We start from the raw sequence: 54,915 nt of genomic DNA, 5'->3' as shown, positions 1-54,915 counted from the left end.
AGGAAATGCCATGGATTACGCCACACCGAAGGGGGCACGAACTCCGCTGGAACCTGGTTGGGATGGTCTGTCACGGTGTCTCCGCAAAATGTTGGTAGCCCCGAATGGTCGGGGTGATGTCCTGGCCGTGACGGTCGACCAGCGTGACGCCTTCGCCAACACTCGCTTGGCCGATGACGAAAAACACCGCGCCCTGAGCGCGCAGGGTGGTTTCTTCTTCAGGAGGCAGGGTGAAGGCCAGTACATAGTCGTCCCCCCCGCTCAGCGCCGCTGACCAGGCCTGTTCCAGGCCGAGCAGCGACTGCAGGGCATTGGACACCGGCAGTCGCTCGCGTTCCACCCGCAAGGCGACTTTCGACGCCCTGGCAATGTGGCCGCAGTCGGCCAACAGGCCGTCGGAGATATCCAGCGCCGCGCTGGCCCTGCCCCGCAAGGCCTGGCCCAGCGCGAATTGCGGCAGCGGTGACCAGTAGTGAGCCAGCAAGGGCCCGGCCACCGCAGGCTCGGCATGTCGCTGGCCAAGCACCAGCGGCAGCGCGCCCGCAGCGTCGCCCAGCCTGCCGCCGACACACAGCAGATCACCCGGCCGGGCACCGCTACGCGTCAGCGCCAAGCCATGGGGCAGACGGCCGAACACAGTCAGGGTCAGGCTCAACGGGCCGCGCGTGGTATCACCCCCGACCAAGCGCAGGCCGCAGCGCTCGGCCATGGCATCCAGACCGGTTGCGAACCCTTGCAGCCACTGCGCCGAAAAGCTGGGCAGGGTCAGGGCCAGGGTGAATCCCAGAGGGCTGGCCCCCATGGCAGCCAGGTCGCTGGCCGCGACGGCCAGGGCGCGCTGGCCCAGCAGGAGGGGGTCGGCACTCTGGGGAAAATGCACGCCGGCAACCAGGGTGTCGGTGGAAACCGCCATCTGCTCGCCCGGCGCCAGCGCCAGCAGGGCACAATCGTCGCCGATGCCCAAGGCCACACCATCGCCGGCCCGCGCACAGGACGCGGCGGCGAAATAGTGTCGGATCAGCTCGAATTCGCCCATGGGCTGCATGTCCGCGATCAGCGCTTGTGCGCTGCCACTTCCGGGCCACGCAAGCTCGGCGCCAGCTTGTCGAGCACGCCGTTGACGAACTTGTGGCCGTCGGTGGAACCGAACACCTTGGCCAGCTCGATGCCTTCGTTGATCACCACACGGTAAGGCACGTCGACCCGCTTGAGCAGTTCCCAGGTGGACAAGCGCAGCACGGCCAACTCGACCGGATCGAGCTCGTCGATGGTGATGTCCAGGCACGGCGCCAAAGCGCTGTCGATTTCATCGCGGCTGGCCGGCACACCGTGCAGGATTTCGCGGAAATAGGCGCCGTCGACGTCACCGAAATCGTTGTCGACGCGGAACTGCGCTTCGATCTCGTTCAGCGAATGCTTGGCCATGTGCCATTGGTACAGAGCCTGGGTCGCCAATTGACGCGCCTCGCGGCGCTTGGCGCTGCGTGAAGGCTTGCCAGCATCCGCAGGCTTGGGGTCGCGTGGATTGAAGCGATCGCTTTCGTCGTTGATCACTTGGCCTCCAACTGCGCCAGCAGGCTGACCATTTCCAGGGCAGAAAGCGCAGCTTCCGCACCCTTGTTGCCAGCCTTGGTGCCGGAGCGCTCGATGGCTTGCTCGATGGTGTCCACGGTCAGTACGCCGAAGGCGACCGGCACACCGAACTCCATCGACACCTGGGACAGACCCTTGGTGCATTCGCCGGCAACGTATTCGAAGTGCGGCGTGCCGCCTCGAATCACCGCGCCCAGCGCGATGATCGCGGCGTATTCGCTTTGCTGCGCAACCTTCTGCGCGACCAGCGGGATCTCGAACGCACCCGGGGCGCGAATCAGGGTGATGTCGCTTTCGCTGACGCCGTGGCGAACCAGGGCATCGACGGCGCCGCTCACCAGGCTTTCGACGACGAAGCTGTTGAAGCGGCCAACCACCAGGGCGTAGCGGCCTTTGGGGGCGATGAAGTTACCTTCGATGGTCTTCAGGGTCATTCGGGTCTGTCTCATCTTAAAGAGCCAGGCCGCCTGCAGGCGGCCTCTGCGGATAATGGATCACGAACATCGAGACTGCAGGTCACGGGCAGGCCGATGCATCGGCACCGCCGCCACCCTTGCAGCCTGTCTTTATTCGGAGGGCACGTATTCTACAACTTCCAGATCGAATCCGGATATCGCATTGAACTTCATTGGCGAGCTGAGCAGGCGCATCTTGCGCACGCCCAGGTCGCGCAGGATCTGCGAACCGGCGCCGACGATACTGTAGGTGGTCGGGGTTTTCACCGCGGCCTGCCCGGCACTTTCACGCAGGTGCGCCAGCAGTACGTCGCCGTCCTGCTGGTGGCCGAGCAACAGCACCACACCGCTGCCGGCCTCGGCAACCGCGCTCATCGCCGCGCGCAGGCTCCAGCGGCCCGGTTGCTTGACCATCAACAGGTCGCGCAGCGGGTCCATGTTATGCACCCGCACCAGGGTCGGCTGGTCCGCCACCACTGTGCCCAGGGTCAGCGCCATGTGCACGTCGCCTTCCACCGAATCACGATAGGTCACCAGGTTGAACTGGCCCAGTTCGCTGTCCAGCGGCTGCTCGGCAATCCGCTGAACGGTACGTTCATGGATCATCCGATAGTGGATCAGATCGGCAATGGTGCCGATCTTTATGTCATGCTGGGCCGCGAACACTTCCAGTTCGGCACGGCGCGACATGGTGCCGTCGTCGTTCATCACCTCGCAGATCACCCCGCTGGGCTCGAAGCCGGCCATGCGTGCCAGGTCGCACGCAGCCTCGGTGTGGCCCGCGCGGGCCAGCGTGCCGCCCGCCTGGGCCATCAACGGGAAGATGTGCCCAGGGCTGACGATGTCCTCGGCGCGCGCATCGGCCGCAGCCGCGGCCTGCACCGTGCGGGCGCGGTCGGCGGCGGAGATGCCGGTGGTCACGCCGGTGGCCGCTTCGATGGACACGGTGAACTTGGTACCGAAGCCCGACCCGTTGCGCGGCGCCATCAGCGGCAGCTTGAGCGTCTCGCAGCGCTCGCGGGTCATCGGCATGCAGATCAGGCCACGCGCGTGGCGGGCCATGAAGTTGATGTGCTCGGCCTTGCAGCATTCGGCGGCCATGATCAGGTCGCCTTCGTTTTCGCGGTCTTCGTCATCCATCAGGATGACCATCTTGCCCTGGCGGATATCTTCCACCAGCTCTTCGATCGTGTTGAGCGCCACGCGGCACCCCCTTGTGTTCAGAACAGCGCGCTGTTCAGGATTTCAGGTAGCCGTTGGCCGCCAGGAAGCTTTCGCTGATGGCACCCTGGCTCGGCTCGCTGGCCTTGTCGCCCAGCAGCAGACGCTCCAGGTAGCGCGCCAGCAGATCGACCTCGAGGTTGACCAGGCGACCTGGACGGTAGTCGTCCATGATGGTTTCGCTCAGCGTGTGCGGAATGATCGTCAATGCGAACTCGGCGCCATCCACGGCGTTCACCGTCAGGCTGGTGCCGTCGACGGTGATCGAACCCTTGTGGGCGATGTACTTGGCCAACTCTTTCGGCGCGCGGATACGGAATTCCACGGCGCGGGCGTTTTCCTGGCGTGAAACCACCTCGCCGACGCCATCGACATGGCCGCTGACCAGGTGCCCACCCAGACGCGTGGTGGGGGTCAGGGCCTTTTCCAGGTTGACCCGGCTGCCGTTCTTGAGCTGGTGGAAAGCGGTGCAGTCCAGGGTTTCGGGGCTGACGTCGGCGACGAAGCCGTTGCCCGGCAGTTCGACGGCCGTGAGGCAGACGCCATTGATGGCAATGCTGTCGCCGAGTTTGACATCGCCCAGGTCGAGCTTGCCGGTGTCAACGTGTACGCGCACGTCACCGCCCTTGGGGGTCAACGCACGGATGCTGCCGATGGATTCGATGATGCCGGTGAACATGAGTCCTCCTCGAGAACAAGGCTGGCGCGAGGCGCAAGCCGGAAATTATACGCGCTTTGCCGGGGCCGTAGCGGGCTGTGGCGCAAGGGTCGGGACGGCGATCACGCGCCAGTCGTCGCCCACCGCCGTCATGTCGATGATCTGCAACTGCGGCGATTCGCTCATGTGCGTCAGTGGCCAGTCGAGCAACGGCCGCGCCGTGGAGCCCATGAACTTGGCGGCAATGAATATCTGATACTCGTCCACCAGGCCTTGGCGGGCGAAGGCCCCTGCCAGGCTCGCTCCAGCTTCCACCAGGACTTCGTTGAGGCCTCGGCGCGCCAACTCGCCGCACAGAGCCGGCAGATCGACTCGTCCATCCCTGCCCGGCAGGCTCAGCAGTTCGTGACCGGCCTGAACGTATTCGGGGTGATCCGTTGCGTCTGCGCAGGTCACGACCAGCGCCGGCCCGGCCAGGAAGAACGGCGCATCCAGCGGCACCCGCAGGCGGCCGTCGATCAGAATGCGCAATGGCACGCGGCGCATTGCCAGCTCGGTAGCCTCGGCATCCAGCCCCAACTCGCTGGCGCGCACGGTCATCCGCGCACCGTCGGCAATCACGCTGTCGGCGCCGGTCAGTACGGCGCTGGATTGCGCCCGCAGGCGCTGCACTGCCGAACGCGCGGCAGGCCCGGTGATCCACTGGCTCTCGCCGCTGGCCATGGCCGTGCGCCCGTCCAGGCTCATGGCCAGTTTTACCCGAACGTAGGGCTGGCAGTGTTCCATGCGTTTGAGAAATCCGGGGTTCAGCGCCCGGGCCTCGGCGGCAAGCAGCGGGCACGTAACGGCGATGCCCGCTTGTCGCAGGCGCTCCAGGCCCTGCCCGGCCACCTGCGGATTGGGGTCCTGCATGGCCACCACCACCCGCGCCACGCCGGCTTCGACCAACGCCTCGGCGCATGGCGGCGTACGCCCGTAGTGGCTGCACGGCTCGAGCGTTACATAGGCCGTGGCGCCCCGCGCGCGGGTGCCGGCCTGGCGCAGTGCATGCACCTCGGCATGGGGGCCGCCGGCCTGCATGTGCCAGCCTTCGCCGACCGTTTCACCGTCACGCACGATCACGCAACCCACACGCGGGTTGGGATGAGTGGAATACACGCCTTTGCGCGCCAACTCCAACGCGCGGGCCATGTGCCGGGTATCGCTGGCCGTCGGGTCGGGCATGCTCATCATTCCTTCGCCGGCTCGCGCGCCAGGCGGTCGATTTCCTCGCGAAACTCGTCCAGGTCCTGGAAGCGCCGGTACACCGAAGCAAAACGGATGTAGGCCACTTCATCGAGCTTTTGCAGCTCGGTCATGACCCACTCGCCGACGACCAGCGACTTGACCTCGCGTTCGCCCGTGGCGCGCAACTGATGCTTGATATGCACCAGCGCCGCCTCGAGGCGCTCGACACTGACAGGGCGTTTTTCCAGCGCTCGCTGCATGCCCGCGCGCAGTTTTTCTTCGTCGAAAGGCTGGCGGCTGCCGTCTTGCTTAATCAGTCGCGGGAGCACCAGTTCGGCGGTTTCGAAGGTGGTGAAACGCTCACCGCAAGCCAGGCACTCACGGCGCCGGCGTACTTGCTCGCCCTCGGCGACCAGTCGTGAGTCGATGACCTTGGTGTCGTTGGCACCGCAGAAGGGACAGTGCATGGTGGCAGGCAACAAAAAAAGGGAGGGCCATGGTAGCGCATCCCACTGGCAAGACAAGCCCGGGGCTTTGCGGTATACAGACGGCTCTACTTTCGTTGGGTTTCGAAATGCCGTCCAAGTCGCTCGTTCTGCTCGCTCTCTTCAGCCTGCTCGCCGCCTGCAGCAGTGATGCGCCCAAGCCTGTGGCCAGCGCTACCCCGCCGCCGACGGCAGCGCCCGTCATCAAGGCGCCCGTGGAACTGGGGCCGTTGCCGGCCTACCAGCGCCAGCTCAGCGGCAACCTGCTCGGCGTACCCGCCGGCGCCGAAGTCGAGATGGCCCTGCTGGTGATCGATTCCCGGGCGCGCCCGCAGAAACTGCTGGCCAGCGCCAAGCAGCGGGGCACCGGCCAACCCCTGCCCTTCCAGCTGCGCTTTGCCGCCGAAGCCTTCCCGGCCGGTTCGCGGGTCGAGCTGCGCGCCCGCGCCAGTCAGTCGGGGCAGTTGATCCTGCACCTGCCTGCCGTGCAGATCAACCAGCCCGCCACTCAGCTGCTGGGCAACCTGGAAATGATCAAGGCCCCCTGAAACGCTCGGGCAACGCCCACCATCCGGCCAAACGAGCGGCGGTGGTGGGCCCGATTCGAATCCCTTATAGTCCACCGAACCGCAGATCCGCGAGATTCACATGAGTCAAGAAACCCCCTATATCTTCGACGTGACCACAGCCGATTTCGATCAGGCCGTCATCCAGAACTCCTACATCAAACCCGTGCTGGTGGATTTCTGGGCCGAGTGGTGCGCCCCCTGCAAAGTGCTGATGCCTTTGCTGCAACAGATTGCCGAGGGCTACGCAGGCGAGCTGATTCTGGCCAAGGTCGACTGCGACGCCGAACCCGACATCGTCGGCCGCTTCGGCATTCGCAGCCTGCCCACCGTGGTGTTGTTCAAGGATGGTCAGCCGGTGGATGGCTTCGCTGGCGCACAACCTGAGTCGGCCATCCGCGCCCTGCTCGAACCGCATGTGCAGATGCCACCGCCGGCGGCGGTCGATCCACTGGAACTGGCACAGGCCCTGTTCAGCGAGAGCCGCTTCGGCGAAGCCGAGCAGACCTTGAAGGGGCTGCTGGCCGAAGACAATGCCAACCCTGGCGCGCTGATCCTGTTCGCCCGCTGCCTGGCCGAGCGCGGCGAGTTGGACGAAGCGCAACAGGTACTCGATGCCGTCAGTGGTGACGAGCACAAGGCTGCGTTGGCCGGGGCCAAGGCGCAACTGACCTTCCTGCGTCAGGCGGCGGCCCTGCCCGATGCAGCCGACCTCAAGGCACGTCTGGCCCGCGACGCTGGCGACGACGAAGCAGCGTACCAACTGTGCATCCAGCAGCTGTCACGGCAGCATTACGAAGCAGCACTGGACGGACTGCTACAGCTGTTCATGCGCAATCGCAGTTACAGCGAAGGGCTGCCGCACAAGACATTGCTGCAGGTGTTCGAGCTGCTCGGCAACGACCACCCGCTGGTGACCAGCTACCGCCGCAAGCTGTTCGCCGCGCTGTACTGACGGACTGCCGGGCACGCGGTGCTTTCGGCTAGCCGCCAACCCAGCAATAGACCGGCGCATCCGCGCCGGCTTCTACTCTCACCTGCGGGCAATGGCGCAAGCGCACCAGCATTCGCTTGCCAGCCGCCACGTCACCGACCAGCCCCTGCACCTGATCCAGCAATGCCGGACCGTCGATACGACCTGCCTGCTCCAGCAGATGGAGAACGCTGCGCCAGGCGCCATCGTCCTGGGCCTTGGCCTTGCCTGGCGCGGGCGCCGCTGCCGACGTCAGCACGGCCTCGGACGCTGTCGCGAATGGGCCAGCGAGGTGCGCCCAGTCCTCAGCGTCCATGTCTATGGCCAGGTCCACCGGCAGGTTGCCTACGGTGCCTTTGATTCTGATCATGCGGATGCCCTTCCATAACGAGGCCTCGTTGTAGCAGCGCCTCGCGGGTGAAGCAATCCCGGCTTCGACTTCAAGCCCTCTGTACGCATTGCCTGAACCGAACATGAATCTTTACAGACACATGGCAACCCAATGTAAATTTGTTATAACATTGCGTTTCCATATCGCTCACGAGATTCCCCAATGCGCCGTCTCATGCTTGCCCTGCCCTTCGCTCTGCTGCCCTTCGTCGCCCATGCCCACGAGGAGGGTCACGAGCATGAGCATGAGCACGGCAGCCTCGGCGCCCACGAACACGGCGTGGCACGATTGGACGCCGCCCTGGATGGCCAATCCCTCGAACTGGAACTGCAAAGCCCGGCCATGAACCTGGTGGGCTTCGAGCATGCCGCCAGCAGCGATGCCGACAAGGCCAAGGTCGCCGCGGCACGCAAGACCCTCGAGCAACCCCTGGCCCTGTTCGGCCTGCCCGCCGCAGCCAACTGCAAAGTCGCCGAGCAGAAGCTGGAAAGCCCGTTGTTCGGCGACAAGCCTGCCCACGAGCACGACGCCGCAGAAACCAAGCAAGGTGAAGAGCATCACCACGAGCACAGCGAGATTCATGCGCACTACCACTTCACCTGCGCGTCGCCACAGGCCCTGGAACACCTGGACCTGGCGCGCTTGTTCAGCACCTTCCCCGCCACCCAGAAAATTCAGGTACAACTGATCGGCCCGTCCGGCCAGCAGGGTACGGACCTCACCCCCAAGCAAAGCAGCCTGAAATTCTGACCCATGAGCGATGCATTGATCGAGCTGGCCGAACTGGGCTTTGCCTGGCCTGGCCAAGCGATGTTGCTGGACATTCCCGCGTTCCGTCTGGAGCGTGGGGAAACCCTGTTCCTGAAGGGCCCCAGCGGCAGTGGCAAGACCACCCTGCTGGGCCTGCTCGGCGGCGTGCACACGCCGCAGCGTGGCAGCGTTCACTTGCTCGGGCAGAACCTGAGCGAGTTGAGCTTTGCCGCCCGTGATCGGTTTCGCGTCGAACACACGGGCTACATCTTCCAGCAATTCAACCTGCTGCCGTTCCTGTCGGTGCGTGAGAACGTGGAGCTGCCCTGCCGCTTCTCCCGCCGCCGCACCGCTCGCGCCGTGCAGCGCCATGGCAGTGTTGCCCAGGCGGCCACGCAACTGCTGGCACACCTTGGCCTGACCGATCCGGCGCTGCTCCAACGCCGTGCCGACACCCTCTCCATCGGTCAGCAGCAACGCGTGGCGGCTGCGCGCGCGCTGATCGGCCAGCCCGAACTGGTGATCGCCGACGAGCCGACCTCGGCGTTGGACAGCGACGCCCGTGAAGCCTTTATCCAACTGCTGTTCGCCGAATGTCGCGCCGCCGGCTCGAGCCTGCTGTTCGTCAGTCACGATCAAAGCCTGGCGCCTCTGTTCGACCGCCACCTGTCCCTGGCCGAACTCAATCACGCAGCACGCCCTGCCTCACCCGAGGTGTCTTGATGTACCTGCTTCGTCTTGCCCTGGCCAGCCTGGCCAACCGCCGCTTCACCGCGTTCCTGACCGCCTTCGCCATTGCCCTGTCGGTGTGCCTGCTGCTGGCCGTGGAACGTGTGCGCCACGAAGCCCGTGCCAGCTTCGCCAGCACGGTCAGCGGTACCGACCTGATCGTCGGCGCCCGCTCCGGCTCGGTCAACCTGCTGCTTTACTCGGTGTTCCGCATCGGCAACGCCACCAACAACATCCGCTGGGACAGTTTCGAGCATTACGCGAACAACCCGCAGGTCAAGTGGGCCATCCCCATCTCGCTGGGTGACTCGCACCGCGGCTACCGGGTCATGGGCACCAACCAGAGCTATTTCGAACACTATCAGTACGGCCGCCGGCAGTCGCTGCAGGTGGTGCAGGGCCGTGCCTTCCAGACCGACCCGTTCGAGGTGGTGCTTGGCGCGCAGGTCGCCGATGCCCTGCATTACAAGCTGGGCGACAAACTGGTGCTGGCCCACGGCGTGGCGGCAATCAGCCTGGTCAAGCACGACGACAAGCCGTTCACCGTCGTCGGCATCCTCGCCCGCACCGGTACGCCGGTCGATCGCACGCTGCACATCAGCCTGGGCGGCATGGAAGCGATCCATGTCGACTGGAAGAATGGCGTCCCGGCGCGCGGCGCCGGACGCATAAGCGCCGACCAGGCGCGCAACATGGACCTCACACCCAGCGCCATCACCGCGTTCATGGTCGGCCTGAACAGCAAGATCGCCACCTTCGCCCTGCAACGCGACATCAACGACTTTCGCGGCGAACCGTTGATGGCGATCCTGCCCGGCGTGGCCCTGCAGGAGCTGTGGAGCCTGATGGGTACCGCAGAACAAGCGTTGTTCGTGATCTCCGTATTCGTCGTGCTGACCGGCCTGATCGGCATGCTCACGGCCATCGTCACCAGCCTCAACGAACGCCGCCGCGAGATGGCCATCCTGCGCTCGGTCGGCGCTCGTCCCTGGCACATCGCCGGCCTGCTGATTCTCGAAGCCTTCGCCCTGGCACTGGTCGGAATCCTCGCGGGCATGGCATTGTTGTACCTGGGCATTGCCTGCGCGCAGGGCTACGTGCAGTCCAACTACGGCCTGTATCTGCCGCTGAGCCTGCCCAGCGCCTATGAGTGGTCGCTGCTGGGGATCATCCTCGCAGCCGCAGTGGTCATGGGCGCGATCCCGGCCTGGCGCGCCTACCGGCAATCTCTGGCCGACGGCCTGTCGATCCACCTGTGAGGATTTCGCCTATGTTGCGCGCGGTAATGGCCATGTTGCTGCTGACCAGCATGTCGCTGTCCGCAGCCGAGCTCAAGGAAGTCAGCTGGGAGGCGCTTATCCCGCCGGATGCGCCCAAGCTGACCCCGCAGATGACGCCAATGCACGATCTGGCGAACATCGGCACGACCTTGGCCGAAGCAGCGCCTGCCGTCCACCAGCAGGCGCCCGATGCACCCGTGGTCCAGGCACTGGACGGCCAGCAGCTGCGCATCCCCGGCTACATCGTGCCGCTGGAGGTCAACGAGGCCGGTCGGACCACCGAGTTTCTCCTGGTGCCCTATTTCGGCGCCTGCATCCATGTACCGCCGCCGCCGTCCAACCAGATCGTGCACGTGACCAGCGCCGTCGGGGTCAAGGTCGAGGAGCTCTACCAGCCCTACTGGATCGAGGGACCCATGCAGGTCAAGGCCAGCACCAGCGACCTGGCCCAGGCCGGCTACCAGATGGCTGCGGCGAAGATCTATGCCTACGAACTTCCCGACTGAGCCAATGACTTTTCATTGAGCCAGATCAAAAAACCGCAGCGACGCACTGACTACCATTGGGCGAATGTCCTTCGCATTCCCCAATGGAGCCCCCATGAACAAGTCCTTGCTCGGCGCCTCACTGATTGCCCTGGCGCTGGCAACCTCACAGGCCCAGGCCCACCAGGCCGGCGACATGATCATTCGCGCCGGCGCCGCCACCACCGCGCCCAATGAAGACAGCGGCCAGCTCAAGCTGGACGGTGCCAAGGTCGCAGGCACCAAGGCTACCCTCGACAGCGACACGCAGCTGGGCCTGGCCTTCGCCTACATGCTCACCGACCACGTCGGCATCGAGCTGCTGGCGGCCACTCCATTCCAGCACACCGTAGGCGTGCGCGGAATCAGCGCCGCCACCGGTATCGGCGGGCTCGACGGCAAGCTGGCAGACGTCAAGCAACTGCCTCCCACCCTGTCATTGCAGTACTACCCATTGGCGCCAACGTCGCGCTTCCAGCCGTACGCCGGCGTCGGCATCAACTACACCCTGTTCTACGACGAAGATTTGAGTGGTGCGCGCAAGCAGCAGGGCTTCAACAACCTGAAGATCCAGGATTCGGTCGGCATCGCCGGGCAATTGGGGTTTGACTACATGTTGGGCGAGCACATGATGCTCAACGCATCGGTCTGGTACGTCGACATCGACACCAAGGCCAGCGTCGACGGCCCCACGGCGCTGGGCGTCGGCCGCACCAAAGTCGACCTGGAAGTCGATCCGTGGGTGTACATGGTGGGTGTGGGCTACAAGTTCTAGGCAACGATCCTGCCGCCAGCCCTGCCCCATCGGTGCGGCAACGGGCTGGCGGCAGTGGGCGGTTACAGTGCCAGGAGGCGCCGCAACCCTTCTTCCAGCGGCGTCACCGGGCCCAGTTCGAAGCGTTCCAGCAGCAAGGCGTTGTCGGCGCGCGAGTGACGGATATCGCCCGCACGCGCCGGGCCGCGGCTCACCGCCGGCAAACCGCCCAGCACTGCGCCCAGCCCCGCCAGCAGCTGATTGAGCGACGTCGCCTGGTTCAGCCCTACGTTCACCGGCCCCGGTTGCACGGTGGCCTGCTGCAACCCCTGCATCAGCAAGGTCACCAGGTCACCGACATAGAAGAAGTCACGGGTCTGTTCGCCATCGCCGAACAGGCTGATCGGCTGCCCACGCTGGGCGCGCTCGCTGAAAATACTGATGACGCCCGAATACGGCGAGGACGGATCCTGCCTCGGCCCGTAGATATTGAAGAAGCGAAACACCACCGGCTCCAGCCCATGCTCGCGGCGGTAGAAGTCCAGATAGTACTCACTGGCCAGCTTGTCCGATGCATAGGGCGTCAAAGGTGCCTTGGGTGTGTTCTCGCCGACCGCCTCACCTTCGCCATTGTTGCCATACACCGCGGCACTGGAAGCGAACAGCACACGCTTGACCCCCGCCAGACGCATCGCTTCGCACAGGTTCAAGGTGCCGATGAAGTTGCTCTGGTGAGTCTTCACTGGATCGTCCACGGAAGCCTGCACCGAAGCGACCGCGGCCAGGTGCACCACCGCTTTGCAGCCGCCTACCACCTTTGCCAACAGGCGTGCGTCGGCGACATCGCCTTCGATCAGCTCCAGCCTGGGGTTTTCCATCGGCAGGTTGCTGCGCTTGCCTGTGGACAAGTCGTCGAGCACCCGCACCGAGTGACCTTCGGCCAGCAACGCATCGACCAGATGGGAGCCAATGAAACCGGCACCGCCGGTGATCAGAATGGGTGTATCAGCCATGTCGGTAGTATCTGTCCAGAAGGCTCGGCAGCCCCGAACGCCAGGCGCGCGGCTTGATACCGAAGGTGTGCAGGATTTTCTTGCAGGCCAGCACGGCGTGCTGCGGTTCTTCCCCGGCATCGGGCCGCGCGGCGTGGGCCTGCGCGGTGGGCGCATCGATCGCCAGTGCGTGCATCGTCCTGGCTTCGCTGATGATCGCCTGGCCAAGGGCCAAGGCAGTGGTCGCCTCGTTGCCGGCATAGTGGTAGGTGCCCCACAGCGGCGCTTCGCAGTCCAGCTGCTTGAGTACCGAGAGGATCACCCGCGCGGCATCATCCACCGGGGTCGGATTGCCGCGCCGGTCATCGGCCAGCGGCAGCGGTTGCGGCAGCTCGGCGCGCTGCAGGTAGCGCCCCAGCACGCCATCGGCGCTGTCGTCCAGCAGCCAGCCGAACCGCAACAGCACGTGCCGCGGGCAGGCCGCGCGCACGCTCTGCTCGATGCGCCACAGCGCCTGACCGCGCAGGCCAAGGGGCACCGGCTCATCCTTTTCGCTGTAGGCAGTGGCCCGCGAGCCATCGAACACACGATAGCTGGAAGGCTGCAACAGCACGATCTGGTGCTGCTGGCAGCGTTCGGCCATGCGCTCTACCGCGATTTCTTGTTGGTCCAGGCGCGCCTGGCTCACTGCATCGGCCTGAAACCAGTCGAAGTAGTACGCCAGATTGATCAGCGCATCGGGGCGGGTTTCATCGAGCAGGTCGGTGAGGCTCGCCCCGTCCCAACCGTTTTCCGGCGGCCGCGGGGCCAGGAAGCCGATGCCCTCTTCCGCTCCGAGGCGAATCAGCGCTTGTCCTAGGGCATTCCCACCGCCCAACAGCATAAGGCGCATTCGCATAGAGTCAGCAGGTCCGTTCAAATTGGCAGTTCAGATTAACCGCAGGCGCGTGGTCGACGACAAAACCTTCGCCCGCACTCGAATCGAACAGCCATTTTGCGTTTTTCTGACGCTGACGTCACGTGCTATCAAAAACAGGGTTTCGTGACAGCGCTGCAGGCTCAGCCCGGCACGGCCTGCGCAGGCAATCGATGCCCCAGTAAACGACGCCCCAACTTCTGCCCGTTGACCTCGATCAGGTGATAGGTGATGAAGGAAACCCCGATCACGGCCAGCAATACCAGGCCCACGAGCAGATTGTTCAGCCACGGGTAACCGCTGTCCAGATAACGGAAATCTCCGAACACCGGCGCCAGCGGCAAGCCGGTCTTCTTCTCCAACACCATGAACAGCAGGATCAACACACTCAAAATGATCACATGGGTCAGGTAGATCGAGTAAGAAAGTCGCCCCAGCAGCTCGAACACACGCGTCTTCAGCACGTTGGAAACGACCCCGGCATCGAACGCATACAAGGTCACCGTCAGGCAGAACAGAGCGCTGGCCAGCATGGCCTTGTTCGGCTCGTCACTGCTGAGCACCCAGACAATAGATCCGCCCGCCACGACTTCGAGCAGCGAAGCCATTGCGAACCCCGGCTGCACGCGTCGGCGCAGTGCCTCGAAGGCCTTGTAGCACAGCGCCCCGGCGAAGAAGCACGCCAGCCCCTTGTAGGCCAGCGCCGTGAACGGCCCCGCACCGCTGTACAACAACGCCGCAGCACCCATGACGATGCCTGCCCAGGCCAGCACCCGACGACGCGCCGACGTGCACAGCACCACCGCGGCGAAAATCAAATACATGTAGTACTCGATGCTGATGCTCCAGGACGGATAGTTGAACGACATGTTCTCCGTCCACGGCGTCCACGCCTGGATCAACAGCAAGTTGGGCACGATCTGCGAAGGCGCATACATACCGGTGAACGGCTCCTTGTTGAAGTCGACCCCCTGCTGCACGGCGCCCCACTTCACGAATTCGAAGACGATGAACACGCCCAGCAAACAGACATGCAAGGGCGCCAGACGAAAGGTGCGCAGAATGAAGAACCGCCGCAGTTCCAGATCGTGCCGCGCGCCGTAGGCATGGGTGATCACGAAGCCGCTGAGCACAAAGAAGAAATCCACGAACAAATCGGCACTGCGAAAGAACGCCAGCTCCGTCACACTGCCGACCACGTGCAGGTGATACAGCACAACGGCCAACGCGCAGATACCGCGAAGACTGTCGAGCGCGTGAAAGCGTTGACCTGAAGCCATGACGTGATTCCGTTCGAAGGGTGTATCGGCTGCAGGCAGTGCGCTCCAGGTAACGAAGCGTGGGCAATAGGGCCGCGAAGTTGGAAAAATCTTAGTGAAGCGGCGGGGCCAGGGCAAGGTAATACGCGATGCATATATTTATATTTTGCCGCTGCGAAAACAGCTGAAAAACTGGCGTCAAAGCCGCTTTATGAGGCCTGCTCGAAGCAGCACCCTCGCCTGCTTTTTGGCGAGCGGCAAAAAGCCCCGGTGCCGGTTGGCAGCGGGGCTTTTTCATTTCATACGGGCGGTGCAGATATACCCTAGAACGGAATATCATCATCAAAGCTGTCAAAGTCCGGAGCCGGCTGCTGTGCTGGCTGCTGCTGCGCAGGCGGAGCCGAACGCTGCTGCGGCGCGGACTGCTGCGGGCGCGGCGCCTGCTGACGTGGGGCCGGTGCCGACTGCTGGTAGTTGTTGCCACCGCCGCCCTGCTGGTCGTTGTTCTGCGGACGGCCGCCCAACAGCTGCATGGTGCCCTGCATGTCGACGATGATCTCGGTGGTGTAGCGCTTGATACCGTCCTTTTCCCACTCGCGGGTCTGCAGCTTGCCTTCGATGTACACCTGCGAGCCCTTGCGCAGGTACTCACCGGCGATCTCCGCAACCTTGCCAAACATCGACACACGGTGCCACTCGGTACGCTCGACCTTCTGGCCGCTCTGCTTGTCGGTCCACTGCTCGCTGGTGGCCAGGCTCAGGTTGGTGACCGCATTGCCGTTGGGCAGGAAACGGACCTCAGGATCCTGACCGCAAGTACCCACCAGAATGACTTTGTTAACCCCACGGGCCATAACGTTCTCCTAGGCTTCGCACGCTGTCGGCGCTGGGTTGACCAGGCGCTCGAGGGCGGTGCGATCCAAAATTTCTTTGTCCAATTTGATATAGATGGCGGCCTCTTCTGCCACCACCACCGCATCTGTTACACCGGGCACGGCTTTCAACCGCTCGGCCAATCCCGTCTCGCGCATCGCTTGGGGCGAAAGCGGCAAGCGCAGACTGGTCACGTAGGGTGGTTCGCGCATAGTAACAGCTATGGCCAGCCACAGGGCGCACAGCGCCGCGCATCCGATGAAGACCACACCCAGGCCACCCTGCTGAAACAACCAACCACCAAGGATGCCACCCATGGCCGACCCCAGGAACTGGCTGGTGGAATACACCCCCATGGCCGTGCCCTTGCCGCCGGCCGGCGAAACCTTGCTGATCAACGAGGGCAGCGACGCCTCCAGCAGGTTGAACGCCGTGAAGAACACCACCGTGCCAATGACCAGCGCCCTCAGGCTGTCGCCGAACGCCCAGAAGAACACCTCCACCAGCATCAAGGTCGCCACCGCGCCCAGCAGAACACGCTTCATCTTGCGCTTCTTTTCGCCGTAGATGATGAACGGAATCATTGCGAAAAAAGATACGACCAGGGCGGTCAGGTACACCCACCAATGCTGCTCCTTGGGCAACCCGGCGCGCTCCACCAATGCCAGTGGCAAGGCGACGAAGCTTGCCATCAGGATCGAGTGAAGCACGAAAATGCCGAGGTCCAGGCGCAGCAGATCGGGGTGCTTGAGGGTGGCCAGCATCTCGCTGCGGGTCACGCCCGACTCACGATGAAGGGTATGTGCCGTCGCCTTGGGCACCACGAAGGCCACCAGCGCGATGCCAACCAACGCCAGCCCGCCGGTCGCCAGGAACAGGCCATGCAGGCCGAAGGCGCGGGTCAGCAGTGGCCCGACCACCATCGCCACCGCGAACGACACGCCAATGCTCATGCCGATCATGGCCATCGCCTTGGTGCGGTTCTGTTCGCGGGTCAGGTCCGATAGCAGGGCCATGACCGCTGCCGATATCGCCCCGGCGCCCTGCAGAACGCGTCCAGCGATCACACCCCAGATGGAGTCGGACTGGGCCGCGACCACGCTGCCGATGGCGAAGATCACCAGGCCGCCGTAGATGACCGGACGACGGCCGATCCGGTCGGAGATGACCCCGAAAGGGATCTGCAGAAATGCCTGGGTCAGGCCATAGGCGCCAATCGCCAGACCGATCAGGGCCGGGGTGGCGCCCGCCAGGTCCATGCCATAGGTCGCCAGCACTGGCAGGACCATGAACATGCCCAGCATGCGGAAAGCGAACACCAGGGCCAACCCGCTGGCTGCGCGGGTTTCACCGCTGCTCATGCGTTCGCTGTGGGGATCGTGCATGGATAAACCTCGTGTGAACCGGTGACGATTCTACCAGTCCCACCCAGTAACGGCACAGACGGCGACGCTATGACGCGCCTTCTTCATCTTTGCGCGCACTCACCGTGCCGTGCCATTGACAAGCCCCGTATACTCACCTGTTTACGCCCGCCGCGCGAGGCCGCCTTGGACAAGATTCTGGTACGTGGGGCTCGAACCCACAATTTGAAAAACATCGACCTGACCCTGCCCCGTGACAAACTGATCGTGATCACCGGGCTGTCGGGTTCAGGCAAATCCTCCCTGGCTTTCGACACCCTCTACGCCGAAGGCCAACGCCGCTACGTCGAATCGCTGTCGGCCTATGCCCGGCAATTCCTGTCGATGATGGAAAAGCCCGACGTCGACACCATCGAAGGTCTGTCGCCGGCCATTTCCATCGAGCAGAAGTCGACATCGCACAACCCGCGCTCCACCGTCGGCACCATTACCGAGATCTACGACTACCTGCGTCTGCTGTACGCCCGCGTGGGCACGCCGCGCTGCCCGGATCACGACATTCCGCTGGAGGCCCAGACCGTCAGCCAGATGGTCGACCTCGTCCTGGCGCAGCCCGAAGGCGCCCGCCTCATGCTGCTGGCCCCGGTCATCCGCGAACGCAAAGGCGAGCACCTGGCCATTTTCGAAGAGCTGCGCGCGCAGGGTTTCGTCCGTGCGCGCATCAACGGCAAGCTCTACGAAATGGACGAGCTGCCCAAGCTCGACAAGCAGAAGAAGCACACCATCGAAGTGGTGGTGGACCGCTTCAAGGTCCGTGCCGACCTGCAACAGCGTCTGGCCGAATCGTTCGAGACGGCGTTGAAGCTGGCCGATGGCATCGCCCTGGTGGCGTCGATGGACGACGAACCGTTCGAAGAGATCATCTTCTCCGCACGCTTTGCCTGCCCGATCTGCGGCCACGCAATCAGCGAACTGGAACCCAAGCTGTTCTCCTTCAACAACCCGGCCGGCGCCTGCCCGACCTGCGATGGCCTGGGCGTGAAGCAGTTTTTCGACAACAAGCGCTTGGTGAATGGCGAATTGACCCTGGCCGAGGGCGCGATCCGCGGCTGGGACCGGCGCAACGTCTACTATTTCCAGATGCTCGGTTCGCTCGCCAGCCATTATCAGTTCAGCCTGGACGTGCCGTTCAACGAGCTGCCGGCCGACCAGCAGAAAGTCATCCTGACCGGCAGCGGCACGCACAACGTCGACTTCCGCTACCTGAATGACCGGGGCGATATCGTCAAACGTTCGCACCCTTTCGAAGGCATCGTGCCCAACCTCGAACGCCGCTACCGCGAAACCGAGTCGGCCAGCGTCCGTGAAGAACTCGCCAAGTTCCTTAGCACCCAGCCCTGCCCGGACTGCCGCGGCACGCGTCTGCGCCGCGAGGCTCGGCATGTATGGGTAGGCGAGAAAACCCTGCCTGCCGTTACCGGCCTGCCGATCGGCGACGCCACCGAGTACTTCGGCACGCTCGCCCTGACCGGACGCAAGGGCGAAATTGCCGACAAGATCCTCAAGGAAATCCGCGAGCGCCTGCAGTTTCTGGTCAACGTCGGCCTGGACTACCTGACCCTGGACCGCAGTGCCGACACGCTGTCCGGCGGCGAAGCCCAGCGCATCCGTCTGGCCAGCCAGATCGGTGCGGGCCTGGTCGGCGTGATGTACATTCTCGACGAGCCCTCCATCGGCCTGCATCAGCGGGACAACGATCGGTTGCTGGGAACCCTCAAGCACTTGCGCGACATCGGCAATACCGTGATCGTCGTCGAGCATGACGAAGATGCCATTCGCCTCGCCGACTACGTGGTGGACATCGGCCCCGGCGCCGGCGTGCATGGCGGCCATATCGTCGCCCAGGGGACCGCGCAGGAGGTCATGGACCATCCCGACTCGCTGACCGGCAAGTACCTGTCCGGCCGCGTGAAGATCGCCGTGCCAGCCAAGCGTACGCCGCGCAACAAAAAGCTGGCCCTGACGCTCAAGGGCGCCCGCGGCAACAATCTGCGCAATGTCGATCTGGAGATCCCGATCGGCTTGCTGACCTGCGTCACCGGCGTTTCCGGCTCGGGCAAGTCGACCCTGATCAACAACACCCTGTTCCCGCTCAGCGCCACCGCTCTCAATGGTGCAACCACGCTGGAAGCCTCGGCGCATGACAGCATCAATGGCTTGCAGCACCTGGACAAAGTGGTCGACATCGACCAGAGCCCGATCGGACGCACGCCGCGCTCGAACCCTGCCACCTACACCGGATTGTTCACACCGATCCGCGAACTGTTCGCTGGGGTGCCGGAATCGCGCTCACGCGGTTATGGCCCGGGCCGCTTCTCGTTTAACGTCAAGGGCGGTCGCTGCGAGGCCTGCCAGGGTGACGGCCTGATCAAGGTTGAGATGCACTTCCTGCCCGACATCTATGTGCCCTGCGATGTCTGCAAGAGCAAGCGCTACAACCGCGAAACCCTGGAGATCAAGTACAAGGGCAAGAACATCCACGAGACCCTCGAGATGACCATCGAGGAGGCGCGCGAGTTCTTCGATGCGGTACCGGCACTGGCGCGCAAGCTGCAGACCCTCATGGATGTCGGCCTGTCCTACATCAAGCTGGGGCAGTCGGCGACCACCTTGTCCGGCGGTGAAGCACAGCGGGTCAAACTGTCCCGCGAGCTGTCCAAGCGCGACACCGGCAAGACCCTCTACATCCTCGACGAACCCACCACTGGCCTGCACTTCGCCGATATCCAGCAGCTGCTCGACGTGCTGCATCGCCTGCGCGACCACGGCAACACCGTGGTGGTGATCGAGCACAACCTCGATGTCATCAAGACTGCAGACTGGCTGGTCGACCTGGGCCCGGAGGGCGGCTCCAAAGGCGGCCAGATCATCGCCGTCGGCACACCGGAGCAGGTTGCGGACATGAAGCAGTCCTACACCGGTCACTACCTCAAACCGTTGCTCGAACGCGACAAAGCCTGAAACCAAAAAGCCCCGCACAAGCGGGGCTTTTTTCAGTCCAAACACAACACCAACCCTGTAGCAGCGGCGCAAGCCGCGTCAACATTCACAGCAGCAACCGTGAATCACCCGCGCCCCTGTAGCAGCGGCGCAAGCCGCGTCATCGGCCAGCACCATAACCCTGCAGAATCACCGTGCATCCTGCCTGGCCTTGAACCACTGCTACGATGAGATCAGAACTGCGACTGCAGGTAATTCTCCAAGCCAATGGACTTGATCAAACCCTGCTGCTTCTCCAGCCAGTACGTATGATCTTCCTCGGTATCCGCTAGCTGCACCCGCAGTATGTCGCGAGTCACGAAGTCGCTGTGTCGTTCGCACAACTCGATACCCTTGCACAAGGCCGCACGCACCTTGTATTCCAGACGCAGATCGGCAGCGATCATGCTCGGGACATCCGTACCGACTTCAAGGTCGTCCGGACGCATGCGCGGCGTGCCTTCGAGCATCAGGATGCGACGCATCAAGGCGTCGGCATGACCTGCTTCTTCTTCCATCTCATGATTGATGCGCTCGAAGAGCTTGGCGAAGCCCCAGTCCTCGTACATCCGCGAGTGGATGAAATACTGATCACGGGCAGCCAGCTCGCCTGTGAGCAAAGTATTGAGGTAATCGATTACGTCCGGGTGGCCTTGCATCGCCGTATATCTCCTAGCAGAAAGGCATAGTTTGAACCAAGGTCGCGGATACGTCACGGCCCGCGGTGCAGAAATACGCTAAAAAGCAGAGAAAATGTGACGAAATAAAGCGAAAAACCGCCCAGATGAGGGCGGTTCTTCTTATCACTTAGGTTCAGCCCAGTTGCATGCCCAATGCCTTGGCGATCCCACTACCGTAGGCTTCGTCCGCACGGTAGAAGTGCTGCAACTGGCGCTCCACCACATCCGCGCTGACACCCATCATCGCGCCAGCAATGTTGTCGATGAGCAGAGTCTGCTGCTCGGCATTCATCAAACGAAAAAGAGCGCCGGCCTGGCTGTAGTAATCGGCGTCCACGCGATGATCGAAGCGATCAGCATCACCGTGCAAGGCCAAGGCCGGCTCGCGATACTGAGGCGCCTGCTTGGGTGCATCGGTGTAGCTGTTGGGCTCGTAGTTAGGAGCAGCACCGCCATTGCTGCCAAAGGCCATCGAACCGTCGCGCTGGTACGAGTGAACCGGGCTGCGGGGTGCGTTCACCGGCAACTGCTGATGATTGGTCCCGACGCGATAGCGGTGTGCATCGGCATAGGCGAACACACGGCCTTGCAGCATGCGGTCGGGCGACAGCCCTACGCCGGGCACCATGTTGCTCGGGCCAAACGTCGCTTGCTCTACTTCGGCAAAATAGTTCAGCGGATTACGATTCAGCTCCAACATACCTACTTCGATCAACGGAAACTCCTTCTGCGACCAAGTCTTGGTCACGTCGAACGGGTTTTCGTGGTGACGGTTCGCCTGATCCTCACTCATGATCTGCATGCATACACGCCACTTGGGGAAATCCCCACGCTCGATTGCATCGAACAGATCGCGCTGTGCGTAATCCGGGTCGGTGCCGGCGATACGCGCCGCGTCGGCTGGAGCAAGGTTCTTGATGCCCTGAGCCGTCTTGTAGTGCCACTTGACCCAGTGACGCTCACCCTTGGCATTGATCAAGCTATAGGTGTGGCTACCGAAGCCGTGCATGTGACGATAGCCGTCCGGAATGCCGCGGTCCGAGAACAGAATGGTCACCTGGTGCAACGCTTCGGGCGAATGGGACCAGAAGTCCCACATCATCTGCGCGCTCTTGAGGTTGCTTTGAGGCAAACGCTTCTGGGTGTGGATGAAATCGGGAAACTTCATCGGGTCGCGAATGAAGAACACAGGCGTGTTGTTGCCAACGATGTCCCAGTTGCCTTCCTCAGTGTAGAACTTGAGGGCGAAACCTCGCGGATCGCGCTCGGTATCGGCTGAGCCGCGCTCGCCACCCACAGTGGAAAATCGCAGGAAGGTTTCGGTCTGCTTGCCTACGGTACTGAACAGCTTGGCACTGGAGTATTCCGAGATGTCACGGGTTACCGTAAAGGTGCCGTATGCGCCTGAGCCCTTTGCATGAACACGACGCTCGGGAATATTCTCGCGGTTGAAATGCGCAAGCTTCTCGATCAGATGGAAATCGTCCAGCAGCAAGGGACCACGCGGCCCCGCAGAACGGGAATTCTGATTGTCGGCGACCGGCGCGCCGCTAGCGGTGGTGAGGATCTTGCTCTGGCTCATGGACGATGTTCCTTGGTAAGGCTTGCTGTGTAGGCGCCGACTTCAGCGGCTTGAAGCAAGTATCCAAAAAACACCCTCATTCGACTAATGGGCAAATCTTCTTTGCCTGATAGATTTTGCCTAATCAGCAGGCATAAAAAAACCGGACCTAAGCCCGGTTTTTCAAGAACAGACTGTTCGTCTTATTCAGCAGCTTCAACCGAGCCACCAACAGGACGATCAACCAGCTCGACGTACGCCATAGGTGCGTTATCGCCAGTACGGAAGCCGCACTTGAGGATACGCAGGTAACCGCCCTGACGGGTGGCATAGCGCTTGCCCAGATCGTTGAACAGCTTACCAACCATTTCTTTCGAACGAGTACGGTCGAAAGCAAGACGGCGGTTTGCAACGCTGTCTACCTTGGCCAGGGTGATCAGCGGCTCGGCAACGCGGCGCAGTTCCTTGGCTTTTGGCAGGGTAGTCTTGATCAGCTCGTGCTCGAACAGCGACACCGCCATGTTCTGAAACATGGCCTTGCGGTGCGAGCTGGTACGGCTCAGGTGACGTCCACTTTTACGATGACGCATGGTTCATTCCTTACCAAACACAACGTTCGGTGATTACGACGATCAGGCAGTCGCCTTGTCGTCCTTCTTAAGACTTGCAGGCGGCCAGTTGTCGAGGCGCATGCCGAGGGACAGACCGCGGGAGGCCAGAACGTCCTTGATTTCGGTCAAGGATTTCTTGCCCAGGTTCGGAGTCTTCAACAGTTCTACTTCGGTACGCTGAATCAGGTCGCCGATGTAGTAAATGTTTTCCGCCTTAAGGCAGTTAGCCGAACGTACAGTCAGTTCCAGATCGTCAACCGGGCGAAGCAGGATCGGATCGATCTCGTCTTCCTGCTCGATTACCACAGGCTCACTGTCACCTTTGAGATCGACGAACGCAGCCAACTGCTGTTGCAGAATGGTTGCAGCGCGACGGATGGCCTCTTCAGGATCCAGGGTACCGTTGGTTTCCAGATCAATAACCAGCTTGTCCAGGTTAGTGCGCTGCTCGACACGGGCGTTTTCCACCACGTATGCGATACGGCGTACCGGGCTGAACGAAGAGTCGAGCTGCAAGCGACCAATGCTGCGGCTTTCGTCTTCATCGCTTTGACGCGAGTCGGCCGGTTCATAACCACGACCACGAGCTACGACGAGCTTCATGTTCAGGGCGCCGTTAGACGCCAGGTTAGCGATTACGTGATCGGGATTAACGATCTCGACATCATGATCCAGCTGAATATCGGCAGCGGTAACCACCCCCGAACCCTTTTTCGACAAGGTCAGCGTAACTTCGTCACGACCGTGCAGCTTGATAGCCAGGCCTTTCAGGTTCAACAGGATTTCAATGACGTCTTCCTGTACACCTTCGATGGCGCTGTACTCATGGAGTACACCGTCAATCTCGGCCTCGACTACTGCGCAGCCGGGCATTGAGGACAACAGGATGCGTCGCAGCGCGTTGCCCAGGGTATGGCCGAAACCACGCTCGAGAGGCTCGAGGGTGATTTTGGCGCGGGTTGGACTGACGACCTGCACATCAATATGGCGGGGCGTCAGGAACTCATTTACCGAAATCTGCATGGATGCACCTATTTTCTAGCCCTTACTTGGAGTAGAGCTCGACAATCAGGCTTTCGTTGATGTCGGCGGACAGATCACTGCGAGCAGGAACGTTCTTGAAAACGCCCGACTTCTTCTCAGTGTCTACTTCTACCCATTCTACGCGGCCACGTTGGGCACACAGATCGAGAGCTTGGACAATGCGAAGCTGGTTTTTAGCTTTCTCGCGAATCGCGACCACGTCACCAGCACGAACCTGGTAGGACGGAACGTTAACGGTCTTGCCGTTTACGCTGACCGACTTGTGCGATACCAACTGACGGGATTCGGCACGAGTCGAGCCGAAGCCCATACGGTATACGACGTTGTCCAGACGGCATTCGAGCAGTTGCAGCAGGTTCTCGCCGGTTGCGCCTTTCTTGCCGGCAGCTTCCTTGTAGTAACCGCTGAACTGACGCTCGAGAACGCCATAGATACGACGGACTTTCTGCTTTTCACGCAGCTGGGTGCCGTAGTCGGACTGGCGGCCACGGCGCTGACCGTGGATACCTGGGGCTGCTTCGATATTGCACTTCGATTCCAGGGCGCGAACGCCGCTTTTCAGGAACAGGTCAGTGCCTTCACGACGAGCCAGTTTGCATTTTGGACCAATGTAACGAGCCATTATCTATCGTCTCCTGAATTACACGCGGCGCTTCTTCGGCGGACGGCACCCGTTATGCGGGATTGGCGTCACGTCGGTGATGCTGGCGATCTTATAGCCACAGCCGTTCAATGCACGGACAGCGGACTCACGACCTGGACCTGGACCCTTGACGTTGACGTCGAGGTTCTTCAGGCCATATTCCAGCGCAGCTTGACCAGCACGCTCTGCAGCCACCTGGGCAGCGAACGGGGTGGACTTGCGTGAACCGCGGAAACCCGAACCGCCGGAGGTGGCCCAGGACAGGGCGTTACCTTGACGATCGGTAATGGTCACGATGGTGTTGTTGAAAGACGCGTGGATGTGGGCGATGCCATCAACCACTGTCTTTTTGACTTTCTTACGAGGACGAGCAGCAGGTTTTGCCATGACTAGATTCCTGTCGATTCGCTGGTGCGATTACTTGCGGATCGGCTTACGCGGACCTTTACGGGTACGCGCGTTGGTCTTGGTACGCTGACCGCGTACTGGCAGACCACGACGATGACGAAGACCGCGATAGCAGCCCAGATCCATCAAGCGCTTGATTTTCATGTTGATTTCGCGGCGCAGATCACCTTCGGTGGTGAACTTCGCCACTTCGCCACGCAGCTGTTCAATCTGCTCGTCGCTCAGATCCTTGATCCGTGCGGCTGGGTTGACCCCAGTGTCTGCACAGATTTTCTGTGCAGTAGTGCGACCAACACCATAGATGTAGGTCAGCGAGATAACAGTGTGCTTGTTATCTGGAATGTTAACGCCTGCAATACGGGCCATTCAGTGGGACTCCAATTGACAGCTACCTACGCCCCGGAAGCCAAGAAATAGGGCGCGAGATAATATCGCTGTAATAACAAATAATCAACCCGGCAGCGCACTAGCTGCCGGGCTTGTAGCACATCACAGTCAGCCTTGGCGCTGTTTGTGACGCGGCTCTGCGCTGCAAATGACTCGAACGACGCCTTCGCGACGAATGATTTTGCAGTTACGGCACAGCTTTTTCACCGATGCACGAACTTTCATTGCCAACTCCTCGAACCTTAAGGGACTGTCAGCGCAGCAGACCGCTGCCACCGTAGCCTTTCAGGTTGGCTTTCTTCATCAGGGATTCGTACTGGTGCGAAACGAGGTGCGATTGTACTTGGGACATAAAGTCCATCACAACCACTACCACAATCAGCAACGAGGTCCCGCCAAGGTAGAACGGAACGTTTGCAGCCACCACCAGGAACTGTGGAAGCAAGCAGACGCACATCATGTACAGGGCACCGAACATGGTCAAACGGGTCAGAACGCCATCAATGTAGCGCGCCGACTGCTCGCCTGGACGAATACCCGGAATAAAGGCACCGGACTTCTTCAGGTTTTCCGCCACGTCTTTCGGATTGAACATCAACGCCGTATAGAAGAAGCAGAAGAAAATGATCCCTGCACTAAACAGCAGAATGTTCAACGGCTGACCAGGAGCGATCGACTGCGAGACGTCCTGCAACCAGCCCATACCTTCGGACTGACCGAACCAGGAGCCCAGCGAAGCCGGGAACAGCAAGATGCTGCTCGCGAAAATGGCAGGAATCACACCGGCCATGTTCACTTTCAGCGGCAAGTGGCTCGTCTGCGCAGCGAAAACCTTGCGGCCTTGCTGACGCTTGGCATAGTGAACGGCTATTCGCCGCTGACCACGCTCGATGAACACCACGAAACCGATAATCGCTACCGCCAGCAGACCGATCGCAACCAGCGCGAAGATGTTGATATCGCCCTGACGCGCAGACTCGAAAGACTGCCCGATCGCTCTCGGAAGACCAGCAACGATACCCGCGAAGATCAACATCGAGATACCGTTACCCACACCACGCTCAGTGATCTGCTCACCCAGCCACATCATGAACATCGCGCCCGCCACGAAAGTGGAGACCGCCACGAAGTAGAAGCTGAAGCTTGCAGTGAACGCCACACCCTGATTGGCCAAGCCGATCGACATGCCGATCGCCTGCACCAAGGCCAGGATGACGGTGCCATAGCGGGTGTACTGGCTGATCTTGCGACGGCCAGCTTCCCCTTCCTTCTTCAACTGCTCCAGTTGCGGGCTCACGGCGGTCATCAGCTGCATGATGATCGATGCCGAAATGTACGGCATGATCCCCAGTGCAAAGATGCTCATCCGTTCCAGCGCGCCACCGGAAAACATGTTGAACAAGCTAAGAATGGTCCCCTCATTCTGTCGAAACAGGTCTGCGAGTCGGTCCGGGTTGATACCTGGAACCGGGATGTGTGCGCCAATTCTGTAGACGATGATCGCCAGGAACAGAAAACGCAGACGAGCCCAGAGTTCAGACATACCGCCCTTGCCTAGCGCTGAGAGAGCACCTTGCTTAGCCATTTATTCCTCGAACTTGCCGCCAGCTGCTTCGATAGCCGCACGCGCACCTTTGGTGGCGGCGATTCCCTTGATGGTCACAGCGCGAGTCACTTCGCCCGACAGCATGATTTTCACACGCTGTACGTTCTGGTTGATCACGTTGGCATCCTTCAGGGATTGCACGGAGACGATGTCGCCTTCCACTCGGGCCAGCTCGGACAGACGCACTTCTGCGCGGTCCATGGCTTTCAGGGAAACGAAACCGAACTTCGGCAAGCGACGGTGCAGCGGCTGTTGACCGCCTTCGAAGCCTGGAGCGATGGTGCCACCGGAGCGGGAGGTCTGACCTTTGTGGCCACGGCCACCGGTCTTGCCCAAACCACTACCGATACCACGACCCGGGCGATGCTTTTCGCGACGCGAACCGGGAGCTGGACTCAGATCATTGAGTTTCATCGATTAACCCTCTACGCGAAGCATGTAGTAGGCCTTGTTGATCATCCCGCGATTCTCGGGAGTATCCTGGACTTCTACAGTGTGACCGATGCGACGCAGACCCAGACCCTTAACGCACAATTTGTGGTTAGGGATACGGCCGGTCATGCTTTTGATCAGCGTAACTTTTACAGTAGCCATGATCAGATGATCTCCTCAACGTTCAGACCGCGCTTGGCGGCGATGGACGACGGGGACTGCATGGCTTTCAGACCCTTGAACGTAGCGTGAACCACGTTGACGGGGTTGGTCGAGCCGTAGCATTTGGCCAGAACGTTCTGGACACCAGCCACTTCGAGAACGGCACGCATTGCGCCGCCAGCGATGATACCGGTACCTTCCGAAGCAGGCTGCATGTACACCTTCGAAGCGCCGTGAGCGGACTTCATGGCGTACTGCAAGGTGGTCCCGTTCAGGTCCACTTGAATCATGTTGCGACGAGCTGCTTCCATAGCTTTCTGGATGGCAGCAGGCACTTCACGAGACTTGCCACGGCCGAAGCCAACACGGCCTTTGCCATCACCTACCACGGTCAACGCGGTGAAGGTGAAGATACGGCCGCCTTTGACGGTCTTGGCAACGCGGTTAACTTGAACCAGCTTCTCGATGTAGCCTTCGTCGCGCTTTTGGTCGTTATTTGACATAACTTAGAACTCCAGCCCAGCTTCACGAGCGCCATCGGCCAGCGCTTTGACGCGACCGTGGTACTTGAAGCCAGAGCGGTCGAAAGCCACCTGCGAGACGCCAGCGGCCTTAGCACGCGAAGCGACCAGCTGGCCAACCTTAGTGGCCGCGTCAATGTTGCCAGTGGCACCATCACGCAATTCTTTGTCCAAAGTCGAGGCACTTGCCAAGACCTTGCTGCCGTCGGCCGAGATGACCTGGGCATAGATGTGCTGCGAAGAGCGGAACACGCAGAGACGCACGACTTCGAGTTCGTGCATTTTCAGGCGTGCCTTGCGAGCGCGACGCAGTCGAGTAACTTTTTTGTCGGTCATTTGCTATGCCCTACTTCTTCTTGGCTTCTTTACGGCGGACGACTTCGTCTGCGTAACGTACACCTTTGCCTTTGTAAGGCTCTGGCGGACGGAAATCGCGGATTTCAGCGGCCACTTGACCCACCAGCTGCTTGTCGATGCCCTTGATCAGGATATCGGTCTGGCTAGGAGTCTCAGCGGTGATGCCTTGCGGCAACTCGTAATCCACCGGATGAGAGAAGCCCAGCGACAGGTTCAGCACTGTGCCTTTTGCTTGTGCTTTATAGCCAACACCGACCAGCTGGAGCTTGCGCTCGAAGCCTTGGCTTACGCCCTGGACCATGTTGTTGACCAAAGCGCGAGTGGTACCGGCCATTGCACGGGTCTGCTGATCGCCGTTCTTGGCAGCGAAACGCAGTTCGCCAGCCTCTTCAACGACTTCAACCGACGAGTGAACGTTCAGTTCCAGAGTGCCCTTGGCACCCTTCACCGAAAGCTGTTGGCCGGCGAATTTTACTTCGACACCAGCTGGCAGCTTAACGGGGTTCTTAGCGACGCGAGACATGCTTATCCCCCCTTAGAACACTGTGCAGAGTACTTCGCCGCCGACACCGGCAGCGCGCGCAGCACGATCCGTCATCACACCTTTATTGGTGGAGACGATGGATACGCCGAGACCGCCACGAACTTTTGGCAGGTCATCAACGGATTTGTACTGACGCAGGCCTGGACGACTTACGCGCTTGACTTCCTCGATGACCGGACGGCCTTCGAAGTATTTCAGCTCGATGGAAAGCGACGGTTTTGCTTCGCTGCTTACCTGAAAACCCGCGATGTAACCTTCGTCCTTCAGAACTTTGGCCACAGCTACCTTCAACGTGGAAGATGGCATGCTTACGACGGGCTTTTCAGCCATCTGGGCATTACGGATTCGAGTTAGCATGTCCGCTAACGGGTCCTGCATACTCATGGGCTAGACGCTCCTGATACAAAAATAATTAGCCTTGCGGCTACAACGTCGCCGAGCGTTTGATCCGGTCCAAAAACCCGGGCTCAGGCGAGCCGGCAATTCTAGACGTACGGCAGAAATGAATCAAGCCCCATGAGGGGCTTGATTCAGTCGCCGTGACACCGGCGGTCGGTTGATTGCTCAATCGAGCGCAGGCATCTCGTCGGTCCGACTTACCAGCTGGCCTTGACCAGACCTGGTACGTCACCGCGCATGGCGGCCTGGCGCAGCATGTTACGGCCGAGGCCGAACTTGCGGTACACGCCATGTGGACGACCAGTCAGGCGGCAGCGGTTACGCATGCGAGCAGCGCTCGCATCACGTGGCTGCTTCTGCAGGGCTACGGAAGCATTCCAGCGCTCTTCTTCACTTGCGTTCAGATTGACAATGATTGCTTTGAGCTCAGCACGCTTCTTGGCGTATTTAGCTACCGTCAGCTGACGCTTCAGCTCACGGTTCTTCATGCTCTTCTTGGCCATTTTCCTACTCCAATCAGTTGCGGAACGGGAAGTTGAAGGCACGCAGCAAGGCGCGACCTTCTTCATCCGAACGAGCAGTGGTGGTCAGGGTAATGTCCAGACCGCGCAGAGCATCGATCTTGTCGTAATCGATTTCCGGGAAAATGATCTGCTCTTTCACGCCCATGCTGTAGTTGCCACGACCGTCGAAGGACTTGGCATTCAGGCCGCGGAAGTCGCGTACCCGAGGCAGGGAGATCGCCAGCAGGCGGTCCAGGAATTCGTACATCTTGTCGCGACGCAAGGTCACCTTGACACCGATCGGCCAACCCTCACGGACTTTGAAGCCCGCGATGGATTTGCGTGCGAAGGTCACAACGGCTTTCTGGCCGCAGATCTTCTCGATGTCGGCTACAGCGTGCTCGATGACTTTCTTGTCGCCGATCGCTTCGCCCAGACCCATGTTCAGGGTGATCTTGGTAACGCGCGGAACTTCCATCACGTTCGCAAGCTTGAGTTCTTCCTTAAGCTTGGGAGCGATTTCCTTCCGGTAAATCTCTTTCAGTCGTGCCATGGTCTTCTACCTAGCAGTGTTCAAGCATCAACCGCTTTTTGGGTCGACTTGAAGACACGAATTTTTTTGCCTTCTTCTACTTTGAAACCAACGCGGTCAGCCTTGTTGGTTTCGCCATTGAAGATGGCGACGTTGGAAGCGTGCAGAGGCGCTTCTTTCTCGACGATACCGCCTTGTACGCCCGACATCGGGTTAGGCTTGGTATGACGCTTCACCAGGTTGACCCCACCAACGACCAGACGGTCGTCAGCGAGAACCTTGAGCACCTTACCGCGCTTGCCTTTGTCTTTGCCGGCGATCACGATGATCTCGTCGTCACGACGAATCTTTTGCATGTCGGATCTCCTTACAGCACTTCTGGGGCGAGCGAGACGATCTTCATGAACTTCTCGGAACGAAGCTCACGGGTCACTGGCCCAAAGATACGGGTGCCGATTGGCTCTTGCTTGTTGTTCAACAGAACAGCAGCGTTGCCATCGAAGCGGATGATGGAGCCGTCAGCACGACGAACGCCGTGACGAGTGCGGACTACAACAGCAGTCATCACTTGACCTTTCTTCACCTTGCCACGAGGAATTGCTTCCTTCACGGTCACCTTGATGATGTCGCCGATGCCAGCGTACCGGCGGTGCGAGCCGCCCAGTACCTTGATGCACATGACGCGACGAGCGCCGCTGTTATCGGCCACATCGAGCATGGATTGAGTCTGAATCATAGAATTTCTCCGACCCCTAGCCCTTAGACTTCAACAGCGCGTTCGAGAACGTCAACCAGTGCCCAGGACTTGGTCTTGGCCAGCGGACGGGTTTCACGAATAGTGACCTTGTCGCCGATCTTGCACTGATTGGTTTCGTCGTGAGCGTGCAGCTTAGTCGAACGCTTAACGTATTTACCGTAGATCGGGTGCTTTACGCGACGCTCGATCAATACGGTGATGGTTTTGTCCATCTTGTCGCTGACCACACGGCCAGTCAGCGTACGGACGGTTTTTTCGGCTTCAGCCATGATCACTTACCTGCCTGCTGGTTGAGCACAGTTTTCACGCGAGCGATGTCGCGCTTCACTTGCGAGAGCAGGTGAGACTGCCCCAACTGGCCAGTTGCTTTCTGCATGCGCAGATTGAACTGGTCGCGCAGCAAGCCGAGCAGTTGCTCGTTCAGTTGCTGTGCTGATTTTTCACGAAGTTCATTCGCTTTCATCACATCACCGTCCGCTTAACAAAGGAGGTGGCGAGAGGCAGCTTTGCAGCCGCCAAGGCGAAAGCCTCACGCGCCAGCTCTTCGGAAACACCCTCGATTTCATACAGGACTTTGCCTGGCTGAATCTGGGCAACCCAATATTCCACGTTACCCTTACCTTTACCCATACGAACTTCGAGGGGCTTTTTGGAGATAGGCTTGTCCGGGAATACACGGATCCAGATCTTGCCGCCACGTTTAACGTGACGGGTCAGGGCACGACGCGCTGACTCGATCTGACGAGCGGTGAGACGACCACGAGCTACAGACTTCAGCGCATACTCGCCGAAGCTGACTTTGCTACCGCGCTGAGCCAGACCACGGTTGTGGCCAGTCATCTGCTTGCGGAACTTCGTACGCTTAGGTTGCAACATTTGGCGTACCCCTTACTTAGCAGCTTTTTTACGAGGCGCAGGTGCTTGTGGTTTCAGTTCTTCTTGGCGACCACCAATTACTTCGCCTTTGAAAATCCAAACCTTCACACCGATCACACCGTAAGTGGTGTGAGCTTCGTAGTTGGCATAGTCGATGTCGGCACGCAGGGTGTGCAAGGGCACACGACCTTCGCGATACCATTCAGTACGTGCGATTTCAGCACCGCCGAGACGACCGCTCACTTGGATCTTGATGCCTTTGGCACCAATGCGCATGGCGTTCTGTACGGCGCGCTTCATGGCGCGACGGAACATCACACGACGCTCCAGCTGCTGAGCTACGCTCTGCGCAACCAGCATACCGTCGAGCTCCGGCTTGCGGATCTCTTCGATATTGATGTGCACAGGCACACCCATTTGCTTGGTCAGGTCCTGGCGCAGTTTCTCAACATCTTCACCTTTCTTCCCGATAACGATACCAGGACGAGCGGTGTGGATGGTGATACGTGCAGTTTGGGCCGGACGATGGATATCGATACGGCTTACGGACGCGCTTTTTAGTTTGTCTTGGAGATACTCACGCACCTTCAGATCTGCGAACAAGTAGTCCGCATAAGTCCGACCGTCTGCGTACCAGACGGAGGTGTGCTCCTTGACGATTCCCAGGCGAATGCCAATGGGATGTACTTTCTGACCCATCTGATCGACTCCGTTACTTGTCAGCAACCTTGACAGTGATATGGCAAGACCGCTTGACGATGCGATCAGCCCGGCCTTTGGCACGAGGCATGATGCGCTTCAGCGAACGCCCTTCGTTGACGAAAACGGTGCTGACCTTCAGGTCATCAACGTCTGCGCCTTCGTTGTGCTCGGCGTTGGCTACGGCCGACTCCAGCACTTTCTTCATGATTTCCGCGGCTTTTTTACTGCTAAAAGCCAGCAGGTTGAGCGCTTCGCCCACCTTCTTCCCGCGGATCTGGTCGGCGACCAAGCGGGCTTTCTGGGCGGAGATTCGAGCGCCCGACAACTTAGCGGCTACTTCCATTTCCTTACCCCTTAACGCTTGGCTTTCTTGTCAGCCACGTGCCCACGATATGTGCGGGTACCGGCGAACTCGCCCAGTTTGTGGCCGACCATGTCTTCGTTCACGAGAACGGGGACGTGTTGGCGACCGTTGTGTACTGCGATGGTCAGACCGACCATTTGTGGCAGGATCATCGAACGACGCGACCAGGTCTTAACTGGTTTGCGATCGTTCTTTTCCGCCGCCACTTCGATCTTCTTCAGTAGGTGAAGATCAATAAAAGGACCTTTTTTCAGAGAACGTGGCACTGTCGTATCCCTCTATTTACTTGCGACGACGGACGATCATTTTGTCGGTACGCTTATTACCACGAGTCTTCGCGCCCTTAGTCGGGAAGCCCCATGGCGATACCGGATGACGACCACCGGAGGTACGACCTTCACCACCACCATGTGGGTGGTCAACCGGGTTCATGGCAACACCACGAACGGTTGGGCGAACGCCACGCCAGCGTTTGGCACCGGCTTTACCCAGCGAACGCAGGCTGTGCTCGGAGTTCGAGACTTCGCCCAGCGTTGCGCGGCACTCGGACAGCACTTTGCGCATTTCGCCCGAACGCAGGCGCAGGGTCACGTAGACACCTTCACGAGCGATCAGCTGAGCCGAAGCACCAGCGGAGCGAGCGATCTGAGCACCTTTGCCAGGCTTCAATTCGATGCCGTGGATGGTGCTACCGACCGGGATGTTGCGCAGCTGCAGCGAGTTGCCTGGCTTGATCGGTGCCAGAGCACCTGCAATCAGCTGGTCGCCAGCGCTCACGCCTTTCGGTGCGAGGATGTAGCGACGCTCGCCGTCTGCGTACAGAACCAGAGCAATGTGAGCAGTACGGTTAGGATCGTATTCAATGCGCTCGACGGTGGCAGTGATGCCATCCTTGTCGTTGCGACGGAAGTCGATCATGCGGTAATGCTGCTTGTGACCACCACCGATGTGACGGGTGGTAATGCGGCCATTGTTGTTACGACCACCAGTCTTCGATTTTTTCTCGAGCAGCGGTGCGTGAGGAGCGCCTTTATGCAGCTCCTGGTTGACCACCTTGACCACGAAACGGCGGCCAGGGGAAGTCGGTTTGCATTTAACGATTGCCATGATGCACCCCTTCCTTACTCAGCACTGCTGCTGAAATCGAGATCTTGGCCTGGCTGAAGGGAGATAACTGCCTTCTTCCAGTCATTACGCTTGCCCAGACCGCGAGCAGTGCGCTTGCTTTTACCCAGTACGTTCAGGGTAGTAACACGCTCTACTTTCACGCTGAACAGGCTTTCGACGGCCTTCTTGATTTCCAGCTTGGTTGCGTCGGTAGCAACCTTGAAAACGAACTGACCTTTCTTGTCTGCCAGAACCGTAGCCTTCTCGGAAACGTGCGGGCCAAGCAGAACTTTAAATACGCGTTCCTGGTTCATCCCAGCAGCTCCTCGAATTTCTTCACGGCCGACACGGTGATCAACACCTTGTCGTATGCGATCAGACTAACTGGGTCGGAACCTTGGACGTCACGTACATCGACGTGCGGCAGGTTGCGAGCAGCCAGGTACAGGTTCTCGTCGACGGAGTCCGATACGATCAGAACGTCGGTAAGGCCCATGCCATTCAGCTTGCCCAGCAGGTCTTTGGTTTTCGGTGCTTCGACAGCGAAGTCCTGAACCACGACCAGACGGTCGGTACGCACCAGCTCAGCAAGGATGGAGCGCAGTGCTGCGCGATACATCTTCTTGTTCAGCTTCTGGGTGTGATCCTGAGGACGAGCTGCGAAAGTGGTACCACCGCCACGCCAGATAGGGCTACGGATAGTACCGGCACGAGCACGGCCGGTACCCTTCTGACGCCAAGGGCGCTTACCGCCACCACGAACGTCGGAACGGGTCTTTTGCTGCTTACTGCCCTGACGACCGCCAGCCATGTAGGCCACGACTGCCTGGTGCACCAGCGTCTCGTTGAACTCGCCGCCGAAGGTCAGTTCGGAAACTTCGATCGCCTGAGCGTCATTTACATTTAATTGCATTTTCGCTTCCCCTTAACCGCGAGCCTTGGCTGCCGGACGCACAACCAGGTTGCCGCCGGTTGCGCCAGGAACAGCACCCTTGACGAGCAGCAGATTGCGTTCAGCGTCGACGCGCACAACTTCCAGGGACTGCACGGTCACGCGCTCAGCGCCCATATGACCGGACATTTTTTTGCCCTTGAATACACGGCCAGGAGTCTGGCACTGGCCGATGGAGCCAGGGACGCGGTGGGAAACGGAGTTACCGTGCGTGTTGTCTTGACCGCGGAAGTTCCAACGCTTGATGGTACCGGCAAAGCCTTTACCTTTGGACTGACCGGTAACATCTACCAGTTGGCCCGCTGCGAAGAGTTCAGCATTGATCAAGTCGCCAGCCTGGTAGTCGCCTTCTGCAAGGCGGAATTCCCAGACGCCACGACCGGCAGCAACGTTCGCCTTGGCGAAGTGACCTGCTTGAGCAGCAGTCACACGCGAAGCACGACGCTCGCCGACAGTGACTTGCACTGCACGATAGCCATCAGTTTCTTCAGTTTTAAACTGGGTGACGCGATTCGGCTCGATCTCAATGACCGTGACCGGAATGGAGACACCTTCTTCGGTGAAAATACGGGTCATACCGCATTTACGACCGACTACACCAATAGTCATGTTGTAAACCTCATGAGTGTACGGGGCTTTCACCCGCTATGGCCGCCCATTTCAGAGCGTTACACGACTAAGACCCAAGTCTTAGCCGAGGCTGATCTGCACTTCCACACCTGCCGCAAGATCAAGCTTCATCAGCGCGTCAACGGTTTTGTCCGTTGGCTGGACGATGTCCAGAACACGCTTATGAGTGCGGATCTCGTACTGGTCGCGCGCGTCTTTGTTGACGTGCGGGGAAACCAGAACGGTGAACCGCTCTTTACGGGTAGGAAGTGGAATTGGACCACGCACCTGAGCACCAGTACGTTTCGCGGTTTCCACGATTTCCTGGGTGGATTGGTCGATCAGGCGATGGTCAAAAGCCTTCAACCTGATACGGATTTGCTGATTTTGCATTGGATTTCAGACTCCGGCTGCTGTTCCCACCGGGCGCAATGCACCCGTTAAAAGGAGGCGCAATTCTATAGACGCGCCCATCGAGTGTCAACCCAATAAAAAAGCCCCCGCTAAGCGGGGGCCTTTTCAAACGATCAACGATTACTCGATGATTTTGGCTACGACGCCAGCGCCGACGGTACGACCGCCTTCACGGATAGCGAAACGCAGACCGTCTTCCATTGCGATGGTCTTGATCAGGGTGACAACCATTTTGATGTTGTCGCCTGGCATTACCATTTCAACGCCTTCCGGCAGTTCGCAGTTACCGGTCACGTCAGTGGTCCGGAAGTAGAACTGTGGACGGTAGCCTTTGAAGAACGGAGTGTGACGACCGCCTTCTTCCTTGCTCAGCACGTAGACTTCAGCTTCGAACTTGGTGTGCGGCTTGACCGAACCCGGCTTGACCAGAACCTGGCCACGCTCGACGTCGTCACGCTTGGTGCCGCGCAGCAGCACGCCGCAGTTCTCGCCAGCACGACCTTCGTCCAGCAGCTTGCGGAACATTTCAACGCCTGTGCAGGTGGTGACGGTGGTGTCACGCAGACCTACGATTTCCAGCGAATCCTGAACCTTGACGATGCCGCGCTCGATACGACCGGTAACAACGGTACCGCGACCGGAGATCGAGAACACGTCTTCGATTGGCATCAGGAATGGCTTGTCGATGACACGGACTGGATCTGGGATGTAGCTGTCCAGAGTCTCAACCAGTTTACGAACGGAGCTGGTGCCCATTTCGTTGTCGTCTTTGCCTTCCAGCGCCATACGAGCCGAACCGATGATGATCGGAGTGTCGTCGCCTGGGAAGTCGTAGGTCGACAGCAGGTCACGAACTTCCATCTCTACCAGTTCCAGCAGCTCGGCGTCGTCTACCAGGTCGGCCTTGTTCAGGTAAACCACGATGTACGGAACGCCAACCTGGCGGGACAGCAGGATGTGCTCACGGGTTTGTGGCATCGGACCATCAGCGGCCGAGCAAACCAGAATCGCGCCGTCCATCTGGGCAGCACCGGTGATCATGTTCTTCACATAGTCAGCGTGACCTGGGCAGTCAACGTGAGCGTAGTGACGGATCAGCGAGTTGTATTCAACGTGCGCGGTGTTGATGGTGATACCACGAGCTTTTTCTTCTGGAGCGCTGTCGATCTTGTCGAAGTCGACGATTGCGGAACCGAAAACTTCGGAGCAAACGCGAGTCAGAGCAGCAGTCAGAGTGGTTTTACCGTGGTCAACGTGACCAATGGTGCCAACGTTGACGTGCGGTAGGGAACGATCAAATTTTTCTTTAGCCACGACAATTAACTCCTTGCCTAAAGGACTGAATCAGCCTTGTTTTTTGGATACAGTTTCAGCGATGTGCGCCGGAGCTGTGTTGTATTTTTTGAATTCCATAGAGTAGCTTGCGCGACCCTGGGACATGGAGCGAACGTCGGTCGCATAACCGAACATCTCACCCAACGGAACCTCGGCGCGAATCACTTTGCCGGAAACCGTATCTTCCATACCCAAGATCATGCCGCGACGACGGTTAAGGTCGCCCATGACATCACCCATGTAGTCTTCAGGTGTAACAACTTCTACCGCCATGATCGGCTCAAGCAACTCACCACCGCCCTTCTGGGCCAGTTGCTTGGTTGCCATGGAGGCAGCGACCTTGAACGCCATCTCGTTGGAGTCGACGTCGTGGTAGGAACCGTCGAAAACGGTCGCTTTCAGGCCGATCAGCGGATAGCCGGCAACAACACCGTTCTTCATCTGCTCTTCGATACCCTTCTGAATCGCCGGGATGTATTCCTTGGGAACCACACCACCGACGACTTCGTTCACGAATTGCAGACCTTCCTGACCTTCGTCAGCAGGGGCAAAACGGATCCAGCAGTGACCAAACTGACCACGACCGCCGGACTGACGAACGAACTTGCCTTCGATTTCACAGTTCTTCGTGATGCGCTCACGATAGGAAACCTGAGGCTTACCGATGTTGGCTTCGACGTTGAACTCACGGCGCATCCGGTCAACCAGGATGTCCAGGTGCAGCTCGCCCATGCCGGAGATGATCGTCTGACCAGTCTCTTCATCGGTTTTAACGCGGAAAGATGGATCTTCCTGAGCAAGCTTGCCCAGAGCGATACCCATTTTTTCCTGGTCATCCTTGGTCTTGGGCTCTACGGCAACCGAAATAACCGGCTCCGGGAAGTCCATGCGAACGAGGATGATCGGCTTGTCACCGTTGCACAAGGTTTCACCAGTGGTGACGTCCTTCATGCCGATCAAGGCCGCGATGTCGCCAGCGCGTACTTCCTTGATCTCTTCGCGGGCGTTGGCGTGCATCTGCACCATACGACCCACGCGCTCTTTCTTGCCCTTGACCGAGTTGATCACGCCGTCGCCGGAGTTCAACACGCCCGAGTAAACACGGACGAAGGTCAGGGTACCCACGAATGGGTCAGTGGCAATTTTGAATGCCAGAGCGGAAAACGGTTCTGCGTCGTCTGCATGACGCTCCAGCTCGATGGTCTCGTCATCCGGGTCAGTACCCTTGATGGCAGGAATATCGACCGGAGCCGGCAGGTAGTCGATCACAGCATCGAGAACCAGGGGAACGCCCTTGTTCTTGAACGAGGAACCGCAAACAGCCAAGACGATCTCGCCAGCGATGGTACGCTGACGCAGAGCAGCCTTGATTTCGTCGTTGGTGAGTTCTTCACCTTCGAGGTACTTGTTCATCAGCTCTTCGTTGGCTTCAGCCGCAGCTTCGACCATGTTGTTGCGCCATTCGTCAGCCAGTTCCTGCAGCTCGGCAGGGATAGGCTTGCGAACAGGAACCATGCCTTTGTCAGCATCGTTCCAGTACACAGCTTCCATGGCCAACAGATCGATCTGGCCCTGGAAATTGTCTTCGGAACCGATAGCCAGCTGGATAGGCACCGGAGTGTGGCCCAAACGCTGCTTGATCTGACCGATCACGCGCAGGAAGTTCGCGCCAGCACGGTCCATCTTGTTTACGTAAACAAGACGAGGAACGCCGTACTTGTTGGCTTGACGCCATACGGTTTCCGACTGAGGCTCTACACCCGAGGTACCACAGAACACAACGACAGCGCCGTCGAGTACGCGCAGGGAACGCTCAACTTCAATGGTGAAGTCTACGTGGCCCGGGGTATCGATGACGTTGAAGCGATGCTCGTCCTTGTACTGCTTCTCGGAGCCCTTCCAGAAGGCGGTGATAGCAGCAGAAGTGATGGTAATACCACGCTCCTGCTCCTGAACCATCCAGTCTGTGGTCGCGGCGCCGTCATGCACCTCGCCCATTTTGTGGCTTTTGCCGGTGTAAAAAAGGACGCGCTCGGTGGTCGTGGTTTTACCAGCGTCCACGTGAGCAACGATACCAATGTTACGGTAGCGGTTAATCGGTGTAGTACGAGCCATAAAGCCCTCGCAAAATTAGTGACGCTGAATTTAGAAGCGGTAGTGCGAGAACGCTTTGTTGGCTTCAGCCATACGGTGAACGTCTTCACGCTTCTTAACTGCAGCACCTTTGCCTTCGGCAGCGTCCAGCAGTTCGCCGGCCAAGCGCAGAGCCATCGACTTTTCACCGCGCTTGCGCGCGAAGTCTACCAGCCAGCGCATTGCCAGGGCGTTACGACGGGACGGACGAACTTCGACCGGAACCTGGTAAGTAGCACCGCCTACACGGCGCGACTTCACTTCGACCAGCGGAGCGATGGCGTCGAGAGCTTTCTCGAAGATTTCCAGGGGGTCGCTGTTCTTGCGTTCTTTAACCTTGTCCAGCGCGCCATAAACGATACGCTCGGCAACGGCTTTCTTGCCGCTTTCCATCACGTGGTTCATGAACTTGGCCAGGATCTGGCTGCCGTATTTTGGATCGTCAAGCACTTCGCGCTTGGCTGCTACGCGTCTTCTTGGCATGGATAAGCCCTCAAACGGTCTTCAGGTTAGCTCGGGACAGGCCCGACCTTACTCTTATCGACTCAGAAAAATAGATAACTGCAGTGTGCAAACGCCGATTACTTCGGACGCTTGGTACCGTACTTCGAACGACCTTGGTTACGACCTTTGACGCCGGAGGTATCCAGGGAGCCGCGAACGGTGTGGTAACGAACACCTGGCAAGTCTTTTACACGACCGCCGCGGATCAGTACCACGCTGTGCTCTTGCAGGTTGTGGCCTTCACCGCCGATGTACGAGGAAACCTCGAAACCGTTGGTCAGGCGCACACGGCATACTTTACGCAGTGCCGAGTTAGGTTTTTTCGGCGTGGTGGTGTACACACGGGTGCACACACCACGACGTTGCGGGCAGTTCTGCAGCGCAGGTACGTCGGATTTCTCGACGATACGCTTGCGCGGCTGACGTACCAGCTGGTTGATAGTTGCCATCTACTAGCTCCACTGTTGTCTTGCGACGCTATTGTCTTGCAAGAAAAGCAAAAATGGCAGGAATCAATCCCGCCAAATTTAGGGGTACAAGAGTCTAAAGAGGATCTCGTCCCCAGTCAAGACAAGGCCCCGGCCTCCCCTGCCAACTCCGCTGCGACATTTTGTGTCGTTGCGGAGTTGGCAAGGGCTACCAGGGCCCCGTCATCACTACCGCTGGTCTCAATTACCGCTTGAGTTCAGCGCTTCGGTCAACGCAGCTTCCACTTCACTGGCGCTGACGCGAGTCGGTTTGTCGAGTTCACGGCGACGCTTGCGCTCGCTGTGATACGCCAGACCGGTACCAGCCGGGATCAGACGACCCACGACCACGTTCTCTTTCAGGCCGCGCAGGTAATCGCGCTTGCCGGTGACTGCCGCTTCGGTCAGTACTCGAGTGGTTTCCTGGAAGGAAGCCGCCGAGATGAACGATTCGGTGGACAACGACGCCTTGGTAATACCCAGCAGCACGCGAGTGAATTTCGAAACGAATTTCTCGTCCGCACTCAGACGCTCGTTCTCACCCAGTACGTGGGTCAGTTCCATCTGGTCGCCCTTGATGAAGCTGCTGTCGCCGGACTCGGAGATTTCGACCTTGCGCAGCATCTGACGCAGAATCGTCTCGATGTGCTTGTCGTTGATCTTCACGCCCTGCAGACGGTACACGTCCTGAATCTCGTTGACGATGTACTTGGCCAGCGCACTCACACCCAGCAAGCGCAGGATGTCATGCGGGTCACTCGGACCGTCCGAGATAACTTCGCCGCGGTTCACTTGTTCGCCTTCGAAGACGTTCAGGTGACGCCACTTCGGAATCAGCTCTTCATACGGATCGGTGCCGTCGTTCGGCGTGATAACCAAGCGGCGTTTGCCTTTGGTTTCCTTGCCGAAAGCGATGGTACCGCTGACTTCCGCCAGGATCGAAGCTTCCTTCGGACGACGCGCTTCGAACAAGTCGGCAACACGCGGCAGACCACCGGTGATGTCGCGAGTCTTCGAAGTTTCCTGTGGAATACGGGCGATAACGTCACCCACACCCACTTGCGCACCATCCGCCACGCCGACCAGGGCGTTGGCTGGCAGGAAGTACTGGGCCGGTACGTCGGTACCTGGCAACAGCAGATCCTTGCCATCGACGCCAACCATCTTCACTGCCGGACGAATTTCCTTGCCCGCAGCTGGACGGTCCTTGGCGTCGAGCACTTCGATGTTGGTCAGGCCGGTCAATTCGTCTGTCTGACGCTTGATCGTGATGCCTTCTTCCATGCCCACGTAGGTCACGGTACCTTTCATCTCGGTGACGATTGGGTGAGTGTGCGGGTCCCACTTGGCCACGATAGCGCCAGCGTCGACCTTGTCGCCTTCCTTCACCGAAATCACTGCACCGTATGGCAGCTTGTAACGTTCGCGCTCACGACCGAACTCGTCGGCAATCGCCAACTCACCCGAACGCGATACTGCAACCAGGTTGCCGTCCAGACGCTCGACGTGCTTCAGGTTATGCAGGCGGACAGTACCGCCGTTCTTCACCTGGACGCTGTCGGCAGCCGAGGTCCGGCTTGCCGCACCACCGATGTGGAACGTACGCATGGTCAGCTGGGTGCCCGGCTCACCGATGGACTGGGCGGCGATAACGCCGACCGCTTCACCGATGTTCACCTGGTGACCGCGAGCCAGATCACGGCCGTAGCACTTGGCGCAGATACCGTAACGGGTTTCGCAGCTGATCGGCGAACGCACGATGACTTCGTCGATGCTGTTGAGCTCGATGAATTCAACCCACTTTTCGTCCACCAGCGTACCGCCTGGAACGATCACCTCGTCGGTGCCAGGCTTGAACACGTCGCGGGCGATCACTCGACCCAGAACGCGCTCGCCCAACGGCTCGACGACGTCACCGCCTTCAATGTGCGGCGTCATCAGCAGACCGTGCTCGGTACCGCAGTCGACTTCGGTAACGACCAGATCCTGTGCAACGTCAACCAGACGGCGAGTCAGATAACCGGAGTTAGCTGTCTTCAACGCGGTATCCGCCAGACCCTTACGAGCACCGTGAGTCGAGATGAAGTACTGAAGTACGCTCAAGCCTTCACGGAAGTTCGCGGTGATCGGCGTCTCGATGATCGAGCCGTCCGGCTTGGCCATCAGGCCACGCATACCGGCCAGCTGGCGAATCTGAGCAGCCGAACCCCGTGCACCGGAGTCAGCCATCATGTACATCGAGTTGAACGATTCCTGGTCCACTTCGTTGCCATGACGATCGATGACCTTCTCTTTCGAGAGGTTCGACATCATTGCCTTGGACACTTCGTCGTTGGCCTTGGACCAAAGGTCGATCACCTTGTTGTACTTCTCGCCCTGGGTTACCAGGCCGGAAGCATACTGGCTCTCGATCTCTTTCACTTCGTCGGTCGCGGTACCGATGATGCGAGCTTTCTCATCCGGGATAACGAAGTCGTTAACACCGATGGAAACGCCGGAAATGGTCGAGTAGGCAAAACCGGTGTACATCAACTGATCAGCGAAAATCACGGTCTCTTTCAAACCAACCACGCGGTAGCACTGGTTGATCAGCTTGGAGATCGCCTTCTTCTTCATCGGCAGGTTGACGACATCGTACGACAGACCTTTTGGCACAACCTGGTACAACAAGGCACGGCCGACAGTGGTGTCGACAATACGAACGTTGCTCACGCTGCCGCCGTCACGGTCGTTGACGGTTTCGTGGATACGCACTTTGACCTTGGCGTGCAGTGCGGCTTCGCCGGCACGGAACACACGGTCAACTTCCTGCAGATCCGCGAACACACGACCTTCGCCTTTGGCGTTGATCGCTTCACGCGTCATGTAGTACAGACCCAATACAACGTCCTGCGACGGAACGATGATTGGCTCACCGTTGGCTGGCGACAGGATGTTGTTGGTCGACATCATCAGCGCACGGGCTTCGAGCTGGGCTTCCAGGGTCAACGGTACGTGGACCGCCATCTGGTCGCCGTCGAAGTCGGCGTTGTACGCAGCACAGACCAGAGGGTGCAGCTGGATAGCCTTGCCTTCGATCAGTACCGGTTCAAACGCCTGGATACCCAGACGGTGAAGGGTCGGTGCACGGTTGAGCAGCACGGGGTGTTCGCGAATCACTTCGGCAAGAACGTCCCATACTTCCGGCAGCTCGCGCTCGACCATCTTCTTGGCGGCCTTGATGGTGGTCGCCAGACCACGCATTTCCAGCTTGCCGAAAATGAACGGCTTGAACAGTTCCAGAGCCATCTTCTTCGGAAGACCACACTGGTGCAGGCGCAGGGTCGGGCCCACGGTAATAACCGAACGACCCGAGTAGTCGACGCGCTTGCCGAGCAAGTTCTGACGGAAACGACCCTGCTTACCCTTGATCATGTCAGCCAGGGACTTCAGGGGACGCTTGTTCGAACCGGTAATGGCACGACCGCGGCGACCGTTGTCGAGCAGTGCATCCACAGCTTCCTGCAGCATGCGCTTTTCGTTGCGCACGATGATGTCGGGAGCCGACAGATCCAGCAGGCGCTTCAAACGGTTGTTGCGGTTGATCACTCGACGATACAGATCGTTGAGGTCGGAAGTCGCAAAGCGACCGCCATCCAGCGGAACCAGTGGACGCAGGTCTGGCGGCAGAACCGGCAGAACGGTCAACACCATCCACTCAGGCAGGTTGCCGGAGCCCTGGAAGGCCTCCATCAACTTCAGGCGCTTGGACAGCTTCTTGATCTTGGTTTCCGAGTTGGTCTGCGGAATCTCTTCGCGCAGGCGGCCAATCTCGTGTTCCAGGTCAATGGCGTGCAGCAGCTCACGAACAGCTTCGGCACCCATGCGGGCATCGAAATCGTCGCCGAACTCTTCGAGTGCTTCGAAGTACTGCTCGTCGTTCAGCAGCTGACCCTTTTCAAGGGTGGTCATGCCCGGGTCGATAACGACATAGCTCTCGAAGTAGAGAACGCGCTCGATATCACGCAGGGTCATGTCCATCAGCAGGCCGATACGGGACGGCAGCGACTTCAGGAACCAGATGTGGGCGACTGGCGAAGCCAGTTCGATGTGAGCCATGCGCTCGCGGCGAACCTTGGCCAGTGCAACTTCGACGCCGCACTTCTCGCAGATCACGCCACGGTGCTTCAAGCGCTTGTACTTGCCGCACAGGCACTCGTAGTCCTTGACCGGGCCAAAGATCTTGGCGCAGAACAAGCCGTCACGCTCGGGCTTGAACGTACGGTAGTTGATGGTTTCCGGCTTTTTAACTTCACCGAAGGACCACGAACGGATCATTTCAGGCGACGCGAGGCCGATACGGATCGCATCGAACTCTTCGACTTGACCCTGGTTTTTCAGCAAATTCAGTAGGTCTTTCAAGGCCTTTCCTCCTGGCGGAGCAGGGAGTGGACGGTAGCCGCCCACTCCCGATTCGCGTCACGTGTTATTCGGTTTCCAGATCGATGTCGATACCCAGAGAACGAATCTCTTTGATCAGCACGTTGAAGGACTCGGGCATTCCCGGCTCCATACGGTGATCGCCGTCCACGATGTTCTTGTACATCTTGGTACGGCCGTTCACATCGTCCGACTTCACTGTGAGCATTTCTTGCAGGGTGTATGCCGCGCCGTATGCTTCCAGCGCCCACACTTCCATCTCCCCGAAACGCTGACCACCGAACTGCGCCTTGCCACCCAGCGGCTGCTGGGTAACCAAGCTGTAGGAACCAGTGGAACGCGCGTGCATCTTGTCGTCCACCAAGTGGTTCAGCTTCAGCATGTACATGTAGCCAACGGTGACCGGACGCTCGAACTTGTTGCCGGTACGACCATCGAACAGCTGCATCTGGCCGCTTTCCGGCATGTCGGCCAGTTTCAGCATGGCCTTGATTTCGCTTTCCTTGGCACCGTCGAACACCGGGGTGGCCATTGGAACGCCGCCCTTGAGGTTCTTCGCCAGGTCCAGGATTTCCTGGTCGGAGAAGGTTTCCAGCTGCTCTTGACGGCCACCGATCTCGTTGTAGATCTCGGTCAGGAACTTGCGCAGATCAGCTACCTTACGCTGCTCTTCGAGCATGGTGTTGATCTTCTCGCCCAGGCCCTTGGCCGCGAGGCCCAGGTGGGTTTCGAGAATCTGACCAACGTTCATGCGCGATGGTACACCCAGAGGGTTGAGTACCACGTCCACCGGCGTACCGTTGGCGTCGTGCGGCATGTCCTCGACAGGCATGATCACCGAGACCACACCTTTGTTACCGTGACGACCGGCCATCTTGTCACCCGGCTGGATGCGACGGCGGATGGCCAGGTAGACCTTGACGATCTTCAGCACGCCTGGAGCCAGGTCATCGCCTTGCTGCAGCTTGCGCTTCTTGTCTTCGAACTTGTCGTCCAGCAGACGGCGGCGATCGACGATATAGGCCTGAGCCTTCTCGAGCTGCTCGTTGAGCGCGTCTTCGGCCATGCGCAGCTTGAACCACTGACCGTGTTCCAGGCCGTCGAGGACCTCGTGGGTGACCTCGGTACCTTTCTTCAGGCCAGCGCCGCCTTCGACCATCTGCCCCATCAGGGCCGAGCGCAGACGTTCGAAGGTCGCGCCTTCGACGATGCGGAACTCTTCGTTCAGGTCCTTGCGGATTTCGTCCAGCTGGCTCTTCTCGATCGACAGTGCACGAGCATCACGCTCGACGCCGTCACGGGTGAAGACCTGTACGTCGATGACGGTACCCTTGGTGCCGGTAGGCACGCGCAGGGAGGTGTCCTTAACGTCGCTGGCCTTCTCGCCGAAGATCGCACGCAGCAGTTTTTCTTCCGGAGTCAGTTGGGTCTCGCCTTTCGGAGTGACCTTGCCGACCAGGATGTCGCCGGCGCCGACTTCGGCACCTACGTAAACGATACCGGCTTCGTCCAGCTTGTTCAGCGCCGCTTCGCCCACATTCGGGATGTCGGCAGTGATTTCCTCTGGGCCAAGCTTGGTGTCACGGGCCACACAGGTCAGTTCCTGGATGTGGATCGTGGTGAAGCGATCTTCCTGAACCACACGCTCGGACAGGCAGATGGAGTCTTCGAAGTTGAAGCCGTTCCACGCCATGAACGCGATGCGCATGTTCTGACCCAGCGCCAGCTCACCCATGTCGGTGGACGGACCGTCGGCCATGATGTCGCTGCGCTGAACCACGTCCCCCTTGTTCACCAGCGGACGCTGGTTGATGCAGGTGTTCTGGTTCGAGCGGGTGTACTTGGTCAGGTTGTAGATGTCGACACCGGCTTCGCCAGTCTCGACTTCGTCATCGGCAACCCGGACCACGATACGGCTGGCATCGACGGAGTCGATCACGCCACCGCGACGAGCCACGACGCAGACGCCGGAGTCACGGGCAACGTTGCGCTCCATGCCGGTACCTACCAGCGGCTTGTCGGCACGCAGGGTCGGTACAGCCTGACGCTGCATGTTCGAGCCCATCAACGCACGGTTGGCGTCATCGTGCTCGAGAAACGGAATCAGCGATGCGGCAACCGAGACGACCTGCTTGGGCGAAACGTCCATCAAGGTGACGTCTTCCGGCGCCTTGACGGTGAATTCGTTCAAGTGACGTACGGCCACCAGCTCGTCGATCAGAACCTTCTTGTCGTTCATCGTGGCCGAAGCCTGAGCGATCACGTGATCGGCCTCTTCGATGGCGGACAGGAACACGATCTCGTCGGTGACCAGAGCGTCCTTCACCACACGGTACGGGCTTTCCAGGAAGCCGTACTGGTTGGTGCGCGCATAGGCCGCCAGGGAGTTGATCAAGCCGATGTTCGGACCTTCCGGCGTTTCGATCGGGCACACGCGACCGTAGTGCGTCGGGTGAACGTCGCGCACTTCGAAGCCGGCACGCTCGCGAGTCAAACCACCAGGGCCGAGTGCGGAGACACGACGCTTATGGGTGATCTCGGACAGCGGGTTGTTCTGGTCCATGAACTGCGACAGCTGGCTGGAACCGAAGAACTCTTTCACCGCGGCAGCAACAGGCTTGGCGTTGATCAGGTCCTGCGGCATCAAGCCTTCGCTTTCGGCCATCGACAGGCGTTCCTTGACCGCACGCTCGACGCGTACCAGGCCTACACGGAACTGGTTCTCGGCCATCTCGCCGACGCAGCGAACACGACGGTTACCCAGGTGGTCGATGTCGTCGACGATGCCCTTGCCGTTGCGGATGTCGACCAGGGTCTTCAATACGGCAACGATGTCTTCCTTGCTCAGAACACCCGAACCTTCGATCTCGGTACGACCGATACGACGGTTGAACTTCATCCGGCCGACCGCAGACAGGTCGTAGCGCTCGGGGCTGAAGAACAGGTTGTTGAACAGGGTCTCGGCGGCATCCTTGGTTGGAGGCTCGCCTGGACGCATCATGCGGTAGATTTCCACCAGCGCTTCAAGCTGATTGCCGGTGGAGTCGATCTTCAAGGTGTCGGAGATGAACGGACCACAGTCGATATCGTTGGTATACAACGTCTCGATGCGAACGACCTGCGCCTTGGCGATCTTGAGCAGCAGGTCGGTGGTCAGTTCGGTGTTGCACTCGCACAGGATCTCGCCAGTCGCCGGGTGCACGATGGCCTTGGCCGTGGTGCGACCCAGAACGTAGTCCAGCGGCACTTCCAACTGCTTGATGTTGGCTTTTTCGATCTGGTTGATGTGTCGAGCCGTGATGCGGCGGCCTTGCTCGACAATCACCTTGCCTTTCTCATCGAGGATATCGAGAACGGCAATTTCACCGCGCAGGCGCTGGGGCACCAGTTCCAGGCTGAGCACTTCGCCCTGCACGTGGAATACGTTGGTGGTGTAGAACGCATCGAGGACTTGCTCGGTGCTGTAGCCCAGAGCGCGCAGCAGTACCGAGGCAGGCAGCTTGCGACGACGGTCGATCCGGACGAATACACAGTCTTTCGGATCGAACTCGAAGTCCAGCCAGGAGCCACGGTAAGGAATGATACGGGCCGAATAGAGCAGCTTGCCCGAGCTGTGCGTCTTGCCACGGTCGTGGTCGAAGAACACACCCGGCGAACGGTGCAGCTGGGAAACGATGACGCGCTCGGTACCGTTGATTACGAAGGTACCGTTCTCGGTCATCAGGGGGATTTCCCCCATGTAGACTTCCTGCTCCTTGATGTCCTTGATCGCTTTGTTCGACGATTCTTTGTCGAAAATGATCAGGCGCACTTTCACGCGCAGCGGCACAGCGTAGGTCACGCCACGCAGTACGCACTCTTTGACGTCAAAGGCCGGTTCGCCCAGACGATAACCAACGTACTCCAGAGCAGCGTTGCCGGAGTAGCTGATGATCGGGAAAACGGATTTGAAGGCCGCATGCAGACCGACATCACGGAACTGGTCCTTGGTCGCGCCCGCCTGCAAGAATTCGCGATACGAATCCAGCTGGATAGCCAAGAGGTACGGTACGTCCATGACGTCCGGCAACTTGCTAAAGTCCTTGCGGATACGTTTTTTCTCAGTATATGAGTAAGCCATCAGCGTTCCCCAGCTTGGTCACCTGCTTGTGGCTTCTCCCGACGGGAGCAGCCAGAAAATCGTGCAAACCCCGTGGTTTGCGCCACCCTTGGGTGGTTACAGCGCGTTGCCGGCGTCGACCTGATCGACTGCCAGTAACGGAAAAAGGCCGGTGGCATGAGCCACCAGCCATCAGCCTTTCGCTTGACGCTCGGGCTGGAGACGCAAGGTCGATGCTTACTTCAGCTCGACTTTGGCGCCTGCTTCTTCCAGCGTTGCTTTGGCTTTGTCGGCTGCGTCTTTGGCAACAGCTTCCAGAACCATGGCAGGAGCGCCGTCAACTACAGCCTTGGCTTCTTTCAGGCCCAGACCGGTCAGTTCACGAACTGCCTTGATCACGTTTACTTTCTTCTCGCCAGCTTCCAGCAGCATGACGTTGAATTCGGTTTGCTCTTCAGCAACAACTGCAGCAGCAGCTGGGCCAGCAGAAGCAGCGGCAGCGGAAACGCCGAATTTTTCTTCGAAAGCTTTGATCAGCTCAACAACCTGCAGAACCGACATTTCAGCTACGGCGTTGAGGATATCGTCTTGGGAGATAGACATTGCTGTATTTCCTGAATTGGGGGACGGCCTACACGGCCATCGAAATAAACAAAAAAGCGCGAGAGAAAATGCTCAGCCTCAGGCTGCAGCAGCTTCTTTTTGCTCGCGAACTGCGGCCAGAGTACGAGCCAGCTTGCTGGTAGCGCCTTGAATCACGCTCATCAGCTGCGAAATGGCTTCGTTACGGGTCGGCAGTGTTGCCAGTACGTCGATTTGGTTAGCTGCGAGGAACTTGCCCTCGAACGCAGCTGCCTTGATCTCGAACTTGTCCTGACCCTTGGCGAATTCCTTGAACAAGCGAGCAGCAGCACCCGGGTGTTCGGTAGAGAATGCGATCAGGGTCGGGCCGGTGAACACGTCGTTGAGGACACTGTATTCAGTGTCGGCAACAGCGCGCTTGAGCAGGGTGTTACGTACGACACGTACGTATACGCCAGCTTCACGAGCCTCTTTACGGAGTCCGGTCATAGCGCCTACTGTCACACCACGGGCATCAGCCACGACAGCGGACAGAGCAGCTTTGGCAGCCTCGTTGACTTCAGCGACGATGGCCTTCTTGTCTTCGAGATTAATTGCCACGGGTTTAACTCCTGCTTGTTACCGTTTCATCTGGCCGAAGCCGGATGTCGTTTTGGTGTCTGATTCGGTAAGGAACCGGGAGCACCATCTGCGTAGGCTTGAGGTTTAAGGCTTGCGCCGCCTACGGTCTTGGATAGCCCCCGCCAGGCAGGGACCCCAATTTTTCAGCCAATGGCACGGTCACCCGCGCCACCAGCAAAGTCTTACGCGTCCAGCGAGCCTTGGTCGATGACCAGACCTGGGCCCATGGTGGTGCTCAGGGTGACGCGCTTGACGTAGATGCCTTTCGAGGAAGCCGGCTTGATGCGCTTCAGATCAGCGATCAGGGCTTCAACGTTTTCCTTCAGCTTGACGGCGTCGAAACCGACCTTGCCAACGGAAGTGTGGATGATGCCGTTCTTGTCGGTGCGGTAGCGAACCTGACCAGCCTTGGCATTCTTGACGGCGTTGGCGACGTCTGGCGTCACGGTACCGACTTTCGGGTTAGGCATCAGGCCACGTGGACCGAGGATCTGACCCAATTGACCAACAACGCGCATGGCATCCGGGGATGCGATGACGACGTCATAGTTCAGGTCGCCGCCTTTCATTTCGGCAGCCAGGTCGTCCATGCCTACGCGGTCTGCGCCGGCAGCCAGAGCGGCTTCGGCAGCTGGACCCTGGGTGAACACGGCAACCCGTACGGTCTTGCCAGTGCCGTGCGGCAGCACAGTAGCGCTACGTACGACCTGGTCGGATTTACGTGGGTCAACGCCCAGGTTCACGGCCACGTCAACGGACTCGCTGAACTTGACGGTGGACAGTTCGGTCAGCAGCGCAGCTGCGTCTTCGAAGTTGTACAACTTGCCTGCTTCGATCTTGGAAGCAATAGCTTTTTGGCGCTTGGTCAGCTTAGCCATTACACACCCTCCACGTTGAGGCCCATGGAGCGAGCAGAACCGGCGATGGTACGCACGGCTGCTTCCATGTCAGCGGCAGTCAGGTCCGCATTCTTGGCTTTTGCGATGTCTTCGAGCTGAGCGCGAGTCACGGTACCGACTTTAACGGTGTTCGGACGAGCCGAGCCGCTGGTCAGGCCGGCTGCTTTCTTCAGCAGTACCGAAGCAGGGGTGCTTTTGGTCTCGAAGGTGAAGCTGCGGTCACTGTAGACAGTGATGATTACAGGAGTCGGCAAGCCGGCTTCTTGGCCCTGGGTACGGGCGTTGAAGGCCTTGCAGAATTCCATGATGTTCACGCCATGCTGGCCCAGAGCCGGGCCGACGGGCGGGCTAGGGTTGGCCTGGCCGGCCTTTACTTGCAGCTTGATGTAAGCCGTGATTTTCTTAGCCATGAGCTACTCCACTATTGGGTACGAGCGCCTTTCGGCTCCCCAGTTGCTTGCGTTTTATCCCAGTGACGACAAAACCCCGCAGCTTACGCCTGCGGGGTATGGGATCCGTTTCCAATCAGACCTTTTCGACCTGACTGAACTCGAGCTCTACCGGAGTAGAGCGACCGAAAATGAGCACCGCGACCTGGATCCGGCTCTTTTCGTAATTGACTTCTTCGACGGTGCCGTTGAAATCCGCGAAAGGACCATCGGTCACACGAACGACTTCGCCCGGCTCGAACAGCGTCTTTGGCTTGGGCTTGTCGCTACCGTCAGCGACGCGACGCAGGATAGCTTCAGCTTCCTTGTCGGTAATCGGAGCAGGCTTGTCTGCCGTGCCGCCGATGAAACCCATGACCCGAGGCGTGTCCTTGACCAAGTGCCAAGTACCTTCGTTCATGTCCATCTGAACCAGCACATAGCCTGGAAAGAACTTGCGTTCGCTTTTACGCTTTTGGCCATTTCGCATCTCGACCACTTCTTCAGTGGGGACGAGAATTTCGCCAAAACCGTCTTCCATACCAGCCAGCTTTACACGCTCGATCAAAGAGCGCATAACATGCTTCTCGTAACCCGAGTAAGCATGCACAACGTACCAACGCTTAGCCACGGGACACCCTTAGCCAACAATCAAGGAAACAAGCCAGCCGAGCAGGGAATCGAGCCCCCACAACAGCAACGCCATGACCAGAACGACCGCGACTACGATCAGCGTGGTCTGTGTGGTCTCTTGGCGAGTCGGCCAAACGACTTTACGTATTTCGGTGCGCGCTTCCTTAGCCAGGATGAAGAACGACTTGCCTTTGGCAGTCTGCAGCGCCACATAGGCGGCCACAGCGGCAATAGCGAGAAGCGCAAGCACCCGGTACAGGATCGGCGACGAAGAGTAGTACTGATTACCAACCACGCCAACCACAACCAAAGCGATAACAACGAGCCACTTCAGCAGATCGAAACGAGATTCTGGGGCTTCAGCCTTGGGAGTCATCTAGGAGGATCCTGTGAAAAGAAAGCCAGACACACCGAGTGAATCTGGCAGGTCAGGAGGGAATCGAACCCCCAACCTACGGTTTTGGAGACCGTCGCTCTGCCAATTGAGCTACTGACCTAAAACAAATCAGGCCGAACATTATGCCGACCCGGGAAAGCTATTTCAACACCTGATTGGACTGCCATGTTGCGCAAGGAGACATCAATCACCCCTGGCACAGACCTCACAACCCAAGATGCCAACAGCAGAGATGCGCAACACCCACAGGAGCGACACACACCTACCATTAAAACAAAGGCAGATATTTTCATATCTGCCTTGCAAAAATGGAGCTCTTGAGCGGATTTGAACCGCTGACCTCACCCTTACCAAGGGTGTGCTCTACCAACTGAGCTACAAGAGCTTGAAACCATGCACAAACAGCAAACTTGGAGCGGGTAGCGGGAATCGAACCCGCATCATCAGCTTGGAAGGCTGAGGTTCTACCACTAAACTATACCCGCGGAGCTTGCAGCTCACGCTAAAAATGGTGGAGGGAGAAGGATTCGAACCTTCGAAGTCGTAGACGTCAGATTTACAGTCTGATCCCTTTGGCCGCTCGGGAACCCCTCCTTAACGTGGCGGCATTTTACGCTATGCCACCTCACTGTCAAGCTTTTTCTCATTAAAATCTTGAGGTTAGCTACATCGACAGCTGTTTCACAGCGCTGGGCTTTCGCACCATCGCTGTGAAGCGGGCGCCATTCTATGCAAACCATCAGGGCCTGGCAATACCCCAGATCAGATTATTTTATGTTTTAAGTCATTGAATTCATTGGGGCCGAACATACACCCACTCACTCGGGGAGGATCGCTCACCGCACTGGCGGGACAAGCGTGCCGAGCGCGTCCCATGAGAATGCTCAGCGCTGGGTTTCAGTCTTTTCGTTCAGCAGCTGGATGTGGTGCCTCTCACCCTTGTAGGTAGACAGGGGCGCCAACTCTTTGGGCCGCACGGGAAGCTCCTGGTGGTGCCACCCGGCATAGAACACGTTGAGGACCAACAGCAGTAGTACAAGCCAACGCATCGTCACTCCCCCCTCGGATCGGAAACTGCGGAAGGCCCGCTGTCTCCTACAAGGCGCAGACTGAGTTCTCCGCCACTGAACACCTGTTCGATGCCACCTACAGAAAGCCGCAGGCCACCTTGGCCATCTATTCCCAACACCCGGCCTTCAATGGCCTTCAACCCGGCACTGAGGACGACAGCCCTGCCCTGCCAAGCATGCAGCCCCTCCCACTCCTCCCGCAACTGCTCGAACCCGGACAGTGCGTGACGCTCCAGGTGACTCTGAAGCTGCACGTTGAGTTCAGCAACCAAGTCATTGCGATCGACCAGGCTCATCCGCTGCAGGCGTACGGAAGTCCAAGGCCGATCCACCGCCGTGTTCTGCCTCATATTCACATTGATACCAATACCGATGACGACATGACATACATCACTGGGATCGCCAACCAGCTCCAGCAGTATTCCTGCGAGCTTCTTGTCTCCCACCAGAATGTCGTTAGGCCACTTGAGCCTTGCCTCGCTTACACCTTGCGCATGCAGCGCTCGGACCACGGCAAGCCCCACCACAAGGCTCAAGCCTTCCAGGCGAGCCATACCCCCTTCGATACGCAGCGCCAGGCTGTAGTAGAGATTTTGCGCATAGGGACTTACCCAAGGCCTACCCCGCCGGCCCCGTCCCGCTGTCTGCTGCTCTGCAACGATCAAGAGCGGCATCTGGCTCCCGTCAGCGACGGCACGCAATGCTTCGGCATTGGTGGAGTCGACGCTATGCATGACACGCAGCTCCCAGCCCGCTGGAGCGCTTGCCGCAAGTGTCTCGCTGGAGAGCGCAGAAACAGGATCGGCAAGGCGATAGCCTTTGCCGCGCACTTTGTGCACATCGATGCCCAGTTCGGCTTGCAGCTGCTGCAGCTGCTTCCACACAGCACTGCGGCTGACCCCCAGAGCCTCGCCCAGCGCTTCGCCCGAGTGAAAATGACCGTCTTTAAGTAGATCCAGCAATGGTGACATAGCGAACTCGGCGTCTCGGTAGGGCGCAATGATAGCGATGGCGGACACTGATTTGAAACGCTAAAAAGACAAAACCCCTACCTGCTTGCGCAGATAGGGGTTTCGGAATTGAATCTTGACGATGACCTACTCTCACA

Annotated in this window: 66 protein-coding genes and 4 tRNA genes (1 of these 70 only partly in view); 8 read left to right on the top strand and 62 right to left on the bottom strand. The window is 59.4% G+C overall.

Annotated elements, in window-relative coordinates:
• From IFT80_RS12520 to nrdR, 8 genes are all read right to left on the bottom strand, one after another.
• On the bottom strand, positions 1–74 hold the 5' end (the start) of the coding sequence (locus IFT80_RS12520) for a phosphatidylglycerophosphatase A family protein (protein WP_049860803.1). Its footprint begins 436 nt before the window's first position; 74 of the gene's 510 nt are visible here — the first part of the coding sequence; it begins with the start codon at positions 72–74; its stop codon lies off the left edge, out of view.
• Complete coding sequence (thiL, locus tag IFT80_RS12515; RefSeq protein ID WP_192137653.1) at positions 71–1,036, bottom strand: thiamine-phosphate kinase; 966 nt, start codon at positions 1,034–1,036, stop codon at positions 71–73. The genes IFT80_RS12520 and thiL overlap by 4 nt, the downstream gene beginning before the upstream one ends.
• A gap of 17 nt (positions 1,037–1,053) precedes the next feature.
• Entirely contained in the window at positions 1,054–1,554 is a 501-nt protein-coding gene (gene nusB / locus IFT80_RS12510) for a transcription antitermination factor NusB (protein WP_122475600.1), read from the bottom strand.
• Entirely contained in the window at positions 1,551–2,027 is a 477-nt protein-coding gene (ribH, locus tag IFT80_RS12505; protein WP_122475602.1) for a 6,7-dimethyl-8-ribityllumazine synthase, read from the bottom strand. Before ribH ends, nusB begins: the two co-directional genes overlap by 4 nt.
• A gap of 132 nt (positions 2,028–2,159) precedes the next feature.
• The gene (gene ribBA, locus IFT80_RS12500; RefSeq protein ID WP_192054891.1) at positions 2,160–3,251 is read right to left on the bottom strand and encodes a bifunctional 3,4-dihydroxy-2-butanone-4-phosphate synthase/GTP cyclohydrolase II; all 1,092 of its coding nucleotides are present in this window, start codon (positions 3,249–3,251) and stop codon (positions 2,160–2,162) included.
• Positions 3,252–3,285: 34 nt separating this feature from the next.
• Positions 3,286–3,948 carry a riboflavin synthase gene (locus IFT80_RS12495; protein ID WP_192137652.1) on the bottom strand — a complete coding sequence of 221 codons (663 nt, stop codon included), beginning with the start codon at positions 3,946–3,948 and terminating at the stop codon, positions 3,286–3,288.
• A 45-nt stretch (positions 3,949–3,993) separates the two neighbouring features.
• A complete protein-coding gene (gene ribD / locus IFT80_RS12490; protein ID WP_192137651.1) occupies positions 3,994–5,151 on the bottom strand; it encodes a bifunctional diaminohydroxyphosphoribosylaminopyrimidine deaminase/5-amino-6-(5-phosphoribosylamino)uracil reductase RibD in 1,158 nt (385 codons plus the stop codon).
• A 5-nt stretch (positions 5,152–5,156) separates the two neighbouring features.
• Positions 5,157–5,621, bottom strand: coding sequence for a transcriptional regulator NrdR (gene nrdR, locus IFT80_RS12485; RefSeq protein ID WP_161804299.1), 465 nt, complete (start codon positions 5,619–5,621; stop codon positions 5,157–5,159).
• A 107-nt stretch (positions 5,622–5,728) separates the two neighbouring features.
• Between nrdR and IFT80_RS12480 the strand changes: the two genes are divergently transcribed.
• Both IFT80_RS12480 and trxA read left to right on the top strand, forming a co-directional pair.
• A complete protein-coding gene (locus IFT80_RS12480; RefSeq protein WP_192054895.1) occupies positions 5,729–6,187 on the top strand; it encodes a YbaY family lipoprotein in 459 nt (152 codons plus the stop codon).
• A 100-nt stretch (positions 6,188–6,287) separates the two neighbouring features.
• Complete coding sequence (trxA, locus tag IFT80_RS12475; RefSeq protein ID WP_192137650.1) at positions 6,288–7,160, top strand: thioredoxin; 873 nt, start codon at positions 6,288–6,290, stop codon at positions 7,158–7,160.
• Between the two features lie 28 nt (positions 7,161–7,188).
• Here trxA and IFT80_RS12470 read toward each other — a convergent pair whose 3' ends face one another.
• Positions 7,189–7,548, bottom strand: coding sequence for a hypothetical protein (locus IFT80_RS12470; RefSeq protein ID WP_192054899.1), 360 nt, complete (start codon positions 7,546–7,548; stop codon positions 7,189–7,191).
• Positions 7,549–7,731: 183 nt separating this feature from the next.
• On the opposite strand from IFT80_RS12470, the gene IFT80_RS12465 reads away from it, so the two are divergent.
• The 5 genes from IFT80_RS12465 (at position 7,732) to IFT80_RS12445 (ending at position 11,627) form a co-directional block, all read left to right on the top strand.
• Positions 7,732–8,319 carry a DUF2796 domain-containing protein gene (locus tag IFT80_RS12465; protein ID WP_192058407.1) on the top strand — a complete coding sequence of 196 codons (588 nt, stop codon included), beginning with the start codon at positions 7,732–7,734 and terminating at the stop codon, positions 8,317–8,319.
• A 3-nt stretch (positions 8,320–8,322) separates the two neighbouring features.
• Entirely contained in the window at positions 8,323–9,042 is a 720-nt protein-coding gene (locus tag IFT80_RS12460) for an ABC transporter ATP-binding protein (RefSeq protein WP_192102718.1), read from the top strand.
• Positions 9,042–10,307, top strand: coding sequence for an ABC transporter permease (locus IFT80_RS12455; protein ID WP_122475617.1), 1,266 nt, complete (start codon positions 9,042–9,044; stop codon positions 10,305–10,307). The genes IFT80_RS12460 and IFT80_RS12455 overlap by 1 nt, the downstream gene beginning before the upstream one ends.
• A gap of 11 nt (positions 10,308–10,318) precedes the next feature.
• A complete protein-coding gene (locus IFT80_RS12450) occupies positions 10,319–10,834 on the top strand; it encodes a DUF3299 domain-containing protein (RefSeq protein ID WP_192137649.1) in 516 nt (171 codons plus the stop codon).
• Positions 10,835–10,928: 94 nt separating this feature from the next.
• The gene (locus IFT80_RS12445; RefSeq protein ID WP_192137648.1) at positions 10,929–11,627 is read left to right on the top strand and encodes an OmpW/AlkL family protein; all 699 of its coding nucleotides are present in this window, start codon (positions 10,929–10,931) and stop codon (positions 11,625–11,627) included.
• Between the two features lie 62 nt (positions 11,628–11,689).
• On the opposite strand, the gene IFT80_RS12440 is transcribed toward IFT80_RS12445, so the two are convergent.
• The 5 genes from IFT80_RS12440 to IFT80_RS12420 form a co-directional block, all read right to left on the bottom strand.
• Positions 11,690–12,619 (bottom strand): NAD-dependent epimerase/dehydratase family protein, encoded by a 930-nt coding sequence (locus IFT80_RS12440; RefSeq protein ID WP_192137647.1) that lies wholly within the window; start codon positions 12,617–12,619, stop codon positions 11,690–11,692.
• The gene (locus tag IFT80_RS12435) at positions 12,612–13,496 is read right to left on the bottom strand and encodes a sugar nucleotide-binding protein (RefSeq protein ID WP_192137646.1); all 885 of its coding nucleotides are present in this window, start codon (positions 13,494–13,496) and stop codon (positions 12,612–12,614) included. The genes IFT80_RS12440 and IFT80_RS12435 overlap by 8 nt, the downstream gene beginning before the upstream one ends.
• A gap of 161 nt (positions 13,497–13,657) precedes the next feature.
• A complete protein-coding gene (locus IFT80_RS12430; RefSeq protein WP_192137645.1) occupies positions 13,658–14,794 on the bottom strand; it encodes an acyltransferase family protein in 1,137 nt (378 codons plus the stop codon).
• Positions 14,795–15,096: 302 nt separating this feature from the next.
• Positions 15,097–15,627 carry a single-stranded DNA-binding protein gene (locus IFT80_RS12425; RefSeq protein ID WP_122475629.1) on the bottom strand — a complete coding sequence of 177 codons (531 nt, stop codon included), beginning with the start codon at positions 15,625–15,627 and terminating at the stop codon, positions 15,097–15,099.
• A 9-nt stretch (positions 15,628–15,636) separates the two neighbouring features.
• Positions 15,637–17,031, bottom strand: coding sequence for an MFS transporter (locus IFT80_RS12420; protein WP_192054910.1), 1,395 nt, complete (start codon positions 17,029–17,031; stop codon positions 15,637–15,639).
• 165 nt (positions 17,032–17,196) lie between these two features.
• On the opposite strand from IFT80_RS12420, the gene uvrA reads away from it, so the two are divergent.
• Entirely contained in the window at positions 17,197–20,031 is a 2,835-nt protein-coding gene (gene uvrA / locus IFT80_RS12415) for an excinuclease ABC subunit UvrA (protein ID WP_122475633.1), read from the top strand.
• A 212-nt stretch (positions 20,032–20,243) separates the two neighbouring features.
• Here the strand turns inward: uvrA and bfr are convergent, their stop codons facing one another.
• The 48 genes from bfr to birA form a co-directional block, all read right to left on the bottom strand.
• Complete coding sequence (bfr, locus tag IFT80_RS12410; protein WP_122475635.1) at positions 20,244–20,708, bottom strand: bacterioferritin; 465 nt, start codon at positions 20,706–20,708, stop codon at positions 20,244–20,246.
• A 154-nt stretch (positions 20,709–20,862) separates the two neighbouring features.
• Positions 20,863–22,311 carry a catalase gene (locus IFT80_RS12405; RefSeq protein WP_192137644.1) on the bottom strand — a complete coding sequence of 483 codons (1,449 nt, stop codon included), beginning with the start codon at positions 22,309–22,311 and terminating at the stop codon, positions 20,863–20,865.
• A 182-nt stretch (positions 22,312–22,493) separates the two neighbouring features.
• Positions 22,494–22,880, bottom strand: a complete 387-nt coding sequence (rplQ, locus tag IFT80_RS12400) for a 50S ribosomal protein L17 (protein WP_122475639.1) — start codon at positions 22,878–22,880, stop codon at positions 22,494–22,496.
• A 42-nt stretch (positions 22,881–22,922) separates the two neighbouring features.
• Positions 22,923–23,924, bottom strand: a complete 1,002-nt coding sequence (locus IFT80_RS12395; RefSeq protein WP_007924176.1) for a DNA-directed RNA polymerase subunit alpha — start codon at positions 23,922–23,924, stop codon at positions 22,923–22,925.
• A gap of 22 nt (positions 23,925–23,946) precedes the next feature.
• Complete coding sequence (gene rpsD / locus IFT80_RS12390) at positions 23,947–24,567, bottom strand: 30S ribosomal protein S4 (RefSeq protein WP_043192542.1); 621 nt, start codon at positions 24,565–24,567, stop codon at positions 23,947–23,949.
• An 18-nt stretch (positions 24,568–24,585) separates the two neighbouring features.
• A complete protein-coding gene (gene rpsK / locus IFT80_RS12385) occupies positions 24,586–24,975 on the bottom strand; it encodes a 30S ribosomal protein S11 (protein WP_002555466.1) in 390 nt (129 codons plus the stop codon).
• 30 nt (positions 24,976–25,005) lie between these two features.
• Positions 25,006–25,362, bottom strand: a complete 357-nt coding sequence (rpsM, locus tag IFT80_RS12380; RefSeq protein ID WP_043192541.1) for a 30S ribosomal protein S13 — start codon at positions 25,360–25,362, stop codon at positions 25,006–25,008.
• A gap of 129 nt (positions 25,363–25,491) precedes the next feature.
• Positions 25,492–25,608 carry a 50S ribosomal protein L36 gene (rpmJ, locus tag IFT80_RS12375; protein ID WP_002555468.1) on the bottom strand — a complete coding sequence of 39 codons (117 nt, stop codon included), beginning with the start codon at positions 25,606–25,608 and terminating at the stop codon, positions 25,492–25,494.
• Between the two features lie 28 nt (positions 25,609–25,636).
• Positions 25,637–26,968, bottom strand: coding sequence for a preprotein translocase subunit SecY (gene secY, locus IFT80_RS12370; protein WP_043192540.1), 1,332 nt, complete (start codon positions 26,966–26,968; stop codon positions 25,637–25,639).
• Positions 26,969–27,403, bottom strand: a complete 435-nt coding sequence (gene rplO, locus IFT80_RS12365) for a 50S ribosomal protein L15 (RefSeq protein WP_122475641.1) — start codon at positions 27,401–27,403, stop codon at positions 26,969–26,971.
• A 3-nt stretch (positions 27,404–27,406) separates the two neighbouring features.
• Positions 27,407–27,583, bottom strand: a complete 177-nt coding sequence (gene rpmD / locus IFT80_RS12360) for a 50S ribosomal protein L30 (RefSeq protein WP_003176408.1) — start codon at positions 27,581–27,583, stop codon at positions 27,407–27,409.
• Between the two features lie 2 nt (positions 27,584–27,585).
• Positions 27,586–28,086, bottom strand: a complete 501-nt coding sequence (gene rpsE / locus IFT80_RS12355; protein WP_043192537.1) for a 30S ribosomal protein S5 — start codon at positions 28,084–28,086, stop codon at positions 27,586–27,588.
• Positions 28,087–28,089: 3 nt separating this feature from the next.
• Positions 28,090–28,440 (bottom strand): 50S ribosomal protein L18, encoded by a 351-nt coding sequence (rplR, locus tag IFT80_RS12350; protein WP_043192536.1) that lies wholly within the window; start codon positions 28,438–28,440, stop codon positions 28,090–28,092.
• A gap of 10 nt (positions 28,441–28,450) precedes the next feature.
• Positions 28,451–28,984: a 50S ribosomal protein L6 gene (rplF, locus tag IFT80_RS12345; RefSeq protein ID WP_122475643.1), complete on the bottom strand. Its 534-nt coding sequence runs from the start codon at positions 28,982–28,984 to the stop codon at positions 28,451–28,453.
• 12 nt (positions 28,985–28,996) lie between these two features.
• Positions 28,997–29,389: a 30S ribosomal protein S8 gene (rpsH, locus tag IFT80_RS12340; protein WP_122475645.1), complete on the bottom strand. Its 393-nt coding sequence runs from the start codon at positions 29,387–29,389 to the stop codon at positions 28,997–28,999.
• Positions 29,390–29,601: 212 nt separating this feature from the next.
• Entirely contained in the window at positions 29,602–29,907 is a 306-nt protein-coding gene (rpsN, locus tag IFT80_RS12335) for a 30S ribosomal protein S14 (RefSeq protein ID WP_122475647.1), read from the bottom strand.
• A gap of 13 nt (positions 29,908–29,920) precedes the next feature.
• The gene (gene rplE / locus IFT80_RS12330; protein WP_122475649.1) at positions 29,921–30,460 is read right to left on the bottom strand and encodes a 50S ribosomal protein L5; all 540 of its coding nucleotides are present in this window, start codon (positions 30,458–30,460) and stop codon (positions 29,921–29,923) included.
• A 20-nt stretch (positions 30,461–30,480) separates the two neighbouring features.
• Positions 30,481–30,795 (bottom strand): 50S ribosomal protein L24, encoded by a 315-nt coding sequence (rplX, locus tag IFT80_RS12325; RefSeq protein WP_049860773.1) that lies wholly within the window; start codon positions 30,793–30,795, stop codon positions 30,481–30,483.
• Between the two features lie 11 nt (positions 30,796–30,806).
• Positions 30,807–31,175 (bottom strand): 50S ribosomal protein L14, encoded by a 369-nt coding sequence (gene rplN, locus IFT80_RS12320; RefSeq protein WP_003243907.1) that lies wholly within the window; start codon positions 31,173–31,175, stop codon positions 30,807–30,809.
• Between the two features lie 23 nt (positions 31,176–31,198).
• A complete protein-coding gene (rpsQ, locus tag IFT80_RS12315) occupies positions 31,199–31,465 on the bottom strand; it encodes a 30S ribosomal protein S17 (RefSeq protein ID WP_043192528.1) in 267 nt (88 codons plus the stop codon).
• A gap of 2 nt (positions 31,466–31,467) precedes the next feature.
• Positions 31,468–31,659: a 50S ribosomal protein L29 gene (gene rpmC, locus IFT80_RS12310; protein ID WP_002555481.1), complete on the bottom strand. Its 192-nt coding sequence runs from the start codon at positions 31,657–31,659 to the stop codon at positions 31,468–31,470.
• A complete protein-coding gene (gene rplP / locus IFT80_RS12305; RefSeq protein ID WP_122475651.1) occupies positions 31,659–32,072 on the bottom strand; it encodes a 50S ribosomal protein L16 in 414 nt (137 codons plus the stop codon). The genes rpmC and rplP overlap by 1 nt, the downstream gene beginning before the upstream one ends.
• A gap of 12 nt (positions 32,073–32,084) precedes the next feature.
• On the bottom strand, positions 32,085–32,771 hold the full coding sequence (gene rpsC / locus IFT80_RS12300; RefSeq protein WP_003176422.1) for a 30S ribosomal protein S3: 687 nt from the start codon (positions 32,769–32,771) through the stop codon (positions 32,085–32,087).
• 13 nt (positions 32,772–32,784) lie between these two features.
• Positions 32,785–33,117, bottom strand: coding sequence for a 50S ribosomal protein L22 (gene rplV, locus IFT80_RS12295; protein ID WP_003103908.1), 333 nt, complete (start codon positions 33,115–33,117; stop codon positions 32,785–32,787).
• A gap of 11 nt (positions 33,118–33,128) precedes the next feature.
• Positions 33,129–33,404 carry a 30S ribosomal protein S19 gene (gene rpsS, locus IFT80_RS12290; RefSeq protein WP_002555486.1) on the bottom strand — a complete coding sequence of 92 codons (276 nt, stop codon included), beginning with the start codon at positions 33,402–33,404 and terminating at the stop codon, positions 33,129–33,131.
• Between the two features lie 16 nt (positions 33,405–33,420).
• Positions 33,421–34,245 (bottom strand): 50S ribosomal protein L2, encoded by an 825-nt coding sequence (rplB, locus tag IFT80_RS12285; protein WP_122475653.1) that lies wholly within the window; start codon positions 34,243–34,245, stop codon positions 33,421–33,423.
• Between the two features lie 14 nt (positions 34,246–34,259).
• Complete coding sequence (gene rplW / locus IFT80_RS12280; protein WP_002555488.1) at positions 34,260–34,559, bottom strand: 50S ribosomal protein L23; 300 nt, start codon at positions 34,557–34,559, stop codon at positions 34,260–34,262.
• The gene (rplD, locus tag IFT80_RS12275) at positions 34,556–35,158 is read right to left on the bottom strand and encodes a 50S ribosomal protein L4 (RefSeq protein WP_043192522.1); all 603 of its coding nucleotides are present in this window, start codon (positions 35,156–35,158) and stop codon (positions 34,556–34,558) included. The genes rplW and rplD overlap by 4 nt, the downstream gene beginning before the upstream one ends.
• A gap of 12 nt (positions 35,159–35,170) precedes the next feature.
• Positions 35,171–35,806, bottom strand: coding sequence for a 50S ribosomal protein L3 (gene rplC, locus IFT80_RS12270; RefSeq protein ID WP_192137643.1), 636 nt, complete (start codon positions 35,804–35,806; stop codon positions 35,171–35,173).
• An 81-nt stretch (positions 35,807–35,887) separates the two neighbouring features.
• Complete coding sequence (gene rpsJ / locus IFT80_RS12265) at positions 35,888–36,199, bottom strand: 30S ribosomal protein S10 (protein ID WP_003186070.1); 312 nt, start codon at positions 36,197–36,199, stop codon at positions 35,888–35,890.
• A gap of 141 nt (positions 36,200–36,340) precedes the next feature.
• Positions 36,341–37,534 (bottom strand): elongation factor Tu, encoded by a 1,194-nt coding sequence (tuf, locus tag IFT80_RS12260; protein WP_122475655.1) that lies wholly within the window; start codon positions 37,532–37,534, stop codon positions 36,341–36,343.
• A gap of 30 nt (positions 37,535–37,564) precedes the next feature.
• Positions 37,565–39,670 carry an elongation factor G gene (fusA, locus tag IFT80_RS12255; protein WP_122475656.1) on the bottom strand — a complete coding sequence of 702 codons (2,106 nt, stop codon included), beginning with the start codon at positions 39,668–39,670 and terminating at the stop codon, positions 37,565–37,567.
• A gap of 30 nt (positions 39,671–39,700) precedes the next feature.
• Entirely contained in the window at positions 39,701–40,171 is a 471-nt protein-coding gene (gene rpsG / locus IFT80_RS12250; RefSeq protein ID WP_010490886.1) for a 30S ribosomal protein S7, read from the bottom strand.
• Between the two features lie 98 nt (positions 40,172–40,269).
• Entirely contained in the window at positions 40,270–40,641 is a 372-nt protein-coding gene (gene rpsL / locus IFT80_RS12245) for a 30S ribosomal protein S12 (protein ID WP_003186084.1), read from the bottom strand.
• Between the two features lie 219 nt (positions 40,642–40,860).
• Positions 40,861–45,060 carry a DNA-directed RNA polymerase subunit beta' gene (rpoC, locus tag IFT80_RS12240; RefSeq protein WP_122475658.1) on the bottom strand — a complete coding sequence of 1,400 codons (4,200 nt, stop codon included), beginning with the start codon at positions 45,058–45,060 and terminating at the stop codon, positions 40,861–40,863.
• Between the two features lie 64 nt (positions 45,061–45,124).
• Positions 45,125–49,198 carry a DNA-directed RNA polymerase subunit beta gene (gene rpoB, locus IFT80_RS12235; RefSeq protein ID WP_185795442.1) on the bottom strand — a complete coding sequence of 1,358 codons (4,074 nt, stop codon included), beginning with the start codon at positions 49,196–49,198 and terminating at the stop codon, positions 45,125–45,127.
• A gap of 216 nt (positions 49,199–49,414) precedes the next feature.
• Positions 49,415–49,780: a 50S ribosomal protein L7/L12 gene (gene rplL / locus IFT80_RS12230; RefSeq protein ID WP_122475662.1), complete on the bottom strand. Its 366-nt coding sequence runs from the start codon at positions 49,778–49,780 to the stop codon at positions 49,415–49,417.
• Positions 49,781–49,858: 78 nt separating this feature from the next.
• Positions 49,859–50,359: a 50S ribosomal protein L10 gene (rplJ, locus tag IFT80_RS12225; protein WP_122475664.1), complete on the bottom strand. Its 501-nt coding sequence runs from the start codon at positions 50,357–50,359 to the stop codon at positions 49,859–49,861.
• A 203-nt stretch (positions 50,360–50,562) separates the two neighbouring features.
• On the bottom strand, positions 50,563–51,258 hold the full coding sequence (gene rplA / locus IFT80_RS12220) for a 50S ribosomal protein L1 (protein ID WP_043192511.1): 696 nt from the start codon (positions 51,256–51,258) through the stop codon (positions 50,563–50,565).
• Positions 51,258–51,689: a 50S ribosomal protein L11 gene (gene rplK / locus IFT80_RS12215; RefSeq protein WP_043192510.1), complete on the bottom strand. Its 432-nt coding sequence runs from the start codon at positions 51,687–51,689 to the stop codon at positions 51,258–51,260. The genes rplA and rplK overlap by 1 nt, the downstream gene beginning before the upstream one ends.
• A gap of 115 nt (positions 51,690–51,804) precedes the next feature.
• Positions 51,805–52,338 (bottom strand): transcription termination/antitermination protein NusG, encoded by a 534-nt coding sequence (gene nusG, locus IFT80_RS12210; RefSeq protein WP_010443972.1) that lies wholly within the window; start codon positions 52,336–52,338, stop codon positions 51,805–51,807.
• A gap of 9 nt (positions 52,339–52,347) precedes the next feature.
• Positions 52,348–52,716: a preprotein translocase subunit SecE gene (secE, locus tag IFT80_RS12205; protein ID WP_192058315.1), complete on the bottom strand. Its 369-nt coding sequence runs from the start codon at positions 52,714–52,716 to the stop codon at positions 52,348–52,350.
• A gap of 45 nt (positions 52,717–52,761) precedes the next feature.
• Positions 52,762–52,837: transfer RNA gene (locus tag IFT80_RS12200), tRNA-Trp, on the bottom strand.
• Positions 52,838–53,046: 209 nt separating this feature from the next.
• Positions 53,047–53,122, bottom strand: a tRNA-Thr gene (locus IFT80_RS12195).
• 26 nt (positions 53,123–53,148) lie between these two features.
• Positions 53,149–53,222: transfer RNA gene (locus IFT80_RS12190), tRNA-Gly, on the bottom strand.
• Positions 53,223–53,246: 24 nt separating this feature from the next.
• A tRNA-Tyr gene (locus tag IFT80_RS12185) sits at positions 53,247–53,331 on the bottom strand.
• 290 nt (positions 53,332–53,621) lie between these two features.
• Entirely contained in the window at positions 53,622–53,786 is a 165-nt protein-coding gene (locus tag IFT80_RS12180; RefSeq protein WP_163007395.1) for a hypothetical protein, read from the bottom strand.
• 2 nt (positions 53,787–53,788) lie between these two features.
• Positions 53,789–54,778, bottom strand: a complete 990-nt coding sequence (gene birA / locus IFT80_RS12175) for a bifunctional biotin--[acetyl-CoA-carboxylase] ligase/biotin operon repressor BirA (protein ID WP_192137642.1) — start codon at positions 54,776–54,778, stop codon at positions 53,789–53,791.
• Between the last annotated feature and the right edge of the window lie 137 nt (positions 54,779–54,915).

The organism is Pseudomonas sp. CFBP 8771 (assembly GCF_014841695.1).
Classification (GTDB): Bacteria; Pseudomonadota; Gammaproteobacteria; order Pseudomonadales; family Pseudomonadaceae; genus Aquipseudomonas; species Aquipseudomonas baltica.
Note: the sequence above shows the minus strand (reverse complement) of the source record. Positions and strands in the feature narration are given on the sequence as shown.

Excerpts from the sequence above, each read along its gene's own strand:
- IFT80_RS12440 (WP_192137647.1), bottom strand. The coding sequence starts at position 12,619 with ATGGCTGATACACCCATTCTGATCACCGGCGGTGCCGGTTTCATTGGC.
- rpmJ (WP_002555468.1), bottom strand. The coding sequence starts at position 25,608 with ATGAAAGTTCGTGCATCGGTGAAAAAGCTGTGCCGTAACTGCAAAATC.
- rpsC (WP_003176422.1), bottom strand. The coding sequence starts at position 32,771 with ATGGGTCAGAAAGTACATCCCATTGGCATTCGCCTGGGAATCGTCAAG.
- rplL (WP_122475662.1), bottom strand. The coding sequence starts at position 49,780 with ATGTCTATCTCCCAAGACGATATCCTCAACGCCGTAGCTGAAATGTCG.
- IFT80_RS12425 (WP_122475629.1), bottom strand. The coding sequence starts at position 15,627 with ATGGCCCGTGGGGTTAACAAAGTCATTCTGGTGGGTACTTGCGGTCAG.
- rplN (WP_003243907.1), bottom strand. The coding sequence starts at position 31,175 with ATGATTCAGACTCAATCCATGCTCGATGTGGCCGATAACAGCGGCGCT.
- rplK (WP_043192510.1), bottom strand. The coding sequence starts at position 51,689 with ATGGCTAAGAAAATCACGGCTTACATCAAGCTGCAAGTAAAGGCCGGC.
- rpsJ (WP_003186070.1), bottom strand. The coding sequence starts at position 36,199 with ATGCAAAATCAGCAAATCCGTATCAGGTTGAAGGCTTTTGACCATCGC.
- rpsE (WP_043192537.1), bottom strand. The coding sequence starts at position 28,086 with ATGTCAAATAACGACCAAAAGCGCGACGAAGGCTACATCGAGAAGCTG.
- ribH (WP_122475602.1), bottom strand. The coding sequence starts at position 2,027 with ATGACCCTGAAGACCATCGAAGGTAACTTCATCGCCCCCAAAGGCCGC.
- rplB (WP_122475653.1), bottom strand. The coding sequence starts at position 34,245 with ATGGCAATCGTTAAATGCAAACCGACTTCCCCTGGCCGCCGTTTCGTG.
- rplX (WP_049860773.1), bottom strand. The coding sequence starts at position 30,795 with ATGCAAAAGATTCGTCGTGACGACGAGATCATCGTGATCGCCGGCAAA.
- IFT80_RS12470 (WP_192054899.1), bottom strand. The coding sequence starts at position 7,548 with ATGATCAGAATCAAAGGCACCGTAGGCAACCTGCCGGTGGACCTGGCC.
- IFT80_RS12460 (WP_192102718.1), top strand. The coding sequence starts at position 8,323 with ATGAGCGATGCATTGATCGAGCTGGCCGAACTGGGCTTTGCCTGGCCT.
- rpsL (WP_003186084.1), bottom strand. The coding sequence starts at position 40,641 with ATGGCAACTATCAACCAGCTGGTACGTCAGCCGCGCAAGCGTATCGTC.
- nrdR (WP_161804299.1), bottom strand. The coding sequence starts at position 5,621 with ATGCACTGTCCCTTCTGCGGTGCCAACGACACCAAGGTCATCGACTCA.
- IFT80_RS12180 (WP_163007395.1), bottom strand. The coding sequence starts at position 53,786 with ATGCGTTGGCTTGTACTACTGCTGTTGGTCCTCAACGTGTTCTATGCC.
- rpmC (WP_002555481.1), bottom strand. The coding sequence starts at position 31,659 with ATGAAAGCGAATGAACTTCGTGAAAAATCAGCACAGCAACTGAACGAG.
- secY (WP_043192540.1), bottom strand. The coding sequence starts at position 26,968 with ATGGCTAAGCAAGGTGCTCTCTCAGCGCTAGGCAAGGGCGGTATGTCT.
- ribD (WP_192137651.1), bottom strand. The coding sequence starts at position 5,151 with ATGCCCGACCCGACGGCCAGCGATACCCGGCACATGGCCCGCGCGTTG.
- rpsQ (WP_043192528.1), bottom strand. The coding sequence starts at position 31,465 with ATGGCTGAAGCCGAAAAAACCGTCCGTACGCTGACTGGCCGTGTGGTC.
- thiL (WP_192137653.1), bottom strand. The coding sequence starts at position 1,036 with ATGGGCGAATTCGAGCTGATCCGACACTATTTCGCCGCCGCGTCCTGT.
- rplO (WP_122475641.1), bottom strand. The coding sequence starts at position 27,403 with ATGAAACTCAATGATCTGAGTCCAGCTCCCGGTTCGCGTCGCGAAAAG.
- rplV (WP_003103908.1), bottom strand. The coding sequence starts at position 33,117 with ATGGAAGTAGCCGCTAAGTTGTCGGGCGCTCGAATCTCCGCCCAGAAA.
- rplW (WP_002555488.1), bottom strand. The coding sequence starts at position 34,559 with ATGAACCAGGAACGCGTATTTAAAGTTCTGCTTGGCCCGCACGTTTCC.
- birA (WP_192137642.1), bottom strand. The coding sequence starts at position 54,778 with ATGTCACCATTGCTGGATCTACTTAAAGACGGTCATTTTCACTCGGGC.
- IFT80_RS12395 (WP_007924176.1), bottom strand. The coding sequence starts at position 23,924 with ATGCAGATTTCGGTAAATGAGTTCCTGACGCCCCGCCATATTGATGTG.
- IFT80_RS12455 (WP_122475617.1), top strand. The coding sequence starts at position 9,042 with ATGTACCTGCTTCGTCTTGCCCTGGCCAGCCTGGCCAACCGCCGCTTC.
- IFT80_RS12445 (WP_192137648.1), top strand. The coding sequence starts at position 10,929 with ATGAACAAGTCCTTGCTCGGCGCCTCACTGATTGCCCTGGCGCTGGCA.
- rplP (WP_122475651.1), bottom strand. The coding sequence starts at position 32,072 with ATGTTGCAACCTAAGCGTACGAAGTTCCGCAAGCAGATGACTGGCCAC.
- rpsD (WP_043192542.1), bottom strand. The coding sequence starts at position 24,567 with ATGGCTCGTTACATTGGTCCAAAATGCAAACTGGCTCGTCGTGAAGGC.
- bfr (WP_122475635.1), bottom strand. The coding sequence starts at position 20,708 with ATGCAAGGCCACCCGGACGTAATCGATTACCTCAATACTTTGCTCACA.
- rplF (WP_122475643.1), bottom strand. The coding sequence starts at position 28,984 with ATGTCTCGCGTCGCTAAGAACCCCGTTAAGCTGCCAGCTGGTGTCGAA.
- IFT80_RS12405 (WP_192137644.1), bottom strand. The coding sequence starts at position 22,311 with ATGAGCCAGAGCAAGATCCTCACCACCGCTAGCGGCGCGCCGGTCGCC.
- IFT80_RS12435 (WP_192137646.1), bottom strand. The coding sequence starts at position 13,496 with ATGCGAATGCGCCTTATGCTGTTGGGCGGTGGGAATGCCCTAGGACAA.
- rpmD (WP_003176408.1), bottom strand. The coding sequence starts at position 27,583 with ATGGCTACTGTAAAAGTTACGCTGATCAAAAGCATGACCGGCCGTATC.
- rpsK (WP_002555466.1), bottom strand. The coding sequence starts at position 24,975 with ATGGCAAAACCTGCTGCTCGTCCTCGTAAGAAAGTCAAAAAGACAGTG.
- rplE (WP_122475649.1), bottom strand. The coding sequence starts at position 30,460 with ATGGCACGACTGAAAGAGATTTACCGGAAGGAAATCGCTCCCAAGCTT.
- secE (WP_192058315.1), bottom strand. The coding sequence starts at position 52,716 with ATGACTCCCAAGGCTGAAGCCCCAGAATCTCGTTTCGATCTGCTGAAG.
- IFT80_RS12450 (WP_192137649.1), top strand. The coding sequence starts at position 10,319 with ATGTTGCGCGCGGTAATGGCCATGTTGCTGCTGACCAGCATGTCGCTG.
- rpsH (WP_122475645.1), bottom strand. The coding sequence starts at position 29,389 with ATGAGTATGCAGGACCCGTTAGCGGACATGCTAACTCGAATCCGTAAT.
- rplC (WP_192137643.1), bottom strand. The coding sequence starts at position 35,806 with ATGACTATTGGTGTAGTCGGTCGTAAATGCGGTATGACCCGTATTTTC.
- fusA (WP_122475656.1), bottom strand. The coding sequence starts at position 39,670 with ATGGCTCGTACTACACCGATTAACCGCTACCGTAACATTGGTATCGTT.
- rplA (WP_043192511.1), bottom strand. The coding sequence starts at position 51,258 with ATGGCTAAGCTGACCAAGCGCCAAAAAGCTATTGCTTCCAAGATCGAA.
- IFT80_RS12495 (WP_192137652.1), bottom strand. The coding sequence starts at position 3,948 with ATGTTCACCGGCATCATCGAATCCATCGGCAGCATCCGTGCGTTGACC.
- rplD (WP_043192522.1), bottom strand. The coding sequence starts at position 35,158 with ATGCAATTAAATGTAAATGACGCTCAGGCGATCGAAGTTTCCGAACTG.
- rpoB (WP_185795442.1), bottom strand. The coding sequence starts at position 49,198 with ATGGCTTACTCATATACTGAGAAAAAACGTATCCGCAAGGACTTTAGC.
- rplQ (WP_122475639.1), bottom strand. The coding sequence starts at position 22,880 with ATGCGTCATCGTAAAAGTGGACGTCACCTGAGCCGTACCAGCTCGCAC.
- IFT80_RS12480 (WP_192054895.1), top strand. The coding sequence starts at position 5,729 with ATGCCGTCCAAGTCGCTCGTTCTGCTCGCTCTCTTCAGCCTGCTCGCC.
- rplR (WP_043192536.1), bottom strand. The coding sequence starts at position 28,440 with ATGACCGACAAAAAAGTTACTCGACTGCGTCGCGCTCGCAAGGCACGC.
- trxA (WP_192137650.1), top strand. The coding sequence starts at position 6,288 with ATGAGTCAAGAAACCCCCTATATCTTCGACGTGACCACAGCCGATTTC.
- IFT80_RS12465 (WP_192058407.1), top strand. The coding sequence starts at position 7,732 with ATGCGCCGTCTCATGCTTGCCCTGCCCTTCGCTCTGCTGCCCTTCGTC.
- rpsG (WP_010490886.1), bottom strand. The coding sequence starts at position 40,171 with ATGCCAAGAAGACGCGTAGCAGCCAAGCGCGAAGTGCTTGACGATCCA.
- IFT80_RS12420 (WP_192054910.1), bottom strand. The coding sequence starts at position 17,031 with ATGCACGATCCCCACAGCGAACGCATGAGCAGCGGTGAAACCCGCGCA.
- rpsN (WP_122475647.1), bottom strand. The coding sequence starts at position 29,907 with ATGGCCAAGAAGAGCATGAAGAACCGTGAGCTGAAGCGTCAGCTGACG.
- rpsM (WP_043192541.1), bottom strand. The coding sequence starts at position 25,362 with ATGGCCCGTATTGCAGGCGTTAACATTCCAGATAACAAGCACACTGTT.
- IFT80_RS12430 (WP_192137645.1), bottom strand. The coding sequence starts at position 14,794 with ATGGCTTCAGGTCAACGCTTTCACGCGCTCGACAGTCTTCGCGGTATC.